49 protein-coding genes (1 of these 49 running past the window's edge) are annotated in these 56,554 nt (G+C 74.0%); 21 read left to right on the top strand and 28 right to left on the bottom strand.

All coding sequences use genetic code 11. The features are described from left to right. Positions 1-27, bottom strand: partial view of a hypothetical protein gene (locus IEZ03_RS10290; protein ID WP_184888802.1) — the beginning only. 249 nt of this gene lie to the left of the window's left edge; the window shows 27 of its 276 coding nt (coding positions 1-27); the start codon lies at positions 25-27; the stop codon falls past the left edge of the window. A gap of 274 nt (positions 28-301) precedes the next feature. On the opposite strand from IEZ03_RS10290, the gene ispD reads away from it, so the two are divergent. Both ispD and IEZ03_RS10280 read left to right on the top strand, forming a co-directional pair. After that, positions 302-997 (top strand): 2-C-methyl-D-erythritol 4-phosphate cytidylyltransferase, encoded by a 696-nt coding sequence (ispD, locus tag IEZ03_RS10285; RefSeq protein WP_184888804.1) that lies wholly within the window; start codon positions 302-304, stop codon positions 995-997. Then, positions 994-1,743: a glycerophosphodiester phosphodiesterase gene (locus tag IEZ03_RS10280; RefSeq protein ID WP_184888806.1), complete on the top strand. Its 750-nt coding sequence runs from the start codon at positions 994-996 to the stop codon at positions 1,741-1,743. The genes ispD and IEZ03_RS10280 overlap by 4 nt, the downstream gene beginning before the upstream one ends. A gap of 4 nt (positions 1,744-1,747) precedes the next feature. On the opposite strand, the gene IEZ03_RS10275 is transcribed toward IEZ03_RS10280, so the two are convergent. Both IEZ03_RS10275 and IEZ03_RS10270 read right to left on the bottom strand, forming a co-directional pair. Continuing rightward, a complete protein-coding gene (locus IEZ03_RS10275) occupies positions 1,748-2,515 on the bottom strand; it encodes a hypothetical protein (protein ID WP_184888808.1) in 768 nt (255 codons plus the stop codon). A 96-nt stretch (positions 2,516-2,611) separates the two neighbouring features. Then, entirely contained in the window at positions 2,612-3,664 is a 1,053-nt protein-coding gene (locus tag IEZ03_RS10270) for a glycosyltransferase family 2 protein (RefSeq protein ID WP_268248533.1), read from the bottom strand. Between the two features lie 223 nt (positions 3,665-3,887). Here IEZ03_RS10270 and IEZ03_RS10265 point away from each other — a divergent pair, with 223 nt between their 5' ends. From IEZ03_RS10265 to IEZ03_RS10255, 3 genes are all read left to right on the top strand, one after another. Further along, positions 3,888-5,597: an LCP family protein gene (locus IEZ03_RS10265; protein WP_229808187.1), complete on the top strand. Its 1,710-nt coding sequence runs from the start codon at positions 3,888-3,890 to the stop codon at positions 5,595-5,597. 61 nt (positions 5,598-5,658) lie between these two features. Beyond that, positions 5,659-6,465, top strand: a complete 807-nt coding sequence (locus IEZ03_RS10260) for a thioesterase family protein (protein WP_184888813.1) — start codon at positions 5,659-5,661, stop codon at positions 6,463-6,465. 74 nt (positions 6,466-6,539) lie between these two features. Continuing rightward, positions 6,540-7,085, top strand: coding sequence for a hypothetical protein (locus tag IEZ03_RS10255; RefSeq protein WP_184888815.1), 546 nt, complete (start codon positions 6,540-6,542; stop codon positions 7,083-7,085). Positions 7,086-7,114: 29 nt separating this feature from the next. Here IEZ03_RS10255 and IEZ03_RS10250 read toward each other — a convergent pair whose 3' ends face one another. Both IEZ03_RS10250 and IEZ03_RS10245 read right to left on the bottom strand, forming a co-directional pair. Continuing rightward, positions 7,115-8,329, bottom strand: coding sequence for an MFS transporter (locus tag IEZ03_RS10250; protein ID WP_184888817.1), 1,215 nt, complete (start codon positions 8,327-8,329; stop codon positions 7,115-7,117). Then, a complete protein-coding gene (locus IEZ03_RS10245) occupies positions 8,322-9,062 on the bottom strand; it encodes a DeoR/GlpR family DNA-binding transcription regulator (protein WP_308427956.1) in 741 nt (246 codons plus the stop codon). Before IEZ03_RS10245 ends, IEZ03_RS10250 begins: the two co-directional genes overlap by 8 nt. A gap of 74 nt (positions 9,063-9,136) precedes the next feature. Between IEZ03_RS10245 and IEZ03_RS10240 the strand changes: the two genes are divergently transcribed. Continuing rightward, the gene (locus IEZ03_RS10240) at positions 9,137-9,733 is read left to right on the top strand and encodes an HAD family hydrolase (protein ID WP_184888821.1); all 597 of its coding nucleotides are present in this window, start codon (positions 9,137-9,139) and stop codon (positions 9,731-9,733) included. A gap of 9 nt (positions 9,734-9,742) precedes the next feature. Here IEZ03_RS10240 and IEZ03_RS10235 read toward each other — a convergent pair whose 3' ends face one another. Continuing rightward, positions 9,743-10,912 carry an acyl-CoA dehydrogenase gene (locus tag IEZ03_RS10235; protein WP_184888823.1) on the bottom strand — a complete coding sequence of 390 codons (1,170 nt, stop codon included), beginning with the start codon at positions 10,910-10,912 and terminating at the stop codon, positions 9,743-9,745. Between the two features lie 114 nt (positions 10,913-11,026). Here IEZ03_RS10235 and IEZ03_RS10230 point away from each other — a divergent pair, with 114 nt between their 5' ends. Together IEZ03_RS10230 and IEZ03_RS10225 are read left to right on the top strand one after the other, a co-directional pair. Further along, the gene (locus IEZ03_RS10230) at positions 11,027-12,361 is read left to right on the top strand and encodes a UDP-glucose dehydrogenase family protein (RefSeq protein WP_184888825.1); all 1,335 of its coding nucleotides are present in this window, start codon (positions 11,027-11,029) and stop codon (positions 12,359-12,361) included. Positions 12,362-12,399: 38 nt separating this feature from the next. Beyond that, entirely contained in the window at positions 12,400-12,819 is a 420-nt protein-coding gene (locus IEZ03_RS10225) for a CoA-binding protein (RefSeq protein ID WP_132052988.1), read from the top strand. A 7-nt stretch (positions 12,820-12,826) separates the two neighbouring features. Here IEZ03_RS10225 and purE read toward each other — a convergent pair whose 3' ends face one another. Beyond that, entirely contained in the window at positions 12,827-13,330 is a 504-nt protein-coding gene (gene purE / locus IEZ03_RS10220) for a 5-(carboxyamino)imidazole ribonucleotide mutase (protein ID WP_184888827.1), read from the bottom strand. Positions 13,331-13,379: 49 nt separating this feature from the next. Next, on the bottom strand, positions 13,380-14,582 hold the full coding sequence (locus IEZ03_RS10215) for a 5-(carboxyamino)imidazole ribonucleotide synthase (protein WP_268248532.1): 1,203 nt from the start codon (positions 14,580-14,582) through the stop codon (positions 13,380-13,382). A 223-nt stretch (positions 14,583-14,805) separates the two neighbouring features. Between IEZ03_RS10215 and IEZ03_RS10210 the strand changes: the two genes are divergently transcribed. Next, complete coding sequence (locus IEZ03_RS10210) at positions 14,806-15,393, top strand: GtrA family protein (protein ID WP_229808186.1); 588 nt, start codon at positions 14,806-14,808, stop codon at positions 15,391-15,393. Here the strand turns inward: IEZ03_RS10210 and IEZ03_RS10205 are convergent. The 5 genes from IEZ03_RS10205 to glgX all read right to left on the bottom strand — a co-directional run bounded on the left by IEZ03_RS10205 (position 15,390) and on the right by glgX (position 23,943). Further along, positions 15,390-16,661, bottom strand: coding sequence for an ATP-binding protein (locus tag IEZ03_RS10205; protein ID WP_184888830.1), 1,272 nt, complete (start codon positions 16,659-16,661; stop codon positions 15,390-15,392). The genes IEZ03_RS10210 and IEZ03_RS10205 overlap by 4 nt on opposite strands. A 97-nt stretch (positions 16,662-16,758) precedes the next feature. Beyond that, positions 16,759-17,430, bottom strand: a complete 672-nt coding sequence (locus IEZ03_RS10200) for a response regulator transcription factor (protein WP_131951643.1) — start codon at positions 17,428-17,430, stop codon at positions 16,759-16,761. A gap of 151 nt (positions 17,431-17,581) precedes the next feature. Further along, positions 17,582-19,381, bottom strand: coding sequence for a malto-oligosyltrehalose trehalohydrolase (gene treZ, locus IEZ03_RS10195; RefSeq protein WP_184888832.1), 1,800 nt, complete (start codon positions 19,379-19,381; stop codon positions 17,582-17,584). 7 nt (positions 19,382-19,388) lie between these two features. Continuing rightward, positions 19,389-21,782: a malto-oligosyltrehalose synthase gene (gene treY, locus IEZ03_RS10190; RefSeq protein ID WP_229808185.1), complete on the bottom strand. Its 2,394-nt coding sequence runs from the start codon at positions 21,780-21,782 to the stop codon at positions 19,389-19,391. Next, entirely contained in the window at positions 21,775-23,943 is a 2,169-nt protein-coding gene (glgX, locus tag IEZ03_RS10185) for a glycogen debranching protein GlgX (RefSeq protein WP_184888834.1), read from the bottom strand. Before glgX ends, treY begins: the two co-directional genes overlap by 8 nt. A gap of 226 nt (positions 23,944-24,169) precedes the next feature. Here glgX and IEZ03_RS10180 point away from each other — a divergent pair, with 226 nt between their 5' ends. Next, positions 24,170-24,460 (top strand): (2Fe-2S)-binding protein, encoded by a 291-nt coding sequence (locus IEZ03_RS10180; RefSeq protein ID WP_184888836.1) that lies wholly within the window; start codon positions 24,170-24,172, stop codon positions 24,458-24,460. 103 nt (positions 24,461-24,563) lie between these two features. Further along, positions 24,564-25,061, top strand: a complete 498-nt coding sequence (bfr, locus tag IEZ03_RS10175; protein WP_184888838.1) for a bacterioferritin — start codon at positions 24,564-24,566, stop codon at positions 25,059-25,061. 39 nt (positions 25,062-25,100) lie between these two features. Here the strand turns inward: bfr and IEZ03_RS10170 are convergent, their stop codons facing one another. Continuing rightward, positions 25,101-26,126: an adenylate/guanylate cyclase domain-containing protein gene (locus IEZ03_RS10170; protein ID WP_184888840.1), complete on the bottom strand. Its 1,026-nt coding sequence runs from the start codon at positions 26,124-26,126 to the stop codon at positions 25,101-25,103. Positions 26,127-26,249: 123 nt separating this feature from the next. Next, the gene (locus IEZ03_RS10165) at positions 26,250-27,107 is read right to left on the bottom strand and encodes a biotin--[acetyl-CoA-carboxylase] ligase (RefSeq protein WP_184888842.1); all 858 of its coding nucleotides are present in this window, start codon (positions 27,105-27,107) and stop codon (positions 26,250-26,252) included. A gap of 117 nt (positions 27,108-27,224) precedes the next feature. Here IEZ03_RS10165 and IEZ03_RS10160 point away from each other — a divergent pair, with 117 nt between their 5' ends. Then, positions 27,225-27,998 (top strand): enoyl-CoA hydratase/isomerase family protein, encoded by a 774-nt coding sequence (locus tag IEZ03_RS10160; protein ID WP_184888844.1) that lies wholly within the window; start codon positions 27,225-27,227, stop codon positions 27,996-27,998. Positions 27,999-28,026: 28 nt separating this feature from the next. Here IEZ03_RS10160 and IEZ03_RS10155 read toward each other — a convergent pair whose 3' ends face one another. Next, on the bottom strand, positions 28,027-30,651 hold the full coding sequence (locus IEZ03_RS10155) for a phosphoenolpyruvate carboxylase (RefSeq protein WP_184888846.1): 2,625 nt from the start codon (positions 30,649-30,651) through the stop codon (positions 28,027-28,029). Between the two features lie 77 nt (positions 30,652-30,728). On the opposite strand from IEZ03_RS10155, the gene IEZ03_RS10150 reads away from it, so the two are divergent. From IEZ03_RS10150 to IEZ03_RS10135, 4 genes are all read left to right on the top strand, one after another. Beyond that, the gene (locus IEZ03_RS10150) at positions 30,729-32,321 is read left to right on the top strand and encodes an acyl-CoA carboxylase subunit beta (RefSeq protein ID WP_184888848.1); all 1,593 of its coding nucleotides are present in this window, start codon (positions 30,729-30,731) and stop codon (positions 32,319-32,321) included. Between the two features lie 30 nt (positions 32,322-32,351). Continuing rightward, positions 32,352-32,594 carry an acyl-CoA carboxylase subunit epsilon gene (locus IEZ03_RS10145; RefSeq protein WP_132052576.1) on the top strand — a complete coding sequence of 81 codons (243 nt, stop codon included), beginning with the start codon at positions 32,352-32,354 and terminating at the stop codon, positions 32,592-32,594. A gap of 119 nt (positions 32,595-32,713) precedes the next feature. Further along, entirely contained in the window at positions 32,714-33,769 is a 1,056-nt protein-coding gene (locus tag IEZ03_RS10140; protein WP_184888850.1) for an NYN domain-containing protein, read from the top strand. Between the two features lie 113 nt (positions 33,770-33,882). After that, positions 33,883-35,115 (top strand): YncE family protein, encoded by a 1,233-nt coding sequence (locus IEZ03_RS10135; RefSeq protein WP_184888852.1) that lies wholly within the window; start codon positions 33,883-33,885, stop codon positions 35,113-35,115. A gap of 25 nt (positions 35,116-35,140) precedes the next feature. Here IEZ03_RS10135 and IEZ03_RS10130 read toward each other — a convergent pair whose 3' ends face one another. The 11 genes from IEZ03_RS10130 to IEZ03_RS10080 all read right to left on the bottom strand — a co-directional run bounded on the left by IEZ03_RS10130 (position 35,141) and on the right by IEZ03_RS10080 (position 46,128). Then, positions 35,141-38,227: a bacterial transcriptional activator domain-containing protein gene (locus tag IEZ03_RS10130; RefSeq protein ID WP_184888854.1), complete on the bottom strand. Its 3,087-nt coding sequence runs from the start codon at positions 38,225-38,227 to the stop codon at positions 35,141-35,143. 64 nt (positions 38,228-38,291) lie between these two features. After that, positions 38,292-38,744: a TadE/TadG family type IV pilus assembly protein gene (locus IEZ03_RS10125; RefSeq protein ID WP_229808184.1), complete on the bottom strand. Its 453-nt coding sequence runs from the start codon at positions 38,742-38,744 to the stop codon at positions 38,292-38,294. Next, positions 38,741-39,190: a TadE family protein gene (locus IEZ03_RS10120; RefSeq protein ID WP_229808183.1), complete on the bottom strand. Its 450-nt coding sequence runs from the start codon at positions 39,188-39,190 to the stop codon at positions 38,741-38,743. The genes IEZ03_RS10125 and IEZ03_RS10120 overlap by 4 nt, the downstream gene beginning before the upstream one ends. Next, complete coding sequence (locus IEZ03_RS10115; RefSeq protein ID WP_229808182.1) at positions 39,187-39,579, bottom strand: TadE/TadG family type IV pilus assembly protein; 393 nt, start codon at positions 39,577-39,579, stop codon at positions 39,187-39,189. Before IEZ03_RS10115 ends, IEZ03_RS10120 begins: the two co-directional genes overlap by 4 nt. A 32-nt stretch (positions 39,580-39,611) precedes the next feature. Further along, positions 39,612-39,833 (bottom strand): Flp family type IVb pilin, encoded by a 222-nt coding sequence (locus tag IEZ03_RS10110; protein ID WP_184888856.1) that lies wholly within the window; start codon positions 39,831-39,833, stop codon positions 39,612-39,614. A 42-nt stretch (positions 39,834-39,875) separates the two neighbouring features. Then, entirely contained in the window at positions 39,876-40,823 is a 948-nt protein-coding gene (locus IEZ03_RS10105; protein ID WP_229808181.1) for a type II secretion system F family protein, read from the bottom strand. Continuing rightward, positions 40,820-41,827 carry a type II secretion system F family protein gene (locus IEZ03_RS10100; protein ID WP_184888858.1) on the bottom strand — a complete coding sequence of 336 codons (1,008 nt, stop codon included), beginning with the start codon at positions 41,825-41,827 and terminating at the stop codon, positions 40,820-40,822. Before IEZ03_RS10100 ends, IEZ03_RS10105 begins: the two co-directional genes overlap by 4 nt. Positions 41,828-41,864: 37 nt before the next feature. Next, complete coding sequence (locus IEZ03_RS10095; RefSeq protein ID WP_184888860.1) at positions 41,865-43,163, bottom strand: TadA family conjugal transfer-associated ATPase; 1,299 nt, start codon at positions 43,161-43,163, stop codon at positions 41,865-41,867. Then, positions 43,164-44,261 (bottom strand): hypothetical protein, encoded by a 1,098-nt coding sequence (locus IEZ03_RS10090; RefSeq protein ID WP_229808180.1) that lies wholly within the window; start codon positions 44,259-44,261, stop codon positions 43,164-43,166. It lies immediately after the preceding gene. A 2-nt stretch (positions 44,262-44,263) separates the two neighbouring features. Next, positions 44,264-45,199 carry a hypothetical protein gene (locus IEZ03_RS10085; RefSeq protein WP_184888863.1) on the bottom strand — a complete coding sequence of 312 codons (936 nt, stop codon included), beginning with the start codon at positions 45,197-45,199 and terminating at the stop codon, positions 44,264-44,266. Between the two features lie 227 nt (positions 45,200-45,426). Then, on the bottom strand, positions 45,427-46,128 hold the full coding sequence (locus tag IEZ03_RS10080; RefSeq protein ID WP_184888865.1) for a TetR/AcrR family transcriptional regulator: 702 nt from the start codon (positions 46,126-46,128) through the stop codon (positions 45,427-45,429). A gap of 112 nt (positions 46,129-46,240) precedes the next feature. Between IEZ03_RS10080 and IEZ03_RS10075 the strand changes: the two genes are divergently transcribed. Genes IEZ03_RS10075 through IEZ03_RS10065 form a run of 3 tightly spaced genes read left to right on the top strand, consistent with a single transcriptional unit; the run spans position 46,241 to position 52,130 of the window. Continuing rightward, positions 46,241-46,717: an SRPBCC family protein gene (locus IEZ03_RS10075; protein WP_184888867.1), complete on the top strand. Its 477-nt coding sequence runs from the start codon at positions 46,241-46,243 to the stop codon at positions 46,715-46,717. Between the two features lie 42 nt (positions 46,718-46,759). Further along, entirely contained in the window at positions 46,760-47,701 is a 942-nt protein-coding gene (locus tag IEZ03_RS10070) for an NAD-dependent epimerase/dehydratase family protein (RefSeq protein WP_184888869.1), read from the top strand. Between the two features lie 37 nt (positions 47,702-47,738). After that, positions 47,739-52,130, top strand: a complete 4,392-nt coding sequence (locus tag IEZ03_RS10065; protein ID WP_184888871.1) for an FtsK/SpoIIIE domain-containing protein — start codon at positions 47,739-47,741, stop codon at positions 52,128-52,130. Positions 52,131-52,482: 352 nt separating this feature from the next. On the opposite strand, the gene IEZ03_RS10060 is transcribed toward IEZ03_RS10065, so the two are convergent. After that, on the bottom strand, positions 52,483-53,025 hold the full coding sequence (locus IEZ03_RS10060; RefSeq protein ID WP_184888873.1) for a hypothetical protein: 543 nt from the start codon (positions 53,023-53,025) through the stop codon (positions 52,483-52,485). A 225-nt stretch (positions 53,026-53,250) separates the two neighbouring features. Here IEZ03_RS10060 and IEZ03_RS10055 point away from each other — a divergent pair, with 225 nt between their 5' ends. Both IEZ03_RS10055 and IEZ03_RS10050 read left to right on the top strand, forming a co-directional pair. After that, the gene (locus tag IEZ03_RS10055; RefSeq protein WP_184888875.1) at positions 53,251-55,017 is read left to right on the top strand and encodes an acetyl/propionyl/methylcrotonyl-CoA carboxylase subunit alpha; all 1,767 of its coding nucleotides are present in this window, start codon (positions 53,251-53,253) and stop codon (positions 55,015-55,017) included. 155 nt (positions 55,018-55,172) lie between these two features. After that, on the top strand, positions 55,173-56,554 hold a 1,382-nt coding region (locus IEZ03_RS10050), incomplete at its 3' end, for a hypothetical protein (protein ID WP_194506004.1).

Genomic DNA, 56,554 nt, shown 5'->3' with positions numbered 1-56,554 from the left:
GCGGAGCGCGAGGACCGCGATCGGCACGTGGACGAGCGGCGCCGAAGCCGCCTGCGCGAAACCCAGCGCGGCGAAGCAACCATACTCGATCCCGCGCGATATGGGCGGTACGAGCCGTCCGCGGCCCCGGGGGCCGCCGGTTCCAAGCGGATGATCATGGGGTCGTCCGGTACGTTGAGCGTGGCCGGCCGGCCGCGGCGGAACTCGTCCATCGGGGCCTCCGGCCGGTCGGGAAACAGCTCGGCGCAGATGCACAGCGTAGTGGCCCGGTGGCCGGGTGTCGCGGAAACCGAGGGGTGAGATGGCTGCGGTGGCGGTGGTGCTCGCGGGCGGGGTCGGCCGGCGCATGGGGGCGGGGCGCCCCAAGCAGCTCATCGACGTCGGCGGGCGGCCCGTCCTGGCGCACGCGATCGACGCGTTCGACACCCATCCCGGCATCGACGAGGTCGTCGTCGTGATGGCGTCCGGCCATCTGCGCGAGGCGGCCGCGATCGCCGCGCCGTTCCGCAAGACGGCCGCCGTGATCGAGGGCGGCGACACGCGCACGGCGTCCACGCTCGCCGCGCTGGCCGCCCTGTCCGGACGCCCCGACGACGACCGGGTGCTGTTCCACGACGCGGCCCGCCCCTTCGTCGACCACGGTGTCATCGGCCGTGTGCTGGACGCGCTGGACGGCGGCGAGGCCGTCGCGGTCGGGCTCCCCGCGTCCGACACGATGGTGGTGGTCGAGGACGGCGTGGTCGTGTCGATGCCGCCGCGCGAGACGATGACCCGGTTCCAGACCCCGCAGGGCTTCCGCCTCGGCACGATCCGCAAGGCGTACGAGCTGGCGCAGGCCGATCCGGCGCTGCGCGCCACCGACGACTGCGGCATCGTCCACCGCTACCTGCCCGACGTCCCGATCCGGGTGGTCGCGGGCAGCGAGCGCAACCTCAAGGTCACCCAGCCCTTGGACGTCGTCGTCGCCGAGCACCTCGCGGGCGAGGACCGCCGGTGATCTTCGAGGCGACCCCCGCGATCATCGGGCACCGCGGCTACGGCTCGGGCGACCCGACGCCGCCCGGTTCCGACACGCCCGTCGCCGAGAACACGCTGGCCTCGCTGCTCGCCGCCGTGGCCGCGGGAGCGTCGTGGGTCGAGATCGACGTGACGCGCACCGCCGACGACGACCTCGTCCTGCGGCACGACCCGACCACTCCCGAGGGCGACTACGTGGTCGACCTGGCGGCGCCGGCCTGCGGCCTGCCGCGGCTCGCGGAGATCTTCGACGCGCTGCCGCCGGAGATCGCGGTGGACGTGGACGTCAAGACGGTCCTGGAGGACGCGGTGGACGCCCCGTCCCGCCGCACCGGCGCGCTGCTCCTGCCGCTACTGAAGCGCGAGGCGAGGCGCCGCAGGCTCCTCGTCACCTCGTTCGACCCGGCGCTGCTGACGTTCCTGCGGGACGAACTGCCCGGCGTGCCGCTGGGGCTGCTGACGTGGCTGCGGTTCCCGCTGTGGCAGGCCGTCCCGGCGGCGGCGGGCCTCGGCTTCGACGCGGTCGCCGTGCACACCGGCTCGTGCGGGCTCGACCACCCCGACACGCGGCTGCGGCCGCTGGAGCACTGCGTGGACGTCGCGCACAAGGCGGGCCTGGAGACGGTCGTGTGGTGCCCCACCGCCGAGGCGGCCCCGGTCTACGCGGCCGCGGGCTTCGACGCGATGGTCGTCAACGACGTCGCCGGCGTCGTCGCCGCGCTCTGACCCGTCAGCGGTTGCCGCCGTACACCTGGGTCCACTCGCCCGGCTCGTCCTCGTCCGAGTCGCTCCGGTCGGCACCGCTCCGCGGGGGCGGGGCGGGCCGGTCGTCGGCGGCCGGGGCGGGCGCGGGAGGCGCGGGAGGCGGGGCGGGAGGCGCCGCGGGCGCGGCGGACGGCAGCGGAGGCGGGTTGCCCGGGCCCGGCTGCCGGGCCGGCGGCTGGCCGTACTGGGGGGCGCCCTGCCACGGCGGGGAGCCCTGGCCCGGAGGCGGCCCCATGTGCGCGGGGGCGCCGTGCATGGGCGGGCCCATCGGTGCGGGCGGCGCGCCGAAGCGCGGCGCGGCTCCCGCCGGGCGGAGGGCTTTCCAGCGCGACGGCGCCAGGGACGCCACGACGAGCCCCAAGCCGATCAGCAGGAAGACTCCGTAGGCGGCGAGGGTGGTGTAGCCGATCCAGAGCTCTCTCGGGAGGAAGTCCCGTCCGGTGTGCTGGAACGTCCAGCGGGGCGCCAGGATCCAGAGGACGCCGATGACCGTGTAGGCGGCACCGGGGATGAACGAGGCGAGCGGCGACAGCCGAGAGCCCGCGACCAGGCCGAGGAGAACCGCCGCGACCACGAAGACCGCGGCGCCGACCCACCGGTCACCGCCCTCGAAGGCGAACGTCCGGACGGCCCGGCTCAGTTTGTCCGTGCCGTACATCATGCACGCGGCGATGATCGGCGTGACGACCAGGCCGACCAGCGCGCCCAAGCCGTGGCGTGCTCCGTTGGACATTGCCACCTCCAAACCCGTCGAGCGGGAATCCGCCCCGGCCAACCCTGACACATCGTCAGACGCCAGGAAACTGCAGGTGGTTTCCCTTTCCCGCGGTTAATGGACGGGTTCGCCCGGTTTGACCGGTGTGGGCTGGCCCAGCCGCGGCGGGCTGGTGAGGAAGCCGACCCCCCAGGTCACGTGCATGGTGGCGTAGACGAACGGGAGCCGCACCCAGGCGGACGGCGGCAGGCCGCGCCCCTCCACGAGGGCGCCCACGATGATCGCGGCGGCGTAGCCGCCGGGCAGCAGCCAGCCCGGCCAGAACCCGAGCACCCCGGCGACCGCGCCCGCCGTCATCGCGACGACCGCGATCGGCGGCGCGAGGTAGCGCAGGTTCAGGGTGCCCTGGTGCTCGCGCCCGACGACGCGCCGCCAGCGGCCGGTGTGGAAGTACTGCTTGGCGAGCGCCCGCAGGTTGGGGCGCGGGCGGTAGGTGACCCGCATCCGCGGGGTGAAGAAGATCCGCCCGCCGGTCTCCCGGATGCGGTGGTTCATCTCCCAGTCCTGGGCGCGGACGAACGTCTCGTCGTAGCCGCCGACGCGGTCGAGCGCGCTGCGGCGGAACGTCCCGAGGTAGACGGTCTCGACCTCGCCCGCCTCGCCGCCGGTGTGGAAGCGGGCGTTGCCGACGCCGAGCTTGGACGTCATCGCGCGGGCCACGGCCTTCTCGAACGGGGTGACGCCCTCGGCCGCCATGATCCCGCCGACGTTGTCGGCCCCGGTCTCCTCCATCGTCTCGACGGCGGCCCGGACGTAGTCGGAGGGGAGCAGCGAGTGGCCGTCCACCCGGACGATGATGGAGTACTGGGACGCCTTGATCGCGATGTTGAGGCCCTGCGGGGTGCGCCCGGTCGGGTTCGCCACGACCAGGACGCGGGGGTCCTCGGCGGCGAGCCTGCGGGCGATCTCCTCGGTGCGGTCGCGGCACGGCCCGACGGCGAGCACGAGTTCGAGCTCGCCCGGGTAGTCCTGGGTCAGGATGCCGCGCACGGCTTCGGTCAGATGTCGCTGCTCGTTGAGGACCGGCATGACCACCGACACGGCGGGCCAGGTGCGTTCACCGGAGTTGGAGCGGGGCTTCACGGCGTACTGGGTTTCCTGGTTCATGGCGCGCTGGACATGGGGAGACGGTTTCATACGGGGCTCGCGGGCGCCCCGGCCGGTGACCGGTGAGGCGCCCCATCCTCTCTTGCTCGCTCGTCTGACGCGGCCCACGCCGCCCGGTTCGTTCACGTGCGGGCCGCACGGGTCTGCCGAGACGGCGCCACGTTACTCCAAGGACACGAGGTCCAGGTAGCGAACGGACGGGTGTCCCCCACTTTAGAGTGGTGTGGACTCGCGTCAGAACGACGTCACTCGGGAGGCGGCGGCCGGCATGGCAGACGGGCACGACTCAGGTCGCGGTGACACCGGCGGGCCGGAGGCCGATCCGCTGGAGCGCTACTTCCGGCCTCGTCCGGGCTCCCACGCGGCGGCCGGCGACGGCGGTGACGGCGACATCGAGGGCGTGACCATCGAAGGGATGCCCGCGCCGCGGGTGGCGGTGGAGAGCCCGCGCGGACCCCGCCGGCCAGGCCGGGGGCTGAGCCCGCGGGCCGCGATGAGCGCGCGGCGGCAGAAGCGGTTCCTGATGGTGACCGGGACGATGTCGGCGTTCGTGCTGCTCACCTCGGGCGGCGCGTGGGCGTTCCAGAACTACGTGACCGGCATGATCGACAAGGTGTCGGTCGGTGGCCTCGGCCGGGACGGCGGGCCGAAGGGCCCGATGACGATCCTGGTCGCGGGGGTCGACCGCCGGGACGGGCTGACCAAGGCGCAGCAGAAGGCGGCGCGGCTCGGGCACCACGAGGGCGAGCGGTCGGACACGATGCTGCTGGTGCACGTGTCGCGCGACCGCGACCGCGTGTCGGTCGTGAACCTGCCCCGCGACTCCTACGTGACGATCCCGGCGCACGAGTCGAACGGCTCGGAGGGCGAGAAGGGGGCCAAGGTCCCGTCCCGGCCGGGGAAGCTGACCTGGGCGTACCAGTTCGGCGGGCCCGACCTCACGGTCAGCACGGTCAAGCGGGCGACGGGGCTGTCGATCGACCACTACATCGAGGTGAACTTCTACGGGTTCGTGAAGATGGTGGACGCGCTCGGCGGCGTCGACGTGTGCACCGAGCAGCCGGTCGACGACGTCAAGAGCGGGCTGAAGCTCCCGGCGGGCACCTCGCACGTCGACGGGATGCAGGCCCTGGCGTTCGCCCGCGCCCGCTACACGCTGACGGGCGGCAGCGACCTCGGCCGCATCGACCGGCAGCAGCAGTTCATGGCGGCGATGCTGAAGCAGGCGCTGTCGACGAAGACGCTCGGCGACCCGGTCAAGTCGACGAAGTTCCTGAACGCGGCGCTGAAGTCGCTGCGCGTCGACGAGGACCTGGCCGACAACCTGCCGGACATCGCCGACCAGATGAAGGACCTGTCGACCGACGACCTCACGTTCGGGAAGGTCCCGCTGTCCAACCCCGACTACGAGACCGTCCTGTGGAACTCGGAGCAGCCGCAGTCGACCGTCCTGTGGGAGCAGGGCGGGGCGCGCGACCTGTTCACCAAGATCCGGCGGGACCGGCCGCTGGCGGAGCCGTCGGAGTCGCCGAGCGCCACGGCGTCCCGGAAGCCCGCGAACGCGCCGACGGTGCCGCCGGAGGACATCTCCGTCCGCGTCCTCAACGCGATCGGCACGCCGGGTCTCGCGACCAAGGCGGGCGGGCAGCTGGAGGGGCTGGGCTTCGAGGCCACGGTCCAGCCGGGCGTGGCGCGGCGCGGCCTCCAGCGGACGCAGATCCGGTACGGGCCGGACGGCGCCGACTCCGCCAAGACCGTGGCCGCCGCGATCCCCGGCGCCAAGCTCAAGAAGGTGAGCGGGCTCGGGTCGGAGGTCCAGGTCATGGTCGGCGCGGACTGGGACGGCGTGCAGAAGGTCGAGGTCGCGAGTCCTTCGCCGAGCCCGTCGCCGTCCGACGGCGCCGAGACCGCCACCCAGAAGCTCTGCGGCTGACCCCGCCCCGGAACCTGCCTAGAATGCCGTTCTAGGTTGGGTCTCTGGAGGGAGCCGCAGCATGTCCGAGGACGCGCCCGCGGAGGCGTTCTACGAGCCGCTCGGCGACGGGCGGTTCGCCAGCACCCCCGCCACGGCCGGCCCCTGGTCGCCGGGGTTCCAGCACGGCGGCCCGGTCTCCGCCCTGCTCGGGCGGGCCTTCGAGCGGCACGAGCCCGTCCCGGGCGGCCGGATCGCGCGGGTCACGGTGGAGCTGCTCAGCCCCGTCCCGGTGGCCGTGCTGGACATCGCCGTCCGCGTCGTCCGCCCCGGCAAGCGGGTCGCCCACCTGGAGGCGGAGCTGACCCATGAGGGCCGTCCCGTCGTCCGGGCCACGGCATGGCGGATCATGCAGGCGCCCGCACACCTGGAGCCGGTCGTCCACGGGCCCCCGCCGCCGGCCCTCCCCGCGACGACCGAGCCTTTCCCGCAGTGGCCCGGCGTCCACACCGGCGGCTACCTGTCGGCGATGGAGTGGCGGATCGTCCACGGCACCTTCGGCGAGCCCGGCCCCGGCACGACCTGGGCGCGGTCCCGGATCCCGCTGATCGCCGGGGAGGCGGACACGCCGCTGGTGCGGGCGCTGACGCTCGCCGACAGCGCGTCCGGCATCGGCAGCCAGCTCGACCACGCGAAATGGCTGATCATCAACACGGACATGACCGTCGCGCTGCACCGCGACCCGGCCGGCGAGTGGCTCTGCATGGCCGCGTCCGTCGACCTGAGCCCCGGCGGCAGCGCCCTGTGCGAGGCGACGCTCGCCGACACGTCCGGCGGGTTCGGCCGCGCGATGCAGACCCTCATCGTGGACGAGCGGCCGCCCGCATGACGCAACGTTCTTGATCGAATACTGTGGGTAACATTCTGGTGACCGAGAGTAGTCATTTATCAGGAGTCCACAGCATGTCGACAAGGATGCTCACCATGCTCACCGCGGCCGCCGCGCTGGCCGTCGCGGGCGGCGTCACCGCCGCGGGGGTGGCGCTCGCCGCACCGCCGCCGGAGCCGGCCCTGTCCGGGAGCCCGGCCGCACCGTCCGCCGCCCCGGCGCAGTCCGCCGCGGACGCCGCCGCGGACAGTGCCGCGCAGTCCGCCGCGCAGTCCGCCGCTGAGGCCGCCGCCGCCGCGAACGCCGCCGCACCGTCCGTCTCACCGAAGGCGACGTCCCGCAAGGAGGCCGCCTCACCGGCGGAGTGCCGCGACGCGGACTGCTACATCGAGATCAAGGACGGGATGGAGATCCCGCTCGACGGCAAGCACGGCGTCCGCCGGCTCCGGATCAAGGTCGAGGGCACCGAGGTGACCTTCATCGCCCGCACCGGAACCGCGAAGGCCGTGGCCGTCACCGACGCGAGCATCCCGTTCAGCTACACCCACATCAACGGCATCACACTCCGCCCGACCGTCGCCGAGGACGGCCGACTGATGCTCACCATCTCCCACGACTGACCCGCCCGGGAGGGGAGTCTTCGACGTCATCAAGGCGGGGCGGGACGGCCTTTGAGGTGCGGGGCCGTCCCGGCCGGCGCGTCCGATGCCGGGGCGTCGGCCGGTGCGGTGCGCAGGATGCCCGCCGCTGACGCGGCGATGAGGCACAGTGCCACGGGCAGGAAGAACGTGAGATTCAGCGGCATCGCGTGGGTCAGCGGTCCGATGACGCCGGGGCCCGCGAGCATGCCCAGGTAGCCGAGTCCGGCGACGCGGGAGACGTTGGCGCCGACCGCGCCCTGATCGTGGTGGCCCGCGGCGCTGAAGAGCTGGGGGACGCAGCCGGACAGCCCGGCCCCGAACACCGCCCAGCCGGCCACGGCCAGCGGGACCCAGGCGGACAGCGCCGCGGCCGTCAGGCCGAGGGCGGCCGTGGCGGCGCCGTAGCGGAGGACGGCCGCCGGGCCGAAGCGGGCGGCCGCCCGGTCGGCCAGCAGGCGGCCCGCGGTCATGGCGGTGGCGAAGGCCCCGTAGGCGAGGGCGGCGGTGGAGGCGGAGGCGTCCAGGACGCGGCTCAGGTGGAGCGCGCTCCAGTCGTTGGCCACCCCCTCGCACAGCATCACCATGAGCGCGAGGACGGCCAGCATCCAGATGCGCCTGGGTGTTCGCGGCCTTTCCCGTGCCGGGGCGTCCTGAAGGCGGGGTCCGTCGGGCCGCAGCAGCGCCGGGACGGCCAGCACGGCCACGGCCGCACCGAGGAACGCCGACCAGGCCAGTGCCGACGCCGGGCTCCAGCCCCGGTCGAGGGTCCGGGCGCCGGCCAGTGCGGCGAGGACTCCGCCGACGGAGAACGCGGCGTGGAAGGCGGACATGACCGGGCGCCGGTAGCCGCGTTCCACCTGGACGGCGTGGGCGTTCATGGCGACGTCCAGGCAGCCGTTGCCGATACCGAGCACCAGGAGCGCGGCCCCCAGCGTCCAGGCGTCGGCGGCCAGGCCCGGCAGGATCAGGGCGGCGCTGCACAGCACCGCGCTGAGCGGCACGACGACCCGGGCGCCGGCGCGGTCGGTGAGCGGCCCGGCGATCTGCATTCCGGCCACGGCCCCCGCGCCGAGCAGCAGCAGAAGCCAGCCGAGGACCGCGTGCCCGACCCCCGTCCGGGCCTCAATGCTCGGGATGTGGACGATCCACATGCCCAGCAGGAAGCCGTTCAGGGCGAAGTAGACGAAGGTGGCCAGCCGCCCGGCCCGCAGCCGGTCAGGCAAGGCGGACGTCCACGCCCGCGTCGCGGAGGCGGGACACGGCGGTCTCGGGCGCGGAACGGTCGGTGACCACCATGTCGAGGGTGGTGACGGGGCAGACGAGCCCGAGGCCGGTGCGGCCGAACTTGGCCCCGTCGCACACGGCGACGACACGCCGGGCGGAGGCGATCGCGGCCCGCTTGACCGGGACCTCGTCGAGTTCGTGGGCGGTGAGCCCGTGCTCGGCCGACAGCCCGCACACCCCGAGGACGGCGGTGTCGACGCGCAGCGAGGCCAGCGACGCCTCGGTGAGCGGACCGGTGAACGCCAGCGCACCGGGCGTGGTCCGCCCGCCGGGGACCAGCAGCCGTATGCGCGGGGCGCCGCCGAGCGCGTTCGCCGAATGCATGTCGAGCGGGACGACGGTGAGCCGCCGCCGAGCGAGGGCGCGGGCGACGGTGAGCGTCGTCGTGCCGCCGTCCAGAATGACGGCCTCACCATCGGTGAGCAGGTCGTTCACCACGGTGGCGATGCGTTCCTTGGCGTCGGCGGCCTCCTGCTCGCGGACGGCGAAGGGCATCGCCTCCCCGCGCAGCAGCAGGCTCACCGCGCCGCCCCGCACCCGCCGCAGCACGCCCCGCTCGGCGAGCTGGTCGAGGTCGCGCCGGATCGTCATCTCGGACGCGCCGGTCTCGTCGGCCAGCTCGGTCACGGTGACATGTTCGGTGGTGCGCAACCGTTCAATGAGCGTGGCCACGCGTTGCGAACTCTCCATGTGTTAGATCGAACAAGATCTATGTTAGAAAGTCAATGACAACGGAGGAGGCCGCTATGGAGTGGATCGTGTTCGACTACGCGGGCGTCATCAGCCTGTCGCCGCCCGACCGGGCCGGCGCACTGCTGCCGGACACGGCGGGCGTCCCGGCGGAGCGGTTCTGGCCCGCCTACTGGGCGCACCGCCTGCCCTATGACCTGGGCGAAGTCACGGCCGGCGACTTCTGGCGGCAGGTCTGCGGGCGGCTCGGCGCACCGGTCGACGACGGCCTGATCGAAGTGCTGGTGGAGCTGGACGTCCGCGCCTGGGCGCACGTCAACGGGGACACCCTCGACCTGCTTGAGGAGCTGGCGGAGGCCGGGACGCCGCTGGCCCTGCTGTCGAACGCGCCGGTCGAGCTGGCCCGCATGGTGGACGGGCGGCCGTGGGCGCGGCTGTTCCGGCACCGGCTCTTCAGCGCCGACCTGCGGCTCGCCAAACCCGACCCGGAGATATTCGGCCGGCTGACCGACCGGCTCGGCGCCCGTCCGGACCAGGTCCTGTTCGTCGACGACCGCGCGGAGAACGTGCGCGCCGCCGAAGCCGCGGGAATCCGCTCGGTGCTGTTCACCGACGCCGCGGGGCTCCGCGCCGACCTGCGGCGGCTGCGCTGAGCGGGCGGGTTACCTGAGGAGCTGGCGGGCGATGACCATGCGCTGGATCTGGTTGGTGCCCTCGTAGATCTGGGTGATCTTGGCGTCGCGCATCATCCGCTCCACCGGGAACTCCCGCGTGTAGCCGTACCCGCCCAGCAGCTGCACCGCGTCGGTGGTGACGTCCATCGCCACGTCCGAGGCCAGCGCCTTGCACGCCGACGACACCAGCGTCAGGTCCGCGACCTGCTCACCCAGCATCGCCCGCTCGGACTTGATCGCCGCGTGGTAGGTCAGCTGCCGGGCGCCCTCCAGCCGCATCGCCATGTCGGCCAGCATGAACTGCACACCCTGGAAATCGGCGACCGGCCTGCCGAACTGGCGCCGCTCCCTGACGTACCCCACCGCGTAATCCAGCGCGCCCTGCGCGATCCCCAGCGCCTGCGCGGCGATGGTGATCCGGGTGTGGTCCAGCGTGGCCAGCGCCGTCTTGAACCCCGTCCCCTCCGCGCCGATGATCCGGTCGCCCGGGATCCGCACATCCTCCAAGATCACCTGGCGGGTCGGGGACCCCTTGATGCCCAGCTTGCGCTCCTTCGGCCCGAACGACACCCCCGGGTCGGACCTCTCCACCACGAACGCCGAGATCCCCCGCGCACCGGCCGACGGATCGGTCACCGCCATCACCGTGTAGAACTCCGACACCCCCGCATTGGTGATCCACATCTTGGTGCCGTTCAGCACCCAGTCCTCCCCGTCGCGCACCGCACGCGTCTTCATCCCCGCCGCGTCCGAACCGGCGTCGGCCTCCGACAACGCGTAGGAGAACATCGCCTCACCCCGCGCCACCGGCGCCAGATACCTGCGCTTGAGCTCTTCCGAGCCCGACAGCAGGACCGGCACGGTGCCCAGCTTGTTCACCGCCGGGATCAGCGACGACGACGCGCACGCACGCGCCACCTCCTCGATCACGATCACCGTGGCGAGCGCATCGGCTCCCGCACCGCCGTACGATTCGGGCACGTGCACCGCATGCAGGTCATTGGCCGCCAGCGCGTCCAGCGCCTCCTGCGGGAACCGCGACTCCTCGTCCACCTCCGCCGCGAAAGGAGCGATCTTGGCATCGGCCAGCTCACGCACCGTCCGCCGCAGCAGCTCATGCTCCTCCGACGGCGCGTACGCGGGAAAGTCAGCACTCATGGCCGGAATGCTACCGGCCAGTACACTCGCGCGGTCGGTGCACGGACCAGCCCGCAGCGGGCACCTTGGGAATGTGGCCGCTAGTCGGCGACAGCGAAGCGAGAGGAGCCGGCCTTGTCCTACCGGCTGACGGTCATCGGAACGGGGTACCTCGGCGCCACCCACGCGGCCTGCATGGCCGACCTGGGGTTCGAGGTCCTCGGCCTCGACGTGGACGAGGAGCGGATCGCCCGGCTCGCGGCCGGCGACCTGCCGTTCTTCGAGCCGGGCCTGGAGCCCGTGCTGCGCCGGGGGCTGGAGAGCGGGCGGCTGCGGTTCACGTCGTCCTACAAGGAGGCCGCGGACTTCGGCGACGTGCACTTCCTGTGCGTCGGGACCCCGCAGAAGGCCGGTGAGTACGCGGCCGACCTCGCCTTCGTGGACGACGCGGTCAACTCGCTCGCGCCGCTGCTGGAGCGGCCGTGCCTGGTCGTCGGCAAGTCCACCGTCCCGGTCGGGACCGCGGCGCGGCTGGCCGAGACGATGGCGCGGACGGCCCCGGTCGGCGGGGACGCCGTCCTCGCCTGGAACCCCGAGTTCCTGCGGGAGGGCTTCGCCGTCCAGGACACGCTGCACCCGGACCGGATCGTCGTCGGCCTGCCGCCCGACCAGGGCGCCGCCGAGCACGCCGAGAAGGTGCTGCGGGAGATCTACCGGTCGGTGATCGCGCACGGCACCCCGTTCATCACTTGCGACTACGCGACCTCCGAGCTGGTCAAGGTGTCGGCGAACGCGTTCCTCGCCACCAAGATCTCCTTCATCAACGCGATGGCGGAGGTCTGCGAGGCGGCGCACGCCGACGTGACGAAGCTCTCGGAGGCGCTGTCCTACGACGACCGGATCGGCGGCAAGTTCCTCGGCCCCGGGCTCGGCTTCGGCGGCGGCTGCCTGCCGAAGGACATCCGCGCGTTCATGGCCCGCGCCGGGGAGCTGGGCGCCGACCAGGCGCTGACGTTCCTGCGCGAGGTCGACGAGATCAACATCCGGCGGCGGATCCGGATGGTGGACCTGGCCCGGCAGATGCTCGGCGGGTCGTTCGACGGGCGGACGGTCGGGGTCCTCGGCGCGGCGTTCAAGCCGAACTCCGACGACGTCCGCGACTCCCCGGCCCTGGACGTGGCGGCGTCCATACGCGCGCAGGGCGCCGAGGTGACCGTGTACGACCCGCAGGCCATGGGGAACGCCCGCCGCGCCCAGCCGGACCTGGAGTACGGCGAGTCGGCCCTGTCCGCGGCGCGCGGCGCCCACGTCGTGCTGCTGCTGACCGAGTGGGCCGAGTTCCGCGACATGGACCCGGACTCGCTCGCGGAGGTCGTCGCCGAGCGCAACATCGTGGACGGGCGCAACGCGCTGGACCCCGAGAAGTGGCGCGCCGCGGGCTGGACCTACCGGGCGCTCGGCCGTCCCTGAGCGGGAAGCAACCGGCCGGGCGGGCTGTTGTCATGAACATGTCTGATGCCTACGCCGACCAGGCCGTGATCCGGCGCCTGCTCAACGAGTCCAGGACCTGGGCGTTCGTCGGCCTCGGCGACAACCCGTCGCGCGAGGTCTACGAGCAGGCCCGGCTGCTGCAGCAGCGCGGGAAGCGGATCGTCCCCGTCCATCCGGCGGCCCGGGAGGTGCTCGGCGAGCGGGGCTACGCGTCCCTGGCCGAGGTCCCCGACGCGTCCGAGGTCGACGTCGTCGGCGTCTACCGCCGCGCCGAGCACGCCGGGGAGGCGGTGGACGAGGCGATCGCGGCGGGCGCGAAGGCGGTGTGGCTGCCGCTCCAGGTGATCGACGAGGCCGCGGCGCGGCGCGCGAAGGACGCCGGGCTCGACGTCGTCATGAACCGCTGCCCGGCGGTCGAGTGGGCGCTGCGGCGCTGACGGCCGCTCAGAGGCTCGCGCGGAGCCGCGCGCCCTTCGCCTTGGCCTGCCCGTAGAGGTCCTGCTGGAAGACCTTCATCTTCGCCCGCAACCCGTCGTCGGACGCGGCCAGGATGCGGACGGCCAGCAGCCCCGCGTTGCGGGCGGCCCCCACCGCGACCGTGGCGACCGGGACCCCGGCGGGCATCTGCACGATCGAGAGCAGCGAGTCCATTCCGTCGAGGTACTTCAGCGGGACGGGCACGCCGATCACCGGCAGCGGCGTCACCGACGCGAGCATGCCCGGCAGGTGGGCGGCTCCCCCCGCGCCCGCGATGATCACGCGGAGGCCGCGGGCCGCCGCCTCCTCCCCGTAGGCGATCATGTCGTGCGGCATCCGGTGCGCGGACACGACGTCGGCCTCGTAGGGGACGCCGAACTCCGCGAGCGCCTCGGCGGCGCCCTTCATCACGGGCCAGTCCGAGTCGCTGCCCATCACCACGCCGACGACCGGCTCGGACCCCTCGCTCATGCGTGCCTCCTGCGGGGGGCGACCCCCCGCACCCCCCGGTTCGCTCCGCTCATTTGGACTCCTTCCTCTCAGGGCCCCACCGCAGATGATCCGCGGCATGGCGGGCGCGTTCACGGACGTCCGCGAGGTCGTCGCCGAGCGCGGTCACGTGGCCGATCTTGCGGCCGGGCCGCGGCTCCTTGCCGTACATGTGCACCTTGACGCCCGGGTCGTGGGCCATCACGTGGAAGTAGCGGGAGTAGACGTCCGGGTCGTCCCCGCCGAGCACGTTGGCCATGACCGTGTAGCGCGCGGTGGGCTCGGTCGAGCCGAGGGGCAGGTCGAGGACGGCCCTGAGGTGCTGCTCGAACTGCGACGTCCGGGCGCCCTCGATCGTCCAGTGCCCCGAGTTGTGCGGGCGCATCGCCAGCTCGTTCACCAGCAGGCCCTCGTCGGTCTCGAACAGCTCGACCGCGAGGAGGCCGACGACGCCGAGCTCCCCGGCGATGCTCAGGGCGAGGCGCTGCGCCTCTGCGGCGAGGTCGCCCGGCAGGCCCGGCGCCGGCGAGATGACCTCGGTGCAGATGCCGCCCTCCTGGACGGTCTCCACGACCGGGTACGCGGCGCCCTGCCCGTACGGGGAGCGCGCGACCAGCGCCGCCAGCTCCCGCCTGAACGGGACGTACTGCTCGGCCATGAGGTCGACGCCCTCCCCCAGCAGCCGCCGGACTAGGTCGCCGCCGGCGCCGTCCAGGTCCTCGACGAGCCAGACGCCCTTGCCGTCGTAGCCGCCGCGGGTGGCCTTGAGGACGACCGGCCACCCGTGCTCGCGGGCGAACCCGTCCAGGAACTCCAGCGGTTCCGACGGGGGGACGTGCGCGTACGCCGGGCACGGGACGCCCAGCTTGCCGAGCCGGTCGCGCATGACGAGCTTGTCCTGGGCGTGCGCGAGGGCCGCCGAGCCGGGACGGCACGCCTTGCCCGCGGCCTCCAGCTCCCGGATGTGCGGGCCGGGGACGTGCTCGTGGTCGAAGGTCACGACGTCGCAGCCCTCGGCGAACGCCGTGAGGTCGTCGCGGGCGCGGTCGTCGCCGACCTGGACGCCGGACACGACCTTGGCCGCCGAGTCGTCCGCCGCCCCGGTGAGCACGCGTAGCGACACGCCGAGCCCGATCGCCGCCTGCTGCGTCATCCGGGCCAGCTGCCCCCCGCCCGCCATCCCGACGACGGGCACCCCCCGGCGCTGCGGTGGTCGCTGAGGTGGTTCTGTCACGTCAGAAGGCTATCGGGCGGCCGGGACGAACGAATCACGCGCCCGCGGCGTCGTACCGTGTGTGGGCCACCCGACAATGGGCAAGGAACGCACGGACAGTGTGAAACGTTCATGTTCCGACGTCTCCGGGGCGACGGGCGTCTATTCTCGTGATGCCTCCGCAGTAGCCGCCGCGCCGTCGGCCGCGGCGCACCGCCGAAGTCCGGAAGGACGGTTCCCCTTCGTGAGCCTGGTCGCGAATCTCCATCGGCAGTTCGAGCACCTCGTGCGCGAACTCGCGAAGTTCGGCAGCGTGGGCGCCATCGCGTTCGTCATCACGGTCGTGATCGGCAACGGGCTGCACAGCGGGATGGGCGTGGGGCCGCTGACGTCCAACGGCGTCGCGACGGTGGTCGCGACGACGTTCGCGTACCTGGCGAACCGCTACTGGACGTTCCGGCACCGCGACCGCACCGGGCTCGGCCGCGAGTACGTCCTGTTCTTCGCGCTGAACGGCGTCGGCCTGGTCATCACCGAGCTGTTCATCGGCTTCACGCACTACGTGCTGGGGCTCACCGGGCCGCTCTCGTACAACATCTCGCTGGTGATCGGCACCGGGGTGGCGTCGCTGTTCCGCTTCTGGTCGTACAAGAAGTGGGTGTTCCTGCCGGCGAGCGCGCCGCCGGTCGACCCCGCGTCCGGGCTGCCGGAGGCGCCGCCCGCGCTCCCCTCCGACGGGCCCGGCATCCACCGGGCGAACGGGCACGCGGCCGCGTCCCCGCGCCTCGGCCACCCGCTCGACTCCCACGCCGAGGACTACGCGGAGCTCTAGGCAGGGCCCATCACGACGCGCTCCTCGGCGAGGCGCACCTCGGCGACCTGGCGGAGGTGGACGCCGAACACCGCCGGACGCGCCTGGATCAGCTTCAGCTGGTTGCCGTCCACCGTGGCCAGGGAGCGGGCCAGGTAGAGCCCGAGCCCGGTGCCGCGGCCGCCGCTGATGCTCCGCTCGAAGATCCGCGGCTCCAGCTCGGGCGGGATGCCCTCGCCCTCGTCGCCGACCTCGACCAGCACGGAGCTCGCGTACGGCCTGGTGCGGATGGTCACGGTGCCCGCGCCGTGCATGAGCGAGTTGTCGAGCAGCGTCGCGATGATCTGGGAGAGGCCCTCCGGGTTGGTCATGCCGACGAGGTCCCGCTCGCCGATGACCCGCACGTCCCGGCCGGCCCGGCGGAAGATGGGCCGCCACTCCTCGACCTGCTGCGCGATGATCTCGTCGATGGGCGAGGCGACGGCGGCGCCCGTCCGGTCGTGCCGGGCGCGGGACAGCAGCTGCTCGACGACCGCGACGAGGCGCTCGGTCTGCGCGACGGCCGCGGCGCCCTCCTCCCGGACGACGTCCGGGTACTCGGCGGCGTCGATCATCTCCTCCAGCCGCATGGACAGCGCGGTCAGCGGCGTGCGGAGCTGGTGGCTGGCGTCGGAGGCGAACTCGCGGCTGTTGGCCAGCAGGTCGGCGATCCGGACGGCGCTGCGGTCCAGGACCTCGGCGACCCGGTCGACCTCCGGGATGCCGTAGCGGCGGCGGCGCGGCCGGGCGTTGCCGCTGCCGAGCCGGTCGGCGGTCTCGGCGAGGTCGACCAGCGGCAGCGTCAGCTTGCGGGCCTGCACCATCGCCAGCCCGACGGTGACGGCGACGCCGAGCAGGGCGAGGCTGCCGATGAGCAGCATCAGCCGCAGCGCGTCGGCGCCGACCTCCGCCTCCGGCCGCGACACGCGCACCCGGACACCGCCTTGGCTCGCGGTGGCGGTGAGCGCGGAACCGGCCCGCGGCGGCCCGGCGGTGAGCGTCCGGCCGTCCGGCAGGACGATCGAGATGTGCCGCCCCGGGTACTCCCGCGCGACCACCTCGCCGGTGAGGGGCCGCTGCGCCACCAGGCTGTAGGCGACGCCGTCGGCGATGGCGGACGCCTCGCGTTCCAGGGACCGGGCGGCCTCCTCGTGGACGAGCTTGTGTGCGGCGTAGGCGAGGGGTATGCCGAGCATCAGGATCGCGACCACCGCCACCGCGAGCGTCGACAGCAGGAGTCGGCGCCTCATCAGGGCTCCTTCGAGGGTGGGGCCACGGACGTGCGCTACCGCGCCCGGGGCCTCTCGGGAAGGCCCCGGGTGGTCTCACCCGGCCGTGGCGGCGGAGCTAGTCGCCGCGTTCGAACCGGAAGCCGACGCCCCGCACGGTCGTGATGTAGCGGGGGCTGCCGGCGTCGTCGCCGAGCTTGCGGCGCAGCCAGGAAATGTGCATGTCGAGCGTCTTCGTGGAACCCCACCAGTTGGTGTCCCACACCTCGCGCATGATCTGTTCGCGGGTCACGACCTTGCCCGCGTCCCGGACGAGGACGCGCAGCAGGTCGAACTCCTTGGTGGTCAGCTGGAGCTCGTGGTCGCCCATCCAGGCGCGGCGCGACTCGGCGTCGATCCGCACCCCCTGGACGATCGGGGTCTCGGTGCTGCCCCGGCGCAGCAGCGCGCGCACCCGGGCGAGCAGCTCGGCCAGCCGGAACGGCTTGGTCACGTAGTCGTCGGCGCCCGCGTCGAGCCCGACGACGGTGTCGACCTCGTCGGCCCGGGCGGTCAGGATCAGGATGGGAACGCCGTGCCCCTCGGCCCGTACCCTGCGGGCCACCTCCAGGCCGTCCAGTTCCGGGAGGCCGAGGTCCAGGACGATGAGGTCCACACCACCGCCGAGCGCCCGCTCCAGGGCCTGCGGGCCGTCCGGGCTGACTTCTACGGTGTACCCCTCGCGCCGCAGCGCGCGGGCGAGAGGCTCGGAGATGGACGTGTCGTCCTCGGCGAGCAGTACTGAGGTCATGGGTCGATCGTAAGACCATTCTTGAACATTGCCCGGCATGCGCCGCGCTCTTGACCTGCGGTTTGCCACTCGTAGTACATCCACGAATACACCTTCTTCGGCGAAACCCGGACGCACTTCTCAACACACCCGGCACGGGAGGCGCGCGAGGTCACCCGAACACGCCCACGGTCGCGCCCGGCAGCGCCGCGGACACCTCAACAGAATCGCCCAAATTGTCAAAGTCGAGGCGAATTGCCGGATCCGAGGCGAGCAGCAGCCGGGGGCGGGCCGCCGCCGGAGCGGGGACCGGGACAGGGACGGGGAGCACCAGCGGGAGCGTCCCGAAGTTCGCCGCGACGCACACCCCGCCGCGCCGCATCAGCAGCCAGCGCGCCTCACCGTCACCGCACTCGACGGCGGTCCCGGTCAGCCGCGGGTCGTTCAGCTCGGGCCGCGACCGGCGCAGCGCGAGCAGCGCCCGGTGCCATTCGAGCAGGTCGCGGTGGTGCGGCCGGTCGGGCTCCGACCAGTCGAGGACGGAGGCGCGGTAGGTTTCCACAGCCTGTGGATCGGGGACCGCGCCGGTCCAGCCGTGCCGCGCGAACTCCCGGCGGCGCCCCTCGCTGACCGCGCGGGCCAGCTCCGGGTCCTGGTGGTCGGTGAAGTAGCACCACGGGGTGGACGCGCCCCACTCCTCGCCCATGAAGAGCATGGGCGTGAACGGTGCGAGCAGGAGCACCGCAGCGCCGACCTTGAGCATCGCCGGGGAGATTCCCGCGGATTCCAGGACGGTGCCGATACGGTCGCCCGCGGCGCGATTTCCCACCTGGTCGTGGTTTTGCAGAAAGCCGAGGAACCGGTGCGCGGGCGTCTCCTGAACGTTGACCGGACGGCCGTGGTGCCGTCCCCGGTAAGTCGACATGGTCCCGTCGTGGACGAAGACCTTCGTGAGCGCCTTCCTGAGCGTCTCCATAGAGCCGAAGTCGCAGTAATAGCCCTGCCGCTCGCCGGTGAGCACGGCGTGCAGGGCGTGATGGAAGTCGTCGCTCCACTGGCCGTCCAGCCCATATCCGCCCGCCTCCCTGGGTGTCACCAGGCGCGGGTCGTTCAGGTCGGATTCGGCGATGAGGAACAGGTGCCGTCCAAGGTGCGCGGAAAGGCCCGCCACCGACCGCGACAGCTCTTCGAGAATGTGCACCGCGCCGTGGTCGGTGATGGCGTGGACGGCGTCGAGGCGGAGCCCGTCGAAGTGGTAGTCGCGCAACCACATCAGCGCGTTCTGCACGACGAACGCGCGGACCTCGTCCGACCCTTCCTGATCGAAATTCACTGCGTCGCCCCATGGCGTGGCGTGGGCGCTGGTGAAGTACGGCCCGTAGTCGCCGAGGCGGTTCCCGTCCGGCCCGAGGTGGTTGTAGACGACGTCCAGGACCACGGCCAGGCCGCGTGCGTGGGCGGCGTCCACGAAGCGCTTCAGCCCGTCAGGGCCGCCGTACGGCTCGTGGGGCGCCCATAGGTGGACGCCGTCGTACCCCCAGCCGTGGTGGCCCGGGAAGGCGGCGACCGGCAGCAGCTCCACCGCGTCGATGCCGAGGGCCACCAGGTGGTCGAGCCGCTCGGCGGCCGCGTCGAACGTCCCCTCCGGCGTGAACGTGCCCACGTGCATCTCGTACAGGACGCTTCCCGCGAGGGGGCGTCCGTGCCAGTGCTGGTCCGTCCAGGCAAAACGGTCGTGGTCGTACGTGCGGCTGGGGCCGTGGACGCCGTGCGGCTGCCATGGCGAGCGCGGGTCGGGCAGGGCCTCTTCCGCGCCGTCCAGGGCGAAGGCGTAGTCGGTCCCGTGCCCGGCGTCCGCGACTTCCGCCCCCCACCAGCCCGGACGTCCCTCCAAGGGCTCCATGGGGTGGCGTGCGCCGCCGGCAACGAGGTCCCCGCGGCCGGCGGACGGTGCCCAGACCTCGAACCTCATGAAACGCTCACCGGTCGATCTCCCGGGGTACGAGCAGCGCGACGGGCAGGTGCTCGAAGACGCGGTCGGCGTCCAGGACCGGGCCCATGTGCGTGCAGCCGGTCAGCACGTCCCGCCAGCCCTGCTGGACGACGTCCACCCTCGTCCGGCCCCAGCCGCCGCGGCGCTCCAGCCCCACCGGGAGCCGGGTGGCGAGCGCGACCGCGTCGCCGCGGGCGAACCCGACGACGTGTCCGGCGGCGGGTCCGCGGGAGGCGATCGGCTCGTGCCGGGCGCCCGGCCCGAACCATTCGGGGTGGGCCCTGCGCAGCCGCAGCGTCCGCGAGGTGACCAGCAGCTTCTCGTCGTCCACGTCCTTGGCCGGGCGGCCGGTGTCGAGCCGCTGGAGCCGCTCGCGGCGCCGCCCGTAGTCGACCGGGCGCCGGTTGTCGGGGTCGACGAGCGCCAGCCCGGTCAGCTCGCAGCCCTGGTAGACGTCCGGAACGCCCGGCATCGCCAACTGGACGAGCTTCTGCCCGAGCGTGTTGACCCGGGCGCAGGGCGCGAGCTTCGCCACGAACGCGGTCAGGTCGGTGACGAGGTCGGGGTTAGCCAGCACGGAGCGCGCGTAATCGAGGACGGCCTCCTCATAGGCGGGATCGCCGTCGACCCACGCGGTGCGGGTCTTGGCCTCGCGCATCGCCTTGGTGAGGAACTCCTCCAGGCGGCCGATGGTGATGGGCCAGGCGCCGACGAGCGTCTGCCAGAACAGGCATTCGAGGTCCGGTTCCATCGGTGAAGGCGCGGGCCCCCACTGGCGCCAGCGGTCCATGGCCTCCGCCCACTCGGCCGGCATCTCCGACAGGACCGCCAGCCATGCGCGGACGTCTTCTTCCCGCTTGGTGTCGTGCGTGGACAGCGTCGTCATCGTGGACGGCCAGTCCCGGGCGACCCTGATGCAGTACGAGTGGAAGTCCTCCGTGCTCACGGAGAAGCGCGCCGGGTCGCCGCCGACCTCGTTCAGCGCGGCCATGCGGTTCCACCGGTAGAACGCCGTGTCCTCGACGCCCTTTGCCGCCAGCGGAGCCGAGGTCTGCTGGAACCGCACGATGAACTCGGCATCGGTGCGTTCCCCGCGTCCGAGGGCGAGGTCCACCACCGTCTCCAGGTCGCCGTGCAGGTCCACTGGCAGATGCGCTCGTGCGCGGCCGGCGGCCTCGTTCAGGACGTCCACGGCCTGCTGCGGCGCGTCCTCCCCCGGAACGACGTAGGCGCGGTAGACGGGCATGGCGACGAGCAGTTCGACCAGGGCCCGCTCCAGGCCCGGACGGCGCTCGCCCACGACCCGCTGGAGAACGCGCAGGAGCCGGTCGATCTCGGGTTTCAGGCCGTGCGTCGCGGCGTGGCGGCGGGCCTCGTGCTCCACCTCCGCGAAGTCGGCCGGGCCTCCGGTGACCGACACGTAGTGGTCGGTGAGCGGCTTCTCCCCGGCCGGGTCGACGAACAGGCCGCCGACCATGCCGAGCGAGTCGTAGCCGGTGGTGCCCGCGCACGGCCAGTCCGGCGGCAGCCGCTCCTCCCCCTCGGTGATCTTCTCGACCAGCAGCCAGGCGCCGGGGGCCGCCTCCGCCAGCCGCCGCAGGTAGCCGCGCGGGTCGGCGAGCCCGTCGGGGTGGTCGACGCGCAGGCCGTGGACGTGGCCGCCCGCGACCAGGTTCAGCACCAGCGCGTGCGTGCGCTCGAAGACCTCGGGGTCCTCCTGCCGGAGCCCGATCAGCCCGGAGATGTCGAAGAAGCGGCGGTAGTTGGGCTCGCCCCCGCCGGGCAGGACGATCCGGCCGCCGCCCGCCTCCCAGTCGATGTCGAACCACCTGGCGTACGGCGAGGCGGGCCCCTCCGCCAGGACGGCGGTGAGCGGCAGGTTCAGGTCCCGCGGCTCCGGGATCGCCATGTGGTTCGGGACGACGTCGACCAGCACACGCAGCCCGTGGGCGCGGAACCGGGCCGCCATGGCGCCGAACGCCTCGGCACCGCCCAGCTCGTCCGCCAGGCGGGAGTGGTCGACCACGTCGTAGCCGTGCGTGGAGCCGGGAGCGGCCTGCAGCACCGGCGACAGGTAGACGTGGGACACCCCCAGGGACGCCAGGTAGGGGGCGAGCGCGGCGGCCTCCGCGAAGCCGAAGTGCTCCCCGGGCGTCCCGCGGAGCTGGAGCCGGTAGGTGCCGGACGGGGGTGCGGCGGCCCCGTCCTCGGCGGGGGCGGGGGTGTCGGGGGTGTTCGCTTCGGCCAGATGGTCCTCGGACACGGTCTCCTCATCAGGGGGGTCGCCGGGGAGCGGTTCCTCGGTGGCGTGTTCGGGCTCGGTGGCAGGTCGGGGCTCGGGGGCGGGTTCGGGCTCGGGCTCGGGGGCGGGTTCAGACACGGCGCAGCACCTGGGTGGACCGGGCACCGACCGGGACGTTCTCGCGGGCCTTCACGACGGGCGACTCCTCCTCGGCCAGCAGCGGGTCCGCGGTGTCGAGCACCTTCATCCACATCTGCCCGTACACGGCAGGCGGAAGCGTGAACGTGAGGTCCCCGTCGTGCGCGTTGATCAGCAGGAGGAACGAGTCGTCCCTGACCTGCCTGCCCCGCCGGTCGGGCTCGCCGATCGCGTCGCCGTTCAGGAACACGTTCAGCGACTTGTTGAAGCCCGCCGTCCAGTCCCGGTCGCCCATCTCGGTGCCGCCGGGGGTGAACCAGACGAGGTCCGGCAGGTCCTCGGGCCCGCCCTTCGCGGCCCGGCCGCCCTTCTTCCGTCGCTGGTCGCCGAGGAAGAACCGCCGGCGCCGGAACACCGGATGCTCCGTCCGCAGCCGGGACAGCCGCTGGACGAAGTCGAGCAGCGGCCCGCGCTCGTCGGGGAACATGCCCTGGCGGAGCCCGGTCCAGTCGACCCAGGAGAGCTCGTTGTCCTGGCAGTAGGCGTTGTTGTTGCCGTCCTGCGTCCGGCCCATCTCGTCGCCGTGCAGCAGCATCGGCACGCCCTGCGACAGGAACAGCGTGGTCAGGAAGTTGCGCTTCTGCCGCTCGCGCAGCGCGAGGACGTCCAGGTCGCCGGTCGGCCCCTCGTGGCCGCAGTTCCACGACCGGTTGTCGTCGCTGCCGTCCCGGTTGCCCTCGCCGTTGGCCTCGTTGTGCTTGTGGTCGTAGGAGACGAGGTCGTGCAGCGTGAACCCGTCATGGCACGTCGCGAAGTTGATCGAGGCGATCGGGCGGCGGCCGTCGTCGGCGTACAGGTCGGACGAGCCCGTCAGCCGGGACGCGAAGTCGGGCAGCGTGTCCGGCTCCCCGCGCCAGAAGTCGCGGACGGTGTCGCGGTACTGGCCGTTCCACTCCGTCCAGAGGGGCGGGAAGTTGCCGACCTGGTAGCCGCCCTCGCCGATGTCCCACGGCTCGGCGATCAGCTTCACCTGGGAGACGACCGGGTCCTGCTGGACGAGGTCGAAGAACGCCGCCAGCCGGTCGACCTCGTGCAGCTCGCGGGCGAGCGTCGCGGCGAGGTCGAAGCGGAACCCGTCCACGTGCATCTCGGTCACCCAGTACCGCAGCGAGTCCATGATCATCTGCAGCACGTGCGGGCTGCGCATCAGCAGGCTGTTACCGGTGCCCGTCGTGTCCATGTAGTAGCGGCGGTCGTCCTCGGTGAGCCGGTAGTACGAGGCGTTGTCGATGCCGCGGAGCGACAGCGTCGGGCCCAGGTGGTTGCCCTCGGCGGTGTGGTTGTAGACGACGTCCAGGATCACCTCGATGCCGGCCTCGTGCAGCGCCTTCACCATCGCCTTGAACTCCAGCACCTGCTCGCCCCGGTGCCCGGACGACGAGTACTCGTTGTGCGGCGCGAAGAAGCCGATGGTGTTGTAGCCCCAGTAGTTGCGCAGCCCGCGGCTCGTCAGCGCGTCGTCGTGGACGAACTGGTGCACGGGCATCAGCTCCACCGCCGTCACCCCGATCGAGCGCAGGTGATCGATGATCACGGGGTGCGCGAGGCCCGCGTAGGTGCCGCGCAGGCTCGGAGGGATCTCCGGGTGCCGGGCGGTGAGGCCCTTGACGTGCGCCTCGTAGATGACCGTCTCGTGGTACGGGATCCGGGGCGGGCGGTCGTCCCCCCAGTCGAAGTACGGGCTGACCACCACCGAACGCATCGTGTGCCCGGCCGAGTCGGCGTCGTTGCGCGACCACGGGTCGCCGAAGTTGTAGCCGAAGCACGCCTCGTCCCAGTCGACCGTTCCCTCGATGGCCTGCGCGTACGGGTCGAGGAGCATCTTCGCCGGATTGCACCGCAGCCCCTGCGGCGGGTCGTACGGCCCGTGCACCCGGTAGCCGTACCTGCGGCCCGGCATGATGCCCGGCAGGTACCCGTGCCATACGAAGGCGTCCACCTCCGGAAGGTCGATCCGGGTCTCCTCGCCGTCGCCGACCGGCCCGTCGAACAGGCACAGCTCAACCCGCTCCGCCACCTCGGAGAAGATGGCGAAGTTCGTGCCCGCGCCGTCGAACCGGGCTCCGAGCGGGTAGGCGTCCCCTGGCCAGATCTGCGCCACTGTCCCGCTCCTCGTCATGACGCGCCGCCGTCTCGGACGCGGCGGCGCACGGGAGAGCCTTTCCCCCTGCGGTTTAGATCACACCGGCACCGATTGGGATGGCTCTGGCCAGAACGGACATGACTGAGCTACCTTAGGGGAGCCTTACCTTATTGAGGGTGCCCTAAGCTCCCCAGGTCAGGCACGTGGAGTGGTTCAGCGCCGCACGGAAGGTCCGCGAAGCCGCATGTACGTGTGCATCTGCAACGTCGTCACGGAGGACGACGTTCACGGCTGCCTGGCGAACGGCTGCAGGACGGCCAAAGAGGTCAAGGCCGCCTGCGGCTTCAAGCCCGGGTGCGGCATGTGCACCAAGCGCATCCACACGATGGTCAGCGAGTACCGCACGGCCGGCGAACTCGCGGACGCCCTGACCGGCGGCCCGCTGCCCCTGGCCGCCGTCGCCGAGGCGCCGGCCGCTCCGCAGATCGTCCCCGACGCCGCCGAGGGAGGGACCGCTCCGCAGACCGCCGCCTGAACCGTCCCCGGACACCCGCATGGCGCCGCCCGCGAGGGGCGGAGACCGCCATCGCGGGGGCCAGTGCTGTCTAAGATCCGCCGGTCGTGGAAGCATGGGGACCATGGAAGGCGACAAGGACATCATCGCGCTGCTCAACGAGCAGCTCACCGCGGAGCTCACGGCGATCAACCAGTACTTCCTGCACTCGAAGATGCAGGAGCACTGGGGCTTCACCCGCATCGCCAAGCACACCCGCGACGAGTCGTTCGACGAGATGCGGCACGCGGAGCGGCTGACCGACCGGATCCTGTTCCTGGAGGGGCTGCCGAACTACCAGAAGATCGGCACCCTGCGGATCGGGCAGACCATCGTCGAGCAGCTCGAGGCCGACCTCGCCGTCGAGCGGGAGGCCGTGGCCCGGCTGCGTCCCGGCATCGAGCTGATGCGCTCGCGCGGCGACGTCACCTCCGCGCGGATCTTCGAGGACATCCTCGCCGACGAGGAGGAGCACATCGACTACCTGGAGACCGAGCTGAGCCTCGTCCGGGAGCTCGGGGAGCAGAACTACAAGCAGCGGCTCACCGGATACCCCGGCGACGACGGCGCCTCGCCCGTCTGAACCGCCCCGTCCGACCGCCCGTCCGGGCCGCCCGGACCGCTACGGCGCCCCGGAGTCCGCGGGCCCGGCCGCCGGCTTGCGGCGCAGCACGTACGGCTGGATGATGCCCAGCCCGCGGACCGGGCGCCGCACGATGCGCGTCACCTCGTAGGCCGGCCGCTTCTCCAGCCGCGCCGCCAGCTCGCCGTCGATCACGACCGAGCCGGGGCGCGCCAGGGACGTGAGCCGCGCCGCGAGGTTGACGGTCGTGCCGAACACGTCGCCCATCAGCGGCAGCACCGGCCCGTACGCCGCGCCGACCCGGACGTCGGGCACCTCGGTCTCGTCCTGGATGGTCGCCGCGATGGTGAGCGCGATCTCCGCGCCGATCTCCGGCGTCTCCGCGCTGAACAGCACCTCGTCGCCGAGCGTCTTCACCAGCCGGCCGCCGAGGGAGGCGACGATGTCGGCCGCGGTCTCCTCGAACCACTCCACCACCCGGGCCAGCTCGATCTCCTCCAGCTCCCGGCTGACCTGCGTGAACGACACCATGTCCGCGAACCCGACCGTGGTCATGGGCCGCCCGGCCGGGTCGCCGTTCTCCCGCGTGGCCGCCGCGCCGAGCGCCCGGGTCCCGGCGGCGGCGAGCTGCCGCCGCCAGGCGTGCACGACCAGCGGCTCGAACTCCCCGATGTGCTTCTCGGCGATGTCCACGATCGTCTCGACCGCCTCCGCGGACGGCGCCTCGTTCGGTTCCTGCGGCAGCATGCTGCGCAGCAGGCTGACCTGCCATTCGGCGAGCCGGCTCATGGTCTGCCCGAAGGCGCGGACCAGCCGGATCACCCCGTCCTCGTCCAGGATCCCGTCGGCGACGAGGCGGCCGAGCCGCTCCAGCGCCGCGATGTCGCCCTCGGTGTAGGCGACGGTCTCGTCCGGCATCGACGGGTAGCCGAACGCCCGCCAGACCTTCCCGGAGAACTCCTGCGACACCCCCGAGAGCCGGACCGCGTCGACACGGGTGTAGCGCAGCTCGCCCCCGAGCAGGAGCTCTTCGATCTCCTTCGGATCCGGCAATCCGGCCGCCATCTTCCGCCCCTCAGCCCGCCGCCGCCCCGGACCGGGACACCGCCGTCATGGATCGGTACCGGGACATATCGTTGCAGATCAGCATGACGGTCAACGTGCGGACCGCGGATCGCCGTTCCCCGTTCACCGGACGTGCACCACGTCGCCCGCGCTCACCGCGCTGTCCCCGCCGGTCCCCGCCACCACCAGGCGCCCCGCCCCGTCCACGTCGCGCGCCGTCCCGGCCAGCGTCCGCCCGCCGGGCAGCTCCACCCGCACCGTGCGGCCGAGCGTGGCGCACAGGTCCTTGTAGGCGGTACGCAGCCCGCTGGTCTCCGGATCACCGCCGAGCGCCGTCCACTCCCGGTACCAGGTGGCGAACTCGCGCAGGATCGCGCGCAGCAGCGGCGCCCGGTCGCTCAGCGGCGCCCTCTCGATCGCGAGGGACGTCGCCGTCTCCACCGGCAGCTCCGACTCCCGCAGCCCGACGTTCAGCCCGACCCCGATGACGAGGCCCCCGTCGATCTTCTCGGCGAGGATCCCGGCGAGCTTCCGCTCCCCGACCATCAGGTCGTTCGGCCACTTGAGGCGCGCGTCCACGGCGACGTCGCCGCCTGCGAGGAACCCCTCCCCCTCCTGCGCCCACGCCGTCATGCGCCGGACGGCGGTCGCGACGGCGACGCCGGTCAGCAGCGGCGCCCACCCGAGCGCCGGCACCGGCACGTCCGGCCGCAGGAGCATGGAGAACATCAGCCCGGACCGCGGCGGCGCCGTCCAGGACCGGCCCTGCCGGCCGCGGCCCGCCGTCTGCATCTCCGTGACCAGCACGGTGCCCTCGGGCGCCCCCTCGGCGGCCCGCTCCGCGAGGTCGGCGTTGGTCGAGCCCGTCGAGTCCACGACGCGGACGTCCCGCCAGAACCCCCCTTCGCTGACCAGCGCCCGCCGAAGGGCCGCCTCATGCAAGGGAGGCCGCCCGAGATCCCCGTAAGGTGAGTCGCTCACGCCCCCATCAAACCCCACCGCCCCCCGTTGACTTGCGGCGTGTTGTTGTTATGGAGCGCTCCATAACAACAACACGCCGCAAGTCAACGGAAGTGGGGAGGGGGTTAGGGTCTTCGCATGGATGGTGTGACGTTGCGGCGGGACGGGCATGTCGCGGAGATCGTGCTGGACCGGGCGGAGGCGCTCAACGCCCTGTCGACGGCGATGGCGCGGCGGCTCGCGGCGGTGTGCGCGGAGGTGGCGGCGGACGCCTCGGTCCGCGCGGCGGTGCTGAGCGCCGCCGGCGAGCGGGCGTTCTGCGTCGGCGCCGACCTCAAGGAGCGCAACGCGATGACCGACGCGGAGATCATGGCCCAGCGCCCGGTCTTCCGGGCCGCGTTCGGCGGCGTCCTGAACCTGCCGCAGCCGGTCATCGCCGCCGTGCACGGCTTCGCGCTCGGCGGCGGCTGCGAGTTCGCGCTGTCCGCCGACCTGATCGTCGCGGACGAGACGGCCGTGTTCGGGCTGCCCGAGGTGAGCGTCGGCCTCGTCCCCGGCGGCGGCGGGACGCAGCTCGCCCTGCGCCGCCTCGGCCCCGCCAAGGCAGCCGACCTCGTCTTCACCGGCCGCCGGCTGAGCGCCGACGAGGCCCTGGAGTTCGGGCTCGCCGACCGCAAGGTCCCCGCCGGCGCGGCCCGCGACGAGGCACTGGCCCTGGCCGGTGTGATCGCCCAGAACTCCCCGGTGGCCGTCCGCGCCGCCAAGCGCGCCCTCCGCCAGGGCGGCGGCGTCGGCCTCGACGCGGGGCTCGACCTGGAGGAGAACGCCTGGCGCACCGCCGCGTTCTCGGCCGACCGCCGCGAGGGGATCGCCGCCTTCAACGAGAAGCGCAAGCCCGTCTGGCCGTCCTGACCGCTCCGGGCGGTCCGGACGGTCCGGATCAGCCGGTGTTCTGCAGGCCGGCGGCCACGCCGTTGACGGACAGGAGGAGCAGCGTCTCCAGGTGGGCGCGCTCCTCCTCGTCGGTGACGCCCGCGCGAAGCGCCCTGAGGGCGCGGAGCTGCAGGTGGGAGAGCGCGTCCACGTACGGGTTGCGCAGTTCGACGGCCCGGGAGAGGACGCGGCGGTTCTCCAGCAGGCGCTCGTGGCCCGTCACCGCCAGGACGAGGCGGTGGGTGCGGTCGTACTCGGCGAGGACGGTCTCGGTCAGTTCCGGACGGCCGCCCAGCGCCAGGTAGCGCTCGGCGATCGCGCGGTCGGACTTGGCCAGGCTCATCTCGGCGTTGTCGAGCAGGGTGTTGAACAGCGGCCACGACCCGTACGCCTCGCGGAGCTCGGCCAGGTCGCGGCCGTCGGCGGAGACGGCGGCGAGGCCGCTGCCCAGGCCGTACCAGCCGGGGAGGTTGACGCGGGTCTGCGTCCAGGCGAACACCCACGGGATGGCGCGCAGGTCCTCCAGGCCGCGGGCGGCCTTGCGGCGGGCCGGGCGTGAGCCGATGCGCAGCTCCGAGATCTCCTCCAGCGGGCTGACCTGGGAGAACCACGCGGCGAAGTCCTCGGTCTCGACGAGCGCGCGGAACGCCGCCCGCGCGGCCTCGCTGATCTTGTCGGCCAGCGGGCGGTAGCGGGCCGCGGCGTCGCGGGCGCGGTCCTGCACGGCGCCGGTCGAGGCGAGCAGCACGGCGCTGGTGACCTGCTCGACGTGCCGCCCGGCGATCTCGCGCCGGCCGTAGCGGGCGAAGATGACCTCGCCCTGCTCGGTGACCTTGAAGCGGCCCGCGACCGAGCCCGGCGCCTGCGCCAGGATCGCGCGGTTGGCGGGGCCGCCGCCGCGGCCGAGGGAGCCGCCGCGGCCGTGGAACAGCGTCAGCCTGATGTCGTGGCGGGCCGCCCACGCGGCGAGCGCCTCCTGCGTGTCGTACAGCCGGAGGGTCGCGCTCGTCGGGCCGAGCTGCTTGGCCGAGTCGGAGTAGCCGAGCATGACCTCCAGCCGGCGCCCGGTGTCGGCCAGCCGGCGGCGGACGGCCGGGATCTCCAGCATCCCGTCGAGGACGGACGGGGCGCGTTCGAGGTCTTCCCCGGTCTCGAAGAGCGGGATGACGTCGAGGACCGGCGCCTGCTCGCCGAGGGAGGCGGCGAGCTCGTGGACGTTGGCGACGTCCTCGGCGGAGCGGGTGAACGAGACGATGTAGCGGTGGCAGGCGCGGACGCCGAAGCGGCCCTGGATCCACGCGATGACGCGGAGGGTCTCCAGGATCTCCTCGGTCATCTCCGACCGCGGCCCGCCCGCGGCCAATTCACGCAGCGCCGTCTCGTGCAGTTCGGAGTGCTGGCGGATCTCCAGTTCCGCGAGGTGGAACCCGAACGTCTCGACCTGCCAGACGAGCTGCTGGACGCGCCCGTACGCCTGCCGCGCCGCGCCCGCCCCCGCCAGTGACTCCTGGACGGTGCGAAGGTCGGCCAGCAGCTCGTCCGGGGAGCCGTAGGCGAGGTCGGCGTCGCGCTCCCGGGTCGCGGCGATCCGCGCCGCCGCGTGCAGCAGGACCTGGCGGTGCGGTTCGCCGGGCGAGCGCTTGGCGATCTCGGCGAGCAGCCGGGGATGCGCGGTGCGCGCGGCGGCGAGGACCTCGCGGAGCTCCGCCGACGCGGGCGTCGTCGTCTCGTGGACGGTCAGCTCGCGCCCGACGCGCCCGCAGGCGTTCTCCAGCGCGCGCAGGATGTGGTCGGCCTGGATCATGACCGCGTCCCGGGTGACCTGCGCGGTGACGTAGGGGTTGCCGTCGCGGTCGCCCCCGATCCAGCTGCCGAACCGCAGGTAGGGGCGGGCCTCCGGCGGGCGGGCGCCGGTGCCGTCCCCGGCGAGCGCGCGGTCGAGGGCCCGGTAGATGTGCGGGACGACGCGGAAGAGCGTCTCGTCGAACGCGGCCATCGCGGTGCGGACCTCGTCCAGCGGGTCGAGCTTGGTGGTCCGGCGCAGCGCCGTCCGCCACAGCAGGTCGATCTCCTCGCGGAGGCTGCGCTCGATCTCGGCGCGCTCGGACGCGCCGGGGTCGCCGCCCAGCCGCGTCATCAGGTCGCTGATGCGCTGGATGGCGGTGACGACCGCGCGGCGGCGGGCCTCGGTGGGGTGGGCGGTGAAGACCGGGCGGAACTCCAGGTTCTCGACGAGGTCGTCCAGGTCGCCGTCCCCGGATTCGCGGATGTGCCGGACGGTGGCCGCGACCGAGCCGGGCACGGTGTCGCCGGTGTCGCGCTCCCGCAGCGTCCGGATGCGGTGGTGCTCCTCCGCGAGGTTCGTCAGGTGGAAGTACACGGTGAACGCGCGGGCGACCTGCTCGGCACGTTCCAGCGGGTAGCCGTCGACGATGGCGGCGACCTCCGCGCCGGTCGTCTCGCCGCGGCGGGCCGCGATCACCGCGTGGCGGAGCCGTTCGACGTCGTCCAGCAGCCCCTGGCCGCCGTACTCGACGAGGCCGTCGCCCAGCATCGCGCCGAGCAGCCGCACGTCGCGGCGGAGCGGTTCGGGCAGGTCCTGCCGGAATGTCTCACGCGTCTTCGTAGCCACCCGCCCCAGCGTAACGAGACCCGGTGACCGGCCCCCGCCCGCATCCGCGCCATCAGTGTGCGGTTACCCTGGCCCGCATGGCGACGCAAGCCCCTGAACCCCCGGTGGAGTACGACGTCCACACCACGGCGGGAAAGATCGCGGACCTGGAGCGGCGCAGGTACGAGGCCGTGCACGCGGGCTCGGCGCGTGCCGTCGAGAAGCAGCACGCCAAGGGCAAGATGACGGCCCGGGAGCGGATCGACGCGCTGCTCGACCCCGGCTCGTTCGTCGAGTTCGACGAGATGGCGCGGCACCGCTCCACGAACTTCGGGATGGAGAAGAACCGCCCCTACGGCGACGGCGTCGTCACGGGCCACGGCACGGTGGACGGGCGTCCCGTCGCCGTGTTCAGCCAGGACTTCACCGTCTCCGGCGGCTCCCTCGGCGAGGTGTTCGGCGAGAAGATCTGCAAGGTCATGGACCACGCGGTCAAGACCGGCTGCCCGGTGATCGGGATCAACGACTCCGGCGGCGCGCGGATCCAGGAGGGCGTGGTCGCGCTCGGCCTGTACGCCGAGATCTTCAAGCGGAACGTGCACGCGTCCGGCGTGATCCCGCAGATCTCGCTGGTCATGGGGCCGTGCGCGGGCGGCGCCGTGTACTCCCCGGCGATCACCGACTTCATCGTCATGGTCGACCAGACCTCGCACATGTTCATCACCGGGCCCGACGTGATCAAGACGGTCACCGGTGAGGAGGTGACGATGGAGGAGCTGGGCGGCGCGCACTCGCACAACTCCAAGTCCGGCGTCGCCCACTACCAGGGGTCGGACGAGGACGACGCGATCGAGTACGTGAAGGCGCTGCTGTCCTACCTGCCGTCCAACAACCTCTCCGACGCGCCCGCGTTCGACGTGTCCGTCGACCCCGCGGAGCTCGTCGAGGAGCTGGACACCCTCATCCCCGACTCGCCGAACCAGCCGTACGACATGAAGACCGTCATCGAGCACGTGCTGGACGACGGCGAGTTCCTGGAGGTGCAGGAGCTCTACGCCCCGAACATCGTCACCGGGTTCGGGCGGGTCGAGGGCCACTCGGTCGGCATCGTCGCCAACCAGCCGATGCAGCTCGCCGGGACGCTCGACATCGACGCCTCGGAGAAGGCCGCGCGGTTCGTGCGGACGTGCGACGCGTTCAACGTGCCGGTGCTGACGTTCGTGGACGTCCCCGGCTTCCTCCCCGGCACCGACCAGGAGTGGAACGGGATCATCCGGCGCGGCGCGAAGCTCCTGTACGCCTACGCCGAGGCGACCGTCCCGCTCGTCACGATCATCACGCGGAAGGCGTACGGCGGCGCCTACGACGTCATGGGCTCCAAGCACCTCGGCGCCGACATCAACCTCGCGTGGCCGACCGCGCAGATCGCCGTGATGGGCGCGCAGGGCGCGGTCAACATCCTGTACCGGCGCGAGCTGGCCGCCGCGGACGACCCGGACGCCCGCCGCGCCGAGCTGATCACCGAGTACGAGGACACCCTCGCCAACCCCTACGTCGCGGCCGAGCGCGGTTACATCGACAACGTGATCAAGCCGTCGGAGACGCGCGGGCAGGTCGTGCGGGCGCTGCGGGCGCTGCGCGAGAAGCGGCAGACGCTGCCGCCCAAGAAGCACGGGAACATCCCGCTCTGAACCGACCCTCCCAGGAGGTCAGGAGAATCCGTGACCGCTGACGACAAGCCCTTCCTCCAGATCGTCCGGGGCGACCCGGGACCGGAGGAGATCGCGGCGCTCGTGGCCGTGCTGACCGCCCGCGCCCGGGCGGCCGCCGCCGCCCGGGACGGCGGCGGGCCGGCCCGGCCGTCGCGCTGGTCGGACCGCGCCCGGCTGGTCCGCGCGGCGCCCGCGGACGACCTCCGGCCGCGCGGCGCGGGCGCGTGGCGGGCCAGCGCCCTGCCGCGCTGACCCCCGCCCCACCTCCGCGCGGCGGAGCGCCGCGCCGGGCCGTCCGCCGGGTCCCCGACGCGACGTTGTAACCGTGGTTCACACCCAGGGGCGGCCCGGCACGAATAAGGTGGAAGGCCATGGCCACCTCGGAGTTCGTTCCCCAGCCCGCGCGGTACGCGATTTTCGTCGACGCGGGATACCTTTACGCGGCCTCCGGTGCCCTGCTGCTGAGCTGCGGGTCCAGGCGCGAGTACCGCGTCGCCGCGGAGAAACTGATCAAGGCGCTGACCAGCCACGCCGACGACCAGCTGCTCGGTGAGCTGCTGCGGGTGTACTGGTTCGACGCCGCGCCGAAGCGGCAGCCGACCGTCGACCAGCGCGTCATCGCGAACCTCCCGCTGGTGAAGCTGCGGCTCGGGAATCTGAACGCCCAGGGCCAGCAGAAAGGCGTGGACGCCCAGCTCCGCGCCGACCTGGAGGCCCTCGCCCGGCACCGCGCCATCACCGACGCGGTGCTGCTGGCCGGCGACGAGGACATGCTGCCCGCCGTGGAGGCCGCCCAGCGCTACGGCGTCCGCGTGCACCTGTGGGGGGTCGAGCCGACGCACGGCTCGAACCAGGCCGAGTGGCTGGTGTGGGAGTCGGACACGGTCGAGGTGCTGCCCGCCGATTTCCTCCGCCCCTACTTCACCAAGGCGAAGGTGCTGCCGGTGCCCGCGCCCGGGACCGCCGCCGCCGTCCGGGACGCCGCGGCCGCCGCGCAGCGCACCAGCCCGGTCCCGTCGCCGTCGCAGGTCTTCGCGGGACGCCCCCCGGCGGTGAAGCCGCCGCCCGGCACCGTCCGCACCGCCGTGGCGGTCCCCGCCGGGGCGACGCCCGCGACGGTGGCCGCGTCGATGAACTCCGCGCCCGCCACGAGCGACGGCAAGCTCGGGCCCGACCGGGACCACATGCTGGAGATAGGCGAGCACGTCGCACAGAAGTGGATCTTCGAGCGGGGCCGGGACAACATCCGCGACCTGCTGCCCGGCCCGATCCTGCCGCCGGTCATCGACAAGGAACTGCTGATCGAGGCCGAGAAGGAGCTGGGCTCCTCGCTGCGGCCCTACCAGGAGGCCCGCACCTGGCTGCGCGACGGCTTCTGGGAGCGCGTGTACCGCGAGTTCGGCATCGGCTTCGGCAAGTCCGACTAGCTCCGTCCCGCCCGTCCCCCGCCGTCTCTTCCGGCACCGCGACCACGTTTCGCAGTTGACCGGACACCAACGGTCGCCCCCCGGTAAGGTCCCCGCCGTGTGAGGGGGAGACCGTGCAGGGACGCCAGGCAGGACGATCACGGGTCGCGCTCCCGTTCGCCGCGCTCGCCTGCATCGTGCTGGCCTGCGGCGCCCTGACCGGTTGCGAGTCACCGATCCCGTTCCACCGGCCCGGCGAGGGACCCCCGGACGGCCCGGTCGTGGGCCTCGGCGGCCCCGCGCCCTACCTGTCCGCGCACCCCGACGCCGATGCGCGCCGACACGGCGACCCCTCCCCCGGCTCGTCCGGCGGCGGAGTCCCCGTCGCCCCTGCGGACGTCTACGCCGCCACCGGGCCCGGGATGATCGCCCCGCACGCGCAGGGCGTGCCTCCGCGGCTCTACGTCGCGCACGGGCGGGCCGTCGAGGTCATCGACCCGCACACGCTCCGGACCGTCGGGCGGCTGCACTTCGGCGCGGCGGCCTCGCGGGTCGTGCCGTCCTGGGACCTGCGGCGCCTCTGGGCCGCCGGCCCCGCGCGCGGCACGCTCGTCCCGTTCGGGCCGCGCGGCGGCGAGCGCGGCCACGCGGTACAGGCCGGGCCTCCGGCCGCGCTGTACTTCTCCCCGGACGGGCGGCACGCGCTGGTCCTCGCCCACCGGCCGCACCGCGTCGACGTCCGCGACCCGCACACGATGCGGCGCAGAGGGTCGGTAGCGCTGCCGTGCGCCGCCGGATACGCCGACTTCACGCCGGACGGGTCGTCGATGGTGGCGACGTGCGGTTCCGCCGGTGCGCTCGCCCGCGTGGACCTCACGAGCGGCCGCGTCTCCGGGACGATCCGGCTCCCGGAGGGCGCGCGCCCCGGCGACCTGCGGCTGTCGCCGGACGGGACCCTGTTCTACGTGGCCGACCCGGTGAAGGGCGGCGTCTGGCTCGTGGACGCCGCGCGGTTCGCCGCGCTCGGGTTCGTCCGCACCGGGCCGGGCGCGCGGGGGCTGTCGGTCGGGCGGGACGCGAGCCGCCTCTTCGTCGTGGGCAGCGGGACGCTCACCGCCGTCCGGTTCGGCACCCGGCGGGTCGCGTCCCGCTGGCCGCTGCCCGGCGGCGGCACACCGGTCCCGGGCGGCATGTCGCCGGACGGGGCGGCGCTGTGGCTCGCCGACCCCCGCGGCTACGTCTACGCCGTGTCCACCAGGACCGGACGGGTCGTGCGGAAGGTCCGCGTCGGGGGGCGCCCGGCGGGCCTGGCCGTCCATCCGCAGCCCGGCCGGTTCTCGCTGGGCGGCACCGGCCTGTACCGCTAGCCGCCCACCTGCGAGAGGGGCCGCGTCAGCGGGTGCTGACGCTGTGCCAGTCGGGCAGCAGCTCCTCCACCAGCGACTCCGTCTCCGGCTGGAGCCGGTCGAAGTACGGGTCGCGGACGACGCGGGCGCGCAGCTCGTCCACGACCACCCGCAGCTGGGCCGTGTCGCCGGTCGCGTGGGTGGCGCGGAGCAGGTCGCGCCACATGCCCTCGTCCTCGGGGGCGAGCCGCAGCCCGGCGCGCGCCGCGCTCACCGCGCCGCGCGCGTCGCCCTCGTCCAGCCGCAGCACGACCAGCCGGTGCGCCACGTCCATGACCCGCGCGGACGCCTCGTACTCCAGGTCGTGGTCGGCCAGCCACGCGTACCGGCCGCGCGGGCGGTCCGCGAGGAGCGGGCCGCGGACGAGGTCGAGCGCGTAGGTCATGTAGGCCGTCTCCGACCCGGGCTCCGCCGCCGACCGCCACACCAGCCAGCGGAACACGTTGAGGTCGACCCGCACCTCCGAGCCGAGCCTGATCCGGCCGCGCTCGTCGGTGTAGAGGTTCGGGCGGCCCCGCGCGTCCCGGCCGAGCCAGTCCGACACGCGCGCCACGCACGCGTCGCGGACGGCGGGGGTCGTCCCGCGCGGCCAGATCGCGCCGGACAGGACCGTCGGGTGGACGCCCTCCGGGTGCGCCGCCAGGTACACCAGGAGCTCGGTGCACAGCGCGCGGCGGTCGTCGTCCATCGGCCCCGGCGCCTCGACCTCGATCGGGCCGAGCAGCCGGATGCCGACCGACGACTCGTGCGCGCTCGGCGGCTCCGCCCCGCCGGCGAGGCCCGGCAGCTCGACGGAGTCGAGCCGGCCCGCCGCCCGGAACAGCTCGAACACGCCGCGGTAGTCGTCGTCGGCGACGAGCTGCGCGTCGACGTCGAAGCCGAGCACGCCCGCCTGGAGGCGGCCGCCCTCGTCGACGTCCCACGTCCAGGTGGCGCCCTGCACGTCGCCGGGGACGAGGTAGCCGGCGGCCATCCGGGTCCCGGTGCGGGCGAGCGCGACGAGCCGGTCCGCCTCCCGCTCCGCCGGCTGCGCCGCCATGATCAGGTAGTGCGGCATCCACGCCTCGCCGAACACGCCGCGGCAGCGTCCGGTGAGCACCGAGTCGACGCCGGACGCGGCGAGCGCCTGCCGCACCTCCTCGGCGCGTCCCTCCAGCTCGGGCAGCGCGTCGGCGAGCGTCGGGACGGCCCGGACCCGGTCGGGGGCGATCTCCGCCAGGCCCTCGCCCAGCTCCCCGTCGAACCCGACGAGCGTGATGCGCATGTGGTCGGACCAGCGGTTGGTGGCCAGCTCCATCGCGATCGCCGACAGCGCCGCGCGGCGGACGTCGTCGGGGCCGCGCAGCGCGATGAGCCCGTGCGCGGCCTCCAGGTCGACGAGGATCCGGCCGTTGTCGTTCGTGCCGATCGACACGAGGCCCGGGTAGGGGGCGAGGACGTCGCCGAGGTCGGCGGCCTCCAGCTCCGGCAGCGCCTCGCTGTGCAGCCGCCACACCTGGCCGTCGTCGAACGCCTGCCACGGCGCGGGCGGATTGCGGTCGGCGGGCGCGATCCACAGATCGAGGCTGCCCGGCCCGGTGTGCGGGCTGCCGAGGTGCACCCCGTAGATGGTCGGGAGCGTGCGGCCGCCCGCCGCCATCGACTTCGACAGGTGCCGCAGCCCGAGGTCGAGCAGCCGCGCGGACTCGTCGTCGGCGCCGAGCCGCAGCGCCCGCTCGGCCTCGGCCGCCGCCCCCTCCGGCCGGACGATCATCCTGCCGAACGCCCGGTGCCACAGCTGGACGCGGCGGCGCCGGCCGAGCGCGACGACGAGCCCGGCGGCGAGCAGCGAGGCGGCCGCGAGGCCGTGCGGCCAGCCGAGGTCGACCGTCCCGCCGGTGTCGTCGTCCTGCCGGTCCGCGCCCTGGCCGGGCACGGACGCGCCGCCGCTCTCGGCGTCGCCGCCCATCTCGCCGGACGGGCCGCCGTGGACGGGCGGCTGCGCCGGTGCCTGCTTCTCGGGCGCCTGCTTCTCGGGCGCCTGCTTCTCGGGCGCCTGCTTCTCCGGCACGGTCGGCTGCGGTGCGGTGGGCGGGGCCGCGGTGGGCGGGGCGGTGGGCTGGGTCTCCGGCACCGTCGGCTGGGGTGCGGTCGGCGCGGCCGTGGGCGGCGCCTGGGACGCCGGCGGCCGCGGCTTCTCCGTCTCCCGCGGCTGCTCGGGCTTCTCCGGCTTCTCCGGCCGGTCCGGGACGGCGTGCCCGTACCGGAAGTACTCGTCGAGGTCCTCGGCGGGGATGACCTTCGCGCCCTTGGCGTCCGCCGGGAGCTCCAGGATCCAGCCCGGCCGGATGAGGCTGGCGATCGTCAGCCGCGTCCCGTCCGGCTGCACGCGGTTCTTGTTGAGGGCGAAGATCTCCTTGTAGCGGCGCCCCTCGCCCAGGCACTTCTCGGCGATCTCCCACAGGCTCTCGTGGTGGCGCCCCTCCGGCGGCTGCACCCGGTAGATCTTCGTGGTGGCGGCCTTCGCCAGCGGTTCCGCGGCGAGGTCCGCGGCGGCGGCCCGGTCGGCGGCGGCGCTCGGGGCGCGCTCCGGCACGGTCGCCGCCACCGGGCGGAACTCCTGCGCCTGCGCCTGCGCGGGCGGGCGCTGCGACAGCCCGCCGGCCGACAGCGCCGGCATGATCGCGGTGGTGGCGGTGAACAGCAGCAGCGCGGCCACGACGAGCCGGTGCACCAGCGACTGCGTCCCGCCGGCGAGCGGCACCCGCGCCGGAACGCCGACGCCGCGGACGCCCGCGTAGACCTCGACCACCACGCACGCCGCGAACTGGAGCCAGGCGAGCCACACCAGCGCGACGAGGACGCCGATGAGCGCGCCGGGGCCGATCCGCCGGGTGAGGTCCGAGGTGGACGGCACCGTGTCCGGCAGCGGCGAGCCGAACAGGACGAGGAGCGCGGCCGGGACGCCGGCCAGCAGCACGCCCAGCGCGATGATCGCTCCGATGCCGGCGAGCACGTCGCGCGCGCTGCGGTGCCTCCCGCCGGGCCTCCCGCCGCCCCGCTCCGGGGCCCGCCGCCCTTGCCGCGTCACCATCGCGCCCCCACCGTTCGCCGGTCCCTGGACGTCGCAGACATCGTAAGCCGGTTTCCTCCGGAGCTCACGGCTCGATTCCCCCCGTCACGGGGCGGGCCGTCGCTCCGGACGTCATCCGGAACTCGCTGAAGCCGGGGATGATCCCGAGCAGCTGCGGCCGGACGGTGATCTGCACGTCCACCGCCACCTCCTGCTCGTCGGCGTCGCACCGCGACGCGGTGACCCGGTCGGGGTGGTCGGCGAGCAGGGCGCACGCCGCCGCACGCGCCCGCGCCGGGTCCAGGACGGGTTCGCCGGTGGCCCGCAGAGCGTCGGTGTCGATCTGGTTGGCGCCCGCGCGGGCGGCCTGCTCGGCCATGTCGGCGGCGCGCTGCCGCGCGTGGATGGCGAGCCCGCCGTCGACGAGGAGCCCGGCCAGGAGGAAGACGATGGGGGTGAACAGCACCGTGTACAGCGCGATCGTGCCCCGGTCCCGGCCGTCGCGGCAGGGGGCGCCGCTCGCCGGACGCGCGGTCACGGTTCGCCCCCGGGGCCTTCGGCGCCTCCGGCGTCCGTCCCGCGGTAGGTGAAGGTGTCGACGGGGGCGATCGCGTGGCCCTGGAGGCGCTTGGTGCCGGGCAGGCCGATGAACGACAGGTCGCCGAGGTCGACGTCGCAGGTGATCGTCACGCCGACCCGGCCGCCCTGCCCCCAGGCGGAGACGTCGGTCGCCACGCTGGGCCCGCCGGAGCACCAGCCGGTGCCGGTGAGGCCGGCCGCGGCGGTGTCGGCGGCGAGGCGCTGCGCGGCCGGGGCGCTGCGGGCGATGGAGGCGGCGCGCACCGCGTCCCGCGCGGCGCCGTCCACCTGGCCCTTGGCGTCGACCATCCGCCCGGCGCCGGCGAGGAACAGCAGGAACGCCACGAAGAGCGGGGTGACCAGCACCATCTCCAGCGACATCGACCCGCGGTCCGGCGCCCTCATCGGCCGGCCCCCGGTTCGCACGCGAGACCGTCGCCGACGTCGGGGCGGAAGCACTCGATGGGCCCCTGGGACCGCTGCGACACGTGGAACTTCATGAACGGGACGACGGTCACCGCCTCGCCGCTGACCTCCACCCAGCGCTGGTCGCCGGACTCGCCCGCGCGGACGCTGAGGCCGCTCAGCAGCTCCGGCCCGATCTCGCGGACGTCCCCGGCTGCCTTCGCGGTCGCCGCGTCCTGCCAGCCGCCGCCGACCGGCGCGGTCCGCGCGACGCGGGCGCCCGACTGCGCCGCCGCGAGCGCGACGTGCCGGGCGTGGAAGACCATCGTGAACTGCACGACGACGAGCATCAGCAGGATGAGGACCGGCGTGAGCAGCGCCCACTCCATCGAGGACGCGCCGGAGTCGGAGCCGGGGCCGGTCAGCCGGTGTTGATGGTGTTGGCCTTGTCGGTGACCTTCTTGGTGATGACCGCGCCGATCGTGATCGCGAGCAGCGCCAGGATCGCGGTGATGATCGCCCATTCGATCGCGGACGCGCCCCGGTCGCTCTCCTCGGCCGAGCGCAGCCGGGCGAGCCGGGCGCCGAGCACGGCGCGCAGGTAGACGACGGCCGGATCGTGCAGCGGGTTGTGCGGGTTCATAGCGGTACCTCCAGGTGGCCGTCTCGGCGGCGGGGTCGGGGATCATGAGGCGAGCACCCTCATCAGGGCCGGGTAGGCCAGGAAGATCAGGAATCCGGCGCACAGGAACAGCTGCGCGACGAGCATCGACTGGGAGCGCTCGCCCGCCTTGCCCTCCAGCTCCGACAGCTCCCGGCTGCGCATCGACGCGGCGCGGGCGGCGAGGGACTTGCGGACCTGCGCGCCGTCGTCGGCGACGAGGGCGAGCGCGCCGGCGAGGTCGCGCAGCTCGGCGATGTCGAGCTCCTCGCCGAGCCGGCCGAGCGACTGCCACGGCGTCTGCCCGGTGATGCGGGCGTTGGCCAGCGCGTCGCGGATCCGGTGCATCGCCCAGCCCTCGCCGACCTTCGAGGCGGTCAGCAGCGCCTCCGGCACGCCGCGCCCGCCGGCGAGGTTCATCGAGACGAGGTCGAGGAACGCGCCGACGACATGGCGGAAGTCCTGCCGGCGGGCCTGCGCCTCCTGCCGGAGCTGCATGTCGGGGAAGAAGAAGAACACCGCGGCGAACAGGATGCAGATCCACACCGGCACGGCGACGGACGAGCCGAGCCCGAGCAGCGCGAAGTACGCGGCGATCAGCGGGACGAACAGCAGCGCGGCGGCGGGCAGCAGGAACTTCGTGGCGAGGAACGCCTCCAGCGACCGCCCGGTGATCGAGAGGTCGGCGCGCACCGAGCGCAGCTTCCAGCCGCGCGACTCGCAGAACCGCGCCAGCTCCCGTCCGAGCCGGGCGCGCAGCACGCCGACCCGCTCCAGCGCCGGGGACGTGGTGCGTCCCGGCGTCCCCGCGCCGCCCGGCGGCCCGGTCTGCTGCTCCGCCAGGTCGCGGCGGCGGGCGGCGTCGAGCGCGGCCATCCGCGCGGCGAGGCCGGGCCGCGCCGGGAACAGCGCCCGGACCAGCAGGTACAGGCCGAGGCCGACGACGGAGCCGGCGATCATCGCGGCGTTCACGGGGCGGCACCCCCTCCCGCGTCCGTCGCGTGCCGGCCGCGCGGCGGCAGCTCCTGCGAGCCGCGCGTGCCGCCCCGGCCGGGGGCTCCCCCGCCGTCCTTCCAGCCCGCCACGGTGCTCGGCACCTCGCCGGGCACGCCGGGCTGGGCGGCCGGGCGCGGCTCGCTGAGGAACCGTCCGGGCAGCTCGTACTTCGAAAGGCGGCGCAGCCACAGGAACGCCGCCCCGTACAGCGCGACGACGACGCACAGGACGAGCTGGCCGAGGAGGTCGTCGTACGGCTCGACGTAGGAGTGGTTGAACACGGCGAGGGCCAGCGCCGTCCCGACGGAGACGGCGACGACGATGCGGACGCTGCGCCGGGTGGAGCGCCGGTCGGCCTCCACGCGGCGCCGCATGTCCAGCTCGGCGCGGGCCGAGTTCGCGAGGGCGCTCAGCATGTCGCGCAGGCCGGGGCCGCGGAGCTTGGCGTTCAGGATCAGCGCGGCGATCACCAGGTCGGCGGACGGGTCGTCGATGTCGTCGGCGAACCGGCGCAGCGCCTCCGGCATCGGGACGCGGGTGTGCAGCCGGTCGACCAGGTTGCGCAGCGGCTGCTGCAGCGCCGGGGCGGCGGCGCGCTGCGACGCCGGGATCGCCTGCTCCAGGCCGACGGCGCCCGCGATCGTGTCGCGGAGCGACTCCGTCCAGGCGGCGAGGGCCTCCAGCCGCGCCATGCCGCGGCGCTCCTCGGCGGCGCCGCCCACCAGGCCGTTCCAGGCGAGGACGAGCGCGGCGGTGCCGCCGGCGGCGATCGGCCAGCGCGTCACGATCAGCACGAGCACGCCCGCGACGGCGGCCACGGCGGTGCGGGTGGTGAACGTCCGGACCAGCTCCTCGCGGCTGCGCCCCCGGGCCGGCCGGGCCCGCGGCGGCAACCCGCGCAGCGCGACGGCCAGCAGCAGGAGCCCGCCGCCCGCCGCGGCGCCCGCGAGGATCGCGAGGAGCACGTCCGGCGCGTACATCAGCGCCCTCCCGGGTGGTCCGCCGTGCGCCCGCCGCTCACCAGGCACCTCCGGACGGGTCGTAGCCGTGGTCGGCGAGTTCGGCGGCGCACGCGATCGGGGCGTTCGGCACCGCGTACCCGCCGGGCCCGAGCGCGAACACCTCCGACGACAGGACGCGCCCGTCCACGCCGGTGACCTCCCGGACGCTGGAGACGTAGCGCCGCAGCCGCCCCCCGGAGGCGTAGTCGTTGCGCTTCTCGATGAACACGACGAAGTCGATCGCGCCGGCGATCAGCATGTGGGTCGCCTCGACCGGCAGCCGCTCCTCCGACTGGATCGCGTACGTCGCGATGCGGTTGAAGACCTCCACCGACGAGTTCGCGTGGATCGTGGACAGCGACCCGTCGTTGCCCTGCGTCATCGCGTTCAGCATCGTGACGATCTCGTCGCCGAGCACCTCGCCGACGATCACCCGGGACGGGTTCATCCGCAGCGACCGGCGGACCAGCTCCGCCATCGTGATCGCGCCCTGCCCCTCCGAGTTCGGGAGCCGCTGCTCGAACGCGACGCAGTTGGGGTGCAGCTCGGGGAAGGCGTCCAGGCCGAGTTCGAGGGCGCGCTCCACGGTGATGAGCCGCTCGTGCGGCGGGATCTCGTTGGCGACGGCGCGCAGCAGCGTCGTCTTCCCCGCGTTCGTCGCCCCCGCGATCATGATGTTCTTGCGGGCGCGCACGGCGGCGCCGAAGAACTGCCCGACCTCCTGCGTGAACGTGCCGTTCCCGACCAGGTCGGCCAGGAACACCTTGCCGAGCCGCGCCCGCCGGATCGACAGCGCCGGGCGGAGCGTCACGTCCATCACGGCCGACAGCCGGGACCCGTCGGGCAGCCGCAGGTCGAGCTGGGGGTTCGCGGTGTCGAACGGACGGGACGACAGCCCGCTGTAGGCGGCGAGGATCTGGATCAGCTCGACCAGTTCCTCGTCGCTCTCGGCGACCGGCTCGCCCATGACCTCGCGCCCGTCGGCGTAGCCGATGAAGACGCGGTCGCAGCCGTTGATGTCGATGTTCTCGATCTCGGGGTCCTCAAGCAGCGGCTGGAGCCGGCCGACCCCGAACAGCGCGGCGTGCACGCCGGCGGCGAGCGCCTCCTCCTCTTCGGCGTTCGGCGGCCGGCGCCCTGAGGTGATCTCGCCGCGGGCGAACTCCTCCAGCACCTGGCCGATGAGGGCGCGGGCGAACTGCCGCTCGTCCTCGCCGGACATCGGCGGCAGCCCGTTGGCGGCGTCCAGCCTGCGCTGCTGCGCCAGCCGGTCGCCGACCTCCTGGCGGAGGCGTTTGACGAGCCCGTGGTCCATCTAGCGCCTCCCCTCCTCGTGCCGTCCGCCCGCCGGCACCTGCCCCGGCGGCCGCTCGCTGGCCGGGACCTGCCCGTCCGCGGAGAGCCCCGCACCGGGCGGAGCCGGCGGCGGGACCACCATGGGCGGGGACGTCGCGCTCGGGGACGTCGCAGGCGGAGTCGTCGGGGGCGGAGTCATCGGGGGCGGGGGCGGGGGCGGGGGCACGGGGTGCGACTGCGGCGCGGGCGGAGGTTCGGCGACCGGGCCCGCGGGGCGGGCGGCGGCCAGGCGGCCGGCGAGGTCGCCCGCGACCTCCCGCGCCGACCGGATCAGCAGCGAGCGGTCCAGCCGCCCGCCCCAGCGGCCCGACAGCAGCTCGGCGCCCTTGGGGTCGAGGGCCAGCCCGCCGAGGACGGTGACGTCCGGCGGCGCGGCGCCCTGCCGCTCGCCCGGGTCCGCGGGCCGGCCGCGGCCCCGCGCCCCGGCGAGGACGCGGTCGACCTCGGCGATCGAGCCGCGGAAGTCGCGCGGGTCGGCGAGCACGAGGACCCCGATGGGCGGGCCGCCGCGCAGCTCCTCGGTCAGCGCGGTAACGCGCTCGCGCAGGTGGGCGACCTGCTCCAGGGTGGCCCGGGTCAGCAAGACGACCAGGTCGGCCTCGTGCATCAGCTCGGTCAGCGGGGTGCCGGCGCCGAGCCGCCCGCAGTCGGCGAGCACGTCCACGGGGTCGAGCCCGGCGAACGCCCGGCCGAGCGGCCCCCACAGCCAGCTCATCGCCTGCGCCTGCTCGGCGTTGGTGGTCCCGACGAGGACGTCGAGGCCGCCGACGAGCCGCTGGCAGTGCTCGGCGATCTGGTCCGGCCGCAGGCCGCGGCGCGCGGTGGCGGCGAGGCTGAGCAGCCCGCGGGACGGGTTGAGCATGCCGCCGCCGGCGGCGAGGTCGCGGGGGCCGTCGCCGGTCTCCGGCGCGGCGGCGGGCAGCCGGTACACGAGGTCGCCGCCCGCCTGGTCGCACTCCGCGACCAGCACGGGGCGCGGCCACACCGCGCCGAGGGCGACCGCCGCGGTCGTGACGCCCGGCGCCCCCTTGTCGGCCGCGAGCGCGATGAGTGCCACGGTCAGTTACCGCCCGCGCCCGGCCCCGGTGGCGTGCTCTCGCCCGTGCCGCCGCCGTCCGGGACCTGGACGGTGCCGTCCGGGGGCTCCGCGCCGCCCTGGTTCCGCCCGCCGGCCGGCGGGGACTGCTCGGCGCCGGGCCCGCCGGACGCCGCGGGCGGCCGCGCCCCGTCCGGGATCAGCGCGAGCGCGACCGCGCCCGCGGAGGCGGCCTGGGTCACCTGCGGCGCGTCGGACGGCGGGACGGCGACGTCGATGCTGGTCTGGTCGGAGCTCAGCCGGGTGCCGCCGAACTCGCCGCCGCTCCCGCCGGTCCCGGCGATGCCGATCACGATGGCGTCCGCCGACAGGACGGTCCCGGCGCGCGGGCCGCCGTTCTGCCCGGTGCCGACCGCGTAGAGGGTGACGCGCCGGCCGACCTCGACGCCGCCGGACGGGAACTGGCCGGGCTTGAGCGCCAGCCCGACGACGAGGCGCCCGTTCTCCGGCGCGTTCTCCGCGACGATCATGGAGTTGGTCAGCAGCGCGCCGCGCACCAGCCGGACCGCGGCGACGTGCCGGGTGACCTTCGCGCGCTCCGACCAGCTGATGAACTGGATCCCGGTGTCGCCGACCTGCACCTCTTCGAGGGCGCTCGCCGGGATCTGCTGCCCGGCCGCGACCGGCTGCGCGATGCGGATCGCCGACACCCGCTCGCCGCTGGCCATCACGAGGTAGGCGCTGGCGAGCGCGCCGCCGAGGATGAGCAGCACCGCGAGCGCCGCGAGCGCGGGCTTGCGCTCCCGCGGGGACGCGGGAAGCCGCTGCCCCCCGGAGGCGCCGAGCCCCGAGCGGCCGAGCCCCGCCGTGCCGCCGGACGAGCCCGCCGCGCCACCGCCGGACGGACCCGAGCCACCTCCGGCGAAGGTCGACTGGTTGGACTTCATCGCGCTGCCCACGCGCTCCTTCCCGCCCTCCCGCGACTCCCGTCACCGGGATCCGCGCAACACCGAGCGATCCATGCTTGCGGGGGCGGCAAGGTCTCGTCAATGGATTCGGTGAACGCGGGCCGCCCCATCTCTCGGGCGCCCGCGGTGACCTGCGAATTCACCGATCACATCGTTGCTTACCACCAGTCACACCAGTCACTGACCGCGGTCCGGGCGCCTCCGCAGGGCCCGGCGGATCACGATTTCAGGCCGACGAGACGCCCCAGCAGCGTCATCGTGTGGTCGAAATAGGCGGCCCGGTCGTCCTCCACGGTGTTGGCGAACTGGCCGAACAATTCGAAGCTCACCGTCCCGTAGAGGCCGGCCCACGCCGTGAGGGCCCGGACGACCACGTCGTCCGGCGCGGCCAGGTCGACGGCGGCGCGCACCCGGGCCAGGTCCTCGGCGATCGAGGGCGGCGGCGGCGGGAGGGGCCCGGCCGGGTCGATCGCGCCCGCCGCGTGCGCCGCCGAGACGATGCGCGCGAACACGACCGTGTCGCGGGCGGCGGCGGAGACGGTGGCGTCCGGCGCCTTGTAGCCGGGGACGGGCGATCCGTAGAGCAGCGCGTACTCGTGCGGGTGCGCCAGGGCCCACTCCCGGACGGCCCGGCACACGGCGAGCCAGCGCCCGGCGAAGTCGTCCGCGGGCGTTCCGGCGTCGGCCTGCTCCACGGCCTCGCCGACGGCGTTGTACCCGTCGATGATCAGCGCGGTCAGCAGGTCGTCGCGGCTCGGGAAGTACCGGTAGATCGCCGAGGACACCATGCCCATCTCCCGGGCGACCGCGCGGAGCGACAGGCCGGCCGCCCCCTCGGTGCCGAGCTGCCGCCTGGCGATGTCGGTGATCTCGCGGATCAGCTCCGCCCGGACCCGTTCGCGTGCCGTACGTGCAGCCATGGGCCGAGGTTAGCAGAGCACCAAACCGAATCGAGAGCACCGCTCTTGACAACACCGCTCTCTAGAGAGAGCATTGCTCTCAAAACAGAGCACCTATCCGAAGGAACGCCGCATGTTCGCCAAGGACCTCGCGACACTGCACGACGAGTACGCGCTGCGGGGGCGCATCGACGACACCGCACCCGTCACCAGCTCGTCCGAGATCGTCATCGACGCCCCGGCGCAGCGGGTCTGGGAGGTCCTCGCCGACCTGCGCGGCTGGCAGACCTGGGCGCCGGGCTTCCGCGTCCGCGCGCTGGACGCCGTGGAGCCGGGCCGGGAGTTCCGCTGGGCGCAGGACGGCACGCCGCTGCGCTCCCGGTTCGCCATCGTCCAGCCCGGCCGGGAGCTCAGCTGGACGGGCAGCGCCCTCGGCCTCTACCGGGCCGTGGACCGCATGGTCCTCACCGCGGAGGGCGGGCGCACCCGGGTGACCCTCCAGGAGTCGTTCGACGGCCCGCTCGCCCGGCTCGTCTTCGGGGAGCGCAAGCTCCGCGCGGCCCACGAGACCCGGCTGACCGCGCTGAAGTCCCACGTCGAGAACCGCTGAAGACAACGCGAGACGAAGACAACGCGAGCAAAGGAGAAGGCAATGGGCAGGCACGTGATCGTCGGAGCCGGGCAGGTCGGGGCGCACCTCGCGGAGCGGCTCACCGGGCGCGGCCACGACGTCGTCGTCGTGACGCGGTCCGGTTCCGGGCCCGAGGGGGTCGAGCGGGTCGCCGCCGACGCCGCCGACCGGGACCGGCTCACCCGGATCGCCCGGGGCGCCGACGCGCTCTACAACTGCGTCAACCCGCGCTACCACCGCTGGACGCGGGACTGGCCGCCGATGGCCGCGTCCTTCCTCGGGACGGCCGAGGACACCGGCGCGACCCTGGTCACGCTCAGCAACCTGTACGTCTACGGGCCCGTGGACGGCCCGATGACCGAGGACCTGCCGCTCGCCGCCACCGGCGTCAAGGGCCGGGTGCGGGCGGCGATGTGGCGGGACGCCCGGGCCGCGCACCGGGCGGGCCGGATCCGGATGACCGAGCTGCGGCCCTCCGACTACTACGGCCCCCGCAGCACCGACCAGGCGTACCTCGGCAAGGACCGGTTCGTGCGGCCGCTGCTGGCGGGCGAGCGCGTCCAGTTCCTCAGCGACCCGGCGATCCCGCACGCCTGGACGTACACGCCGGACGTCGCCGAGGCCCTCGCCATCGCCGGGACCGACGAGCGCGCGCTGGGCCGGGCCTGGCACGTCCCGACCGGCCCCGCCGTCTCCCCGTCGCACGTCGCCGAGCGGCTCTGCGAGATCGCCGGCGCGCCCGCGCCGCGCATCACGAGGGTGCCGCGCCCGGTCTTCCACGCGCTCGGGCTCGCCTCGCCCATGATGCGGGAGCTGCGGGAGACCCGCTACCAGTTCGACAGGCCGTACGTCCTGGACTCGTCGGCCTTCGAGTCGACGTTCGGGATGGCGCCGACGCCGCTCGACGACGCCCTCCGGGCCGTGGTCGCCGTCCACCGGGAGCTCCGGCCCGCGGGTAACTAAGCTGAGCGCGACCGTCCCGAGGACGCCGGAGGCTCTCATGCGGATCTCGTTCACGGCGCTGACCGGCGGAGGACCACGCGACGTCGTGATGGACGCCGACGCCGAGGCCACCGTGGACGGGGTCGCGCGGTCGCTCGCCGCCCTGCTCGACGGGCGGGCGCCGGCGGCCGCGCCCGCGCGGTCCCCCGCGGCGCCGCGCTACTCGAAGGACGCGCTGCGCTCCGCGGGCGTGCCGGGCCCCCGGTCGCCGCGGGCGCTGTGGCTGGACGGGCGGATGCTCGACCCGCAGGCCCTCGCCGTCAAGGAGCTCCGGGACGGCGCCGTCGTGGCCGTCGAGCGGCACGGGGCCGCCGCCACCGTGCTCGGCGAGCCGACCGGGCTGGTCGAGGTCCGCGTCGTGGGCGGCCCTGCCGCCGGGTCGGTGCACCGCCTCGGCCTCGGGGTCTCGACCCTCGGCTCAGGGCGGAACGTGGACGTCGTGCTGGACGACCCGTCGGTCCCCGCGCGGTCGCTGCGGCTCACGGTCGGGCGGGAGATCGTCGAGGCCGAGGCGTCCGCGCTGACGGCCGAGGGAGGCGCCACGCTGGACGGGGCGCCCCTCGCGGGCAAGACGACGTGGCCGCCGGGAGCGCTGCTGTCGGTGGGGTCGAGCGTCCTGGCACTCGCGCTCAGCACCGCCCCGGACGCCCACCTCGTGCCGCTCCCGGACGGCGGCCTGGCGTTCGACCGGCCGCCCCGGACGGCGCCGCAGGAGCGGGCACGGCGGCTGGCGGTCCCGGAGCGTCCCGACCGGAGCCCGCGCGAGCTGCTCCGGCCCTCCTTCCGTCGGTCGCTCAAGGAGTACCAGCGCAGGTCCGGCGAGTTCGACGGCGAGGTGGAGCGGCTGCGGCGCCGGGACGAGGCCGAGCGGCGGGCGCTGCACCCCGACCCGGCCGAGGTGCTGCTGACCGCGACCGGCCCGCGGCGGCGGCTGTGGGAGCGCCGCCGCGACGACCCCGACGCGCTCGACCTCCGCGCCGGCCTCGCCGACCAGCCGGCCCGCATCGAGCTCACCGGCGGCGACGCCGGGCTCGCGGTCCCGGTCGCGCGGCAGGTGCCGGTGGCGTTCCCGCTCGCGGACCTCGGCGTCGTCGGGCTGGCCGGGCCGCGGCCGGCGGCCCGCGCGCTGGCCCGCTGGATGGTCGCGCAGAGCGCCGTCCTGCACAGCCCCCGCGACCTCGCCGTGGTCGTCCTGTCCGCCGGCCCGGACGCCGGGGACGAGTGGAACTGGGTGCGCTGGCTGCCGCACTGCGCGCCCCGCGAGGGCGAGGACTGCGTCGCCCTGGTCGGCACCGACGCCGAGTCGGCCGCGCGCCGCGTCACCGAGCTGGCGATGCAGGTGACGGAGCGGCGGCGCACCGGGGCCGTCCCGTACAACGTCCTGATCGTCCTGGACGGCGCGCAGGCGCTCCGCCGCGTGCCGGGGATGCCGATGCTGCTGTCGCGCGGACCCGAGTTCGGCCTGTACGCCGTCTGCGTCGACGACGAGGAGCGCCTCCTCCCCGAGGAATGCCGCGCCATGGCCGCGTGGGATCCGCGGCAGGCGCCGATGATCTGGCTCCGGCAGGGGCTGGACGTCCTCGGGCCCGTGCTGGCCGACCAGGTCTCGGCGAGCTGGGCCGAGCGGGTCGCGCGGGCGCTCGCCCCGATCCGGGACCTGGCACGGGAGGACGCCGGAGACCCCGTCCCGTCGGAGGTCCGGCTGCTGGACCTCCTCGGCATGCCGGACCCGACCGCCGAGCACGTCCTGCGGTCCTGGAGCCGCACCGGCGGCCGGACCGCCCGGGTGCCGATCGGGATCGGCCCGGACGGGCCCATGGCGCCCCACGAGATCGACCTGCGCGCCGACGGGCCGCACGCCCTCGTCGCGGGGGCGTCCGGCGCGGGCACGTCGGAGCTGCTGCGGACCCTCGTCGCGTCCCTCGCCGTCGCGAACCGCCCCGACGAGATGACCTTCGTCCTCATCGACCACCGGGGCCGAGACTCCAAGGGGCGGGGCGTGTTCGAGGAGTGCGCCCGCCTCCCGCACACCGTCAGCATGGTCACCGACCTGGACGAGCACGCCGCCGAGCGCGCCCTGGAATCCCTCAACGCCGAGCTCCGCCACCGCGAGGAGATCCTGCTCGAAGCGGGAGTTGAGGACGTCACCGGCTACGAGGAGCTGCGCGCCGCCGGCCGGGACCTGCCGCCGCTGCCGCGCCTGGTCATCGCCGTCGCGGAGGTCGCCGCCCTGGCCGCCGAACTGCCGGAGTTCGTCGCGGACCTGGCCGGCACCGCCCGCCGCGGAAGACCCCTCGGCGTCCACCTCGTCCTCGCCACGCGGCGGCCCGAGGCCGTCACCGACGACATCCGCGCCGGCGTCGACCTGCGCATCGCGCTCCGCGCCACCGACCCGGAGGCGTCCACCGGCATGCTCGGCTCCCCGGAGGCCGCGCAGATCTCCAGAGCGACCCCCGGCCGCTGCTACATCCGCTCCGGGACGCGGGGGCCGCATCGCGTGCAGTCCGCCCGGATCGGGGGACCGCGCCCGGCCGCCGGCGCCGCCGGCCACCGCCCCGCCGTCCGGCCTCTCCCCTGGCAGGACCTCGGCCATCCGATGCCCGACCCCCGCGAGGCGGGCCCCGGCGCGGAGGCCGCCACCGACCTCGGCGTCCTGGTGCAGGCCGTCGACGAGGCCGCCCGCCGGGCGGGCATCGCGCGCGGGCCGTCCCCGTGGCTGAACCCGCTGCCCGAAAAGATCACGCTGACGCCGCGGACCGCCGCCGGAGGCTCCGTCGTGGACGTCCCGCCGGTCCAGTTCGGCGTCACCGACCTGCCCGCCGTGCAGTCCCGCGAGCCGCTCGCCCTCGACCTCGCCGGCGGCGGGCACCTCTACCTCGCCGGGTCCGCGCGGTCGGGCCGCTCCACCGCGCTGCGCACCATCGCCGGGTCCATCGCCGGCGCCTGCTCCCCCTACGACGTGCACCTGTACGCCGTCGACTGCGGCGCGAACGCGCTGCTGCCGCTCGGCTCCCTCCCGCACTGCGGCGCCGTCGTCGCCCGCGACCGGCCCGGCCGCTGCGAGCGGCTGCTCGCGGCGCTGACCGCCGAGGTGGCCCGGCGCCACCGGCTGCTCGCCGAGGCCGGGTTCGCGTCCCTCGCCGAGCAGCGCGCCGCCGTCGCCGCCACCGACCGGCTCCCCTGGATGGTGCTGCTCCTCGACCGCTGGGACGGCTTCCTCGGCGCGTTCGAGCACCACGACCACGGCCGCCTCGTCGAGCAGGTCGTCCGGCTGCTCCGCGAGGGCGCCGCCGTCGGGCTGCGCGCCGTCTTCACCGGCGACCGCTCCGGCCTGGGCGGGCAGATCTCCACCGTCTTCGACCGCCGCCTCCTGCTCCGCATGGCGGACCCCAACGACTACGCGTACGGGGGCCTGCGGGACCGGCAGGTCCCCGCCGCGATGCCGCCCGGACGCGCCCTGGAACCCGCCGCTGCCGGCTCGCCGCCGCGCGTCTCGCAGATCGGCGTTCTCGGGGACGACGCGTCGGGCGCGGCGCAGGCCGCCGTCCTGCAAGAGATCGCCCGTGCCTGCGTGTCCCGGTACGGGCGGCTTCCGCGCCGCCAGCGTCCCCTGCGCGTGGACGAGCTGCCCGTCCGCGTCACCTACCGCGAGGCGATGTCGCTGGACCCCGACTTCCTCGCCCCGTCCGCGCTGTGGGCCCTCGTCGGCGTGGGCGGGGACACCCTCGCCCCCACGGGCGTCGACCTCCTCGCCGAGGGGCCGGGCCTCACCGTCGCCGGGCCGCCGCGCTCCGGGCGCTCCACGACGCTCCGGACGATCGCCCACTCGCTCCTCGACCCCGCCGTCGGCGGCGGTCTCGTGCCGGTCGTCCTCGTCACGCCGCGCCGCTCCCCGCTGCGGCTGCTGTCCGGCCACCCGGGCGTCCTCGGCGTCCTCACCCGCGACTCCGGCGCCGCCGACCTCGCCGAGGCGATCGGCGACGAGCACCGCTACGCCGTCATCGTGGACGACGCGGAACTCCTCCGCGAAGGACAGGGCGGGGAAGAGCTGGGCGGCGCGCTCCGCGACGTCCTGCGGACCGCGCGAGATGGGGAGCACGCCGTCGTCATCGCCGGGACCACCGCCGAACTCGCCCGGGGGCACGGGGACAGCAGGCACAGGGACAGCAGGCACGGGGACAGCAGGCACAGGGACTTCGTGTCGGACGTCGCCCGTTCCCGCTCCGGCGTGCTGCTGTCCGTCGAGTCGCCCGAGGACGGCGCCGTGCTCGGCCTCGCGCTCCCCCGCAACACGCCGCCGGGCGGCCCCACCGGCCGCGGCGTCCTCGTGGCGGCCGGCCGCACCGCGCAGATCCAGGTGGCGCTCCCGCCGCCCGCCGCCGACGCCTAGCCGGCCGGGGAAATGATGCGGGTCCCGGCCTCGGGGGGATGGGCCGGGACCCGCGGCTCGGTTTCGCACACCCGCGCCGAAGAATGGAGCCAATTCCCCTTCACCGCGGAGCGGAAAAGGCTCGTCACGGGTGCAAGCCTACGCCCCATCGATCACGTTGTTCCAGAGCGGGGATGCGAAACCTCCGTCCACGAGGGCGCTTCCGGGCCGTCCCGACCCGTCCGGATGTGGCCATACCGGCATTCAGCACGAGCGACCACATACCTTGTGACGAGGGTAAACACGGCCGGTCAGAATGCCGGGGCACGCGCTTTCACGTCCATTGGAAAAAGTGTCTGATGAACCCCGCCGGTCAGCGGGCCGGCTCGAAGGGGTCGTTCACCGGGCGCGCGTCCGGGTCGAGCACGCGCTCGGCGACCAGCGTGATCTGCTGGCCCTCGGTCTCGAACACGAACCGGCGCCGCACCGACTGGGTGACCTTGCCGCTGCCGTAGCGGACGACCGTGTTCTCGACCGCCTCCAGCGTGATCCGGTCGCCCTCCCGGACGGCGTGCCCGCCGTCGAGGCTCGTGCGGGCGCCCGTGTAGGCGGGACCGCCCTCCACGGGAGCGCGGTTGCGGTTCTGCAACTCGCGCACGGCCCGTTCCTGGGAGCGCGCGAGCCGCGGGGAGATCCGGACGCCGTACACCTCGCGGGGCGCGGACGTGTGGTCGCGGTTGTGCTTCTGCACGAGCGCCTGCGACCGGTGCTGCAGCAGCGTCCCGGCGGCGATCGTGAGCTGGCGGGTGACGTCGGCGTCCACGTCGGGGTCCGTCCGCCGGTCGGCGGACGAGGGGGCCAGCAGGCAGGCGGACAGGGTGAACGCCAGGCCGGCCCGGAGCCACGGGCGCACCATCGGCCTCTCCCGCATAAGAACCGAGCAGATTCGTGCCGAAGGGTACACCCGTCAGCCCCTGCGGGAGCGGGGAAACGGGGACCGGGACGCCGCCCCCGCGGCCGGTGCCGCGAGCCCCGCGCGGGGCGTCCCGCACAGGGGCCGGGGCCTTATAAGGAGGGGCTTACGAAAACCCGAGAAGCCCGTTATCTAGACTGCGCGTGCGAGGTTAGGGAGGAGACCCACGTGCGCAAGGTCCTGATCGCCAACCGCGGAGAGATCGCGGTTCGTATAGCCCGTGCCTGCCGTGATGCGGGCCTGGCCAGTGTGGCGGTGTACGCCGAGCCCGATCTGGAGGCGCTGCACGTTCGGGTCGCCGACGAGGCGTTCGCCCTGGGCGGGCAGTCCGCGGCCGAGAGCTACCTGGACATCGAGAAGCTCCTGAAGGTCGCCGCCGACACCGGCGCCGACGCCGTCCACCCCGGCTACGGGTTCCTGGCGGAGAACGCCGACTTCGCCGCGGCCGTGCAGAACGCCGGGCTGACCTGGATCGGTCCGCCGCCCGAGGCGATCACCGCGCTGGGCGACAAGGTGCAGGCGCGGCACATCGCCCAGAAGGTCGGCGCGCCGCTGGTCGCCGGGACCAAGGACCCGGTGTCGGGCGCGGACGAGGTCGTCGCGTTCGCGGAGGAGCACGGCCTGCCGATCGCCATCAAGGCCGCGTACGGCGGCGGCGGGCGCGGCCTGAAGGTCGCGCGGACGCTGGACGAGGTGCCCGAGCTGTACGAGTCCGCCGTCCGGGAGGCCGTGGGGGCGTTCGGGCGCGGCGAGTGCTTCGTGGAGCGGTACCTCGACAGGCCGCGGCACGTCGAGACGCAGTGCCTCGCCGACAAGCACGGCAACGTCGTCGTCGTGTCCACCCGCGACTGCTCGCTCCAGCGGCGCCACCAGAAGCTCGTCGAGGAGGCCCCGGCGCCGTACCTGACCGACGAGCAGGTCGAGCTGCTGTACAGCTCGTCCAAGGCCATCCTCAAGGAGGCCGGCTACGTCGGCGCCGGCACGTGCGAGTTCCTCGTCGGCCAGGACGGCACCATCTCGTTCCTTGAGGTCAACACCCGCCTCCAGGTCGAGCACCCGGTCACCGAGGAGGTCGCCGGGGTCGACCTCGTCCGGGAGATGTTCCGCATCGCCGACGGCGAGGAGCTCGGCTACGGCGACCCGGAGCTGCGCGGCCACTCGATCGAGTTCCGGCTGAACGCCGAGGACGCCGGGCGCGGGTTCCTGCCCGCGGTCGGCACGCTGACCGAGTGGGAGCCGCCCACCGGCCCCGGGGTCCGGCTGGACACCGGGTACGGCGCCGGGCAGACCGTCCCGCAGGCGTTCGACTCGCTGATCGCCAAGCTGATCGTGACGGGCGCGACGCGCCGGCAGGCCGTCGAGCGGTCCCGCCGCGCGCTGGCGGAGTTCGTCATCGGCGGGATGCCGACCGTCCTGCCCTTCCACCGGGCGGTCCTGGAGGACCCGGCGTTCGTCCCCGAGGACGACGCGGCGCCGTTCTCCGTCCACACCCGGTGGATCGAGACCGAGTTCGACAACCAGATCCCGCCGTACGAGACGCCCGCCGCCGGAGACGACGCGGACGAGGGCGAGCGGGAGCGCGTCACGGTGGAGGTCGGCGGCCGGCGCATCGAGGTCGTGCTGCCCGCGGGCCTCGGCGCGTCCGCGCCCGCCGGCGGCGGCGCGCAGCCCGCCAGGCGGCGCGGGGCCAGGAAGGGCGGCGGCGCCCAGGCGTCCGGCGACTCCCTGGTCAGCCCCATGCAGGGCACCATCGTCAAGGTCGTCGCCGAGGACGGCGCGGCCGTGGAGGCCGGCGACACCATCGTCGTCCTGGAGGCGATGAAGATGGAGCAGCCGATCACCGCGCACAAGGCCGGGACGCTCACCGGCCTGAGCGCCGAGGTCGGCCAGAGCGTCTCGTCCGGCGCCGTCATCTGCGAGATCAAGGACAGCTGAGCAGGGTCCGCCCCGCCCGGTCGCGGGCGGGGCGGACGTGTTCCGGCCCTGACCGCGCCCCGTTCACGGTCTGGGGTGCGGCCCCCATGCGCCCCGCCCGCAAATCAGTCGCTGGGATGAAGCGAATCCGGCTCTCACGTGGGCAGACTGGGAGCATGAGCACCGAGATCCGGGCCATCCGGGCGGCACGCCGGGGCGCCGTCTCGGCGATCATCGCCGCCGTCGCCTTGCCGGCGTTCGCCTTCACCGCCCCCGCACAGGCCGCCACGGGACAGCCCGCCACCACGCAGTCATCCACTTCTCAATCAGCCACCGTCCAGACGGCCGGCGCACAGCTGCCGGCGATGCGCACGGCGGCCGCGGCCGACACCGTCGGCCAGATCGCCAAGGGCCTCATGGATTCGCGGCTCTACGTCACGGGCGAGGCCGGTGACGTCCTCTCCGCGGCCGACCAGAACGAGGTAAAGAACGCGCTGGCCGGCGCGTCCGACGCCGACATCCGCGCGGTCGTCGTGAGCAACAGCGTGTCCAGCGCCGAGGTCGGGCAGATGCTCAAGTCCGTCGCGAACCGCGTCGGCGAGGGCGAGACCTACCTGGCCGTCACGGCGGACGGCTCCCGCATGAACGGGATCTCCAAGAAGCTGAGCAGCAGCGAGATCAACCAGCTCGTCACCCGCACCAACGGCGCGCCGCTCAAGGACCGGCTCGTCCAGTTCAGCGACCTGGCCGAGAAGAAGGCGGACGAGAACGCCCGGTCGAGCGCGATCGGCGGCTTCGTCACCCTCAGCGTGCTGATCCTGCTGGCCGTGGGCGTGTCGGGCCTGTTCCTCGTCTCCCGCAAGCGGCAGCGCGTCCGCGCGGAGCAGGAGATGGCCGACCTCAAGAACGGCGTGCAGGAGGACGTCACACTCCTCGGCGAGGACATCGCGCAGCTCGACCTCAACGTCATGGACAAGGAACTCGAACCCGAGATCCGCTCCGACTACGAGCACGCCATGAACTCCTACGACGAGGCCAAGCGGGCGACCGCACGCGCCACGCGGCCGCACGACATGCAGGACGTCACGACCGCCCTTGAGGACGGCCGGTACTACATGACCGCGACGCGCGCCCGCCTCGCCGGCGAGCCCGTGCCCGAACGGCGTGCGCCCTGCTTCTTCAACCCGCAGCACGGCCCCTCGGTGGAGGACGTCATGTGGGCGCCCCCGGGCGGGACCGCGCGGTCGGTCCCGGCCTGCGCGGCCGACGCGGAGGCGCTCCGGCTCGGGTCGGCCCCGGACGTCCGCATGGTCCCGTACGGCGGCGGACGGCGCCCCTACTGGGACGCGGGCCCCGCGTACGGCCCCTACGCGGGCGGCTACTACCGCGGCTACGGCGGCATCGACATGCTCAGCGGCCTGATGGTCGGCACCATGCTCGGCTCGATGATGGGCGGCTTCGGCGGCTACGGCGGAGGCGACGCCATGGGCGGCTTCGGCGGGGACGGCGGCGACGTCGGCGGCGGCTGGGACTTCGGGAGCGGCGACTTCGGCGGCGG

Source organism: Actinomadura livida (assembly GCF_014648675.1).
In the GTDB taxonomy this organism is placed as follows: domain Bacteria; phylum Actinomycetota; class Actinomycetes; order Streptosporangiales; family Streptosporangiaceae; genus Spirillospora; species Spirillospora livida.
This window is presented reverse-complemented; position numbering and strand designations above follow the sequence as displayed.

Bases quoted from the DNA above. Each gene is read 5' to 3' on its own strand.
- ispD (WP_184888804.1), top strand. From the start codon at position 302: ATGGCTGCGGTGGCGGTGGTGCTCGCGGGCGGGGTCGGCCGGCGCATG.
- IEZ03_RS10275 (WP_184888808.1), bottom strand. From the start codon at position 2,515: ATGTCCAACGGAGCACGCCACGGCTTGGGCGCGCTGGTCGGCCTGGTC.
- IEZ03_RS10270 (WP_268248533.1), bottom strand. From the start codon at position 3,664: ATGAACCAGGAAACCCAGTACGCCGTGAAGCCCCGCTCCAACTCCGGT.
- IEZ03_RS10260 (WP_184888813.1), top strand. From the start codon at position 5,659: ATGTCCGAGGACGCGCCCGCGGAGGCGTTCTACGAGCCGCTCGGCGAC.
- IEZ03_RS10255 (WP_184888815.1), top strand. From the start codon at position 6,540: ATGTCGACAAGGATGCTCACCATGCTCACCGCGGCCGCCGCGCTGGCC.
- IEZ03_RS10240 (WP_184888821.1), top strand. From the start codon at position 9,137: ATGGAGTGGATCGTGTTCGACTACGCGGGCGTCATCAGCCTGTCGCCG.
- IEZ03_RS10235 (WP_184888823.1), bottom strand. From the start codon at position 10,912: ATGAGTGCTGACTTTCCCGCGTACGCGCCGTCGGAGGAGCATGAGCTG.
- IEZ03_RS10225 (WP_132052988.1), top strand. From the start codon at position 12,400: ATGTCTGATGCCTACGCCGACCAGGCCGTGATCCGGCGCCTGCTCAAC.
- purE (WP_184888827.1), bottom strand. From the start codon at position 13,330: ATGAGCGAGGGGTCCGAGCCGGTCGTCGGCGTGGTGATGGGCAGCGAC.
- IEZ03_RS10205 (WP_184888830.1), bottom strand. From the start codon at position 16,661: ATGAGGCGCCGACTCCTGCTGTCGACGCTCGCGGTGGCGGTGGTCGCG.
- IEZ03_RS10200 (WP_131951643.1), bottom strand. From the start codon at position 17,430: ATGACCTCAGTACTGCTCGCCGAGGACGACACGTCCATCTCCGAGCCT.
- treZ (WP_184888832.1), bottom strand. From the start codon at position 19,381: ATGAGGTTCGAGGTCTGGGCACCGTCCGCCGGCCGCGGGGACCTCGTT.
- IEZ03_RS10180 (WP_184888836.1), top strand. From the start codon at position 24,170: ATGTACGTGTGCATCTGCAACGTCGTCACGGAGGACGACGTTCACGGC.
- bfr (WP_184888838.1), top strand. From the start codon at position 24,564: ATGGAAGGCGACAAGGACATCATCGCGCTGCTCAACGAGCAGCTCACC.
- IEZ03_RS10170 (WP_184888840.1), bottom strand. From the start codon at position 26,126: ATGGCGGCCGGATTGCCGGATCCGAAGGAGATCGAAGAGCTCCTGCTC.
- IEZ03_RS10160 (WP_184888844.1), top strand. From the start codon at position 27,225: ATGGATGGTGTGACGTTGCGGCGGGACGGGCATGTCGCGGAGATCGTG.
- IEZ03_RS10150 (WP_184888848.1), top strand. From the start codon at position 30,729: ATGGCGACGCAAGCCCCTGAACCCCCGGTGGAGTACGACGTCCACACC.
- IEZ03_RS10140 (WP_184888850.1), top strand. From the start codon at position 32,714: ATGGCCACCTCGGAGTTCGTTCCCCAGCCCGCGCGGTACGCGATTTTC.
- IEZ03_RS10130 (WP_184888854.1), bottom strand. From the start codon at position 38,227: ATGGTGACGCGGCAAGGGCGGCGGGCCCCGGAGCGGGGCGGCGGGAGG.
- IEZ03_RS10120 (WP_229808183.1), bottom strand. From the start codon at position 39,190: ATGAGGGCGCCGGACCGCGGGTCGATGTCGCTGGAGATGGTGCTGGTC.
- IEZ03_RS10115 (WP_229808182.1), bottom strand. From the start codon at position 39,579: ATGGAGTGGGCGCTGCTCACGCCGGTCCTCATCCTGCTGATGCTCGTC.
- IEZ03_RS10110 (WP_184888856.1), bottom strand. From the start codon at position 39,833: ATGAACCCGCACAACCCGCTGCACGATCCGGCCGTCGTCTACCTGCGC.
- IEZ03_RS10100 (WP_184888858.1), bottom strand. From the start codon at position 41,827: ATGTACGCGCCGGACGTGCTCCTCGCGATCCTCGCGGGCGCCGCGGCG.
- IEZ03_RS10095 (WP_184888860.1), bottom strand. From the start codon at position 43,163: ATGGACCACGGGCTCGTCAAACGCCTCCGCCAGGAGGTCGGCGACCGG.
- IEZ03_RS10080 (WP_184888865.1), bottom strand. From the start codon at position 46,128: ATGGCTGCACGTACGGCACGCGAACGGGTCCGGGCGGAGCTGATCCGC.
- IEZ03_RS10075 (WP_184888867.1), top strand. From the start codon at position 46,241: ATGTTCGCCAAGGACCTCGCGACACTGCACGACGAGTACGCGCTGCGG.
- IEZ03_RS10070 (WP_184888869.1), top strand. From the start codon at position 46,760: ATGGGCAGGCACGTGATCGTCGGAGCCGGGCAGGTCGGGGCGCACCTC.
- IEZ03_RS10065 (WP_184888871.1), top strand. From the start codon at position 47,739: ATGCGGATCTCGTTCACGGCGCTGACCGGCGGAGGACCACGCGACGTC.
- IEZ03_RS10060 (WP_184888873.1), bottom strand. From the start codon at position 53,025: ATGGTGCGCCCGTGGCTCCGGGCCGGCCTGGCGTTCACCCTGTCCGCC.